Genomic DNA, 57,671 nt, shown 5'->3' on the forward strand with positions numbered 1-57,671 from the left:
TTTTCCATTATTCATTATTATTATCTTACTACCTAATTTTAATGCTTCATTTATATCATGAGTTATAAAAAAAATGGTTATTCCTAATTGTTTTTGTATTTTTAATAATTCATCTTGTAGAACATGTCTTGTTATTTCATCTACTGCGCCAAATGGCTCATCCATTAATAATATATATGGATTTGATGCTAATGCCCTTGCTATACCTACTCGTTGTTTCTGACCTCCACTTAACTGCGAAGGATATCTAGTTATTAACTCTTCTTCAAGCTGAACAGTATTCATAAGCTCTTTTACCTTATCCAAAGAACTATCTTTTTTATTTTTGTTTAAATCTAAAACAAAAGATATGTTTTTTCCTACTGTCATATGCGGAAATAATCCAATGCTTTGAATTACATATCCAATATTTTTTCTAAGTTCAACTAAATTAGTCTCTTTTAAATTTTTACCATCAACAATTATTTTTCCATCATCTGGAGTTATAAGCCCATTTATTAATTTTAATGCAGTAGTTTTCCCACTTCCTGACCCACCTATAACCGTTACAAACTCACCTTTGTATATATCTAAATTTAAATTTTTCAGCACAATTTTATCATCATATGCCTTACTAACATTACAAAAACTTATTAATGGTTTACCCTTCATACTTCATAACTCTCTCCTATTTAATTATTCCCTTTTCTATTAAAAATTCTTTTGCAACTTGAAAATCTTCTTTCTTCTCTACTTCTACTTTATAGTTCATATTTATAATTTCTTTTTCTGTTATAGTATTATTTAATAAACTTAACACTTCTATGAGCTCTGGATACTTTTTCAACGTTTCTTCTCTTATTATTGTCCCTGCTAAATACCTAGGAAAAAATCTCTTATCATCCTTTAAAACCAAATAATTTTCATTTACAAGCTGCCCATCTGTAGTGGAAGCCATTATCACATCTATTTTATTAGATGAAAGGGCTTTATATTTTAATCCCATGTCTAAATCTAAAGTATCTTTAAATTTAAAATTATATAGTTTAGCTAATGAATTATATCCATCCTCCCTCTCATAAAAATCATATTCTGCCCCTAACACCAACTTATCACTTATTATTGCTAAATCAGAATATGTTTTTAAATTATATTTTTCAGCTAACGCTTTATTAACTACTATTGCATAATTACTATCATATCCATATAAATTAAACCAATTTAAATCATACTTTTCTTTGTATTCTTTTTTTAATTCTTCATATGTGTTTTCACTCTGACTTTTTTTCTTTAATACATACTCCCATGCTGTGCCTGTATATTCTGGATAAATATCAACCTCTCCTTTTACTATAGCAGGATGAATATTAGCTGTTCCCCCACCTATACCTTTTTTAATTTCAACTTTTATTGATGTTTTTTCTTCAATAAGTTGTGACATAATTTCAGTTAAAATATACTGTTCAGTCATTGGTTTTGATGCAATTATTATAGTTTCTTTTCTGCTAAAACCTACTAATATAAATGTTGTTATAACTAATAAGATACTTATAACTCCAATATATTTTTTAATTCCTAGTCCCCCTTTTTTAACTTTTCCTTTTGTAAATCTTATATTTATGTTTTTTTGAATACAAGACATAATTGAATCTATAGTCAAAGCTATAAGTGCAATAAGTAAACTTCCAGCAAAAGTCATAGTTGGGTTATTAGTTGTAATTCCTCTCCATATAGCAATTCCTAAGCCTCCTGCCCCTATAAAAGATGCAATACCACAAAGTGCTATTGTCATAACTACCATATTTCTAAATCCAGCAAAAATTACTGGTAAAGCAAGCGGTAGTTTTATTTTATAAAGCAGTTCTCTATTAGTTGCACCCATACCTTTTCCTGCTTCTATAATATCCTTATCTACATTTTCAATGCCTGTATAAGTATTGGTAATTATAGGTAGCAATCCATATAATGATAATGTAATTATAGCTGTAACATTTCCAACTCCAGAAAAAGAAACTAAAAATCCTAAAATTGCTATTGATGGGATTGTATATAAAAAATTTGTAACTCCTTTTATTGGATTAGACAATCTTTTATTTTCACATACTATTACTCCTAAAAAAACACCTATTATTGTAGAAATCACAACAGCTATAAAAGATAATACTAAATGCTGCATAACTAGCTCTAGAAAAAAGTCTATCCTCTCAATATATAGTTTTAGAACTTCTCTAATAAAATTCATTTTTTTCTCCTAAACAAATAGCTTCACTCTAATATATTTATTTTTATATAAATATATTACATTCTTTTAACTTAGTTATATTTATATAAAACCCACTTATACACCATAATACTTATTTAAAATAATTTTAACGTTTGTATATTAACTATATAAGGTATATAATTTTTTATATGTTTTCTATAACGGAAAGGAGATATTTATGGCTAGTTTAATATTAGAAGGTGGAACTTTTAGACCTATATTTAGTTCAGGTGCCATGGATGCACTTTTAGATAACGATATTATTTTTCCTTATTGTATAGGAGTATCTGCTGGAATTACACATGGTGTTTCTTACTTATCTAAACAAAGGGGAAGGAACCTTGACGTATTAAAATCCTATAGAAATGATAAAAGATACTTAGGATTCAGAAACTTTTTTAAATGTAAAAGTGCTTTTGGATTAGATTTTGCCTTTGATGAAATCCCTAACAAACTAAATCCATTTGATATGGAGACTTTCTTAAAATATGAAGGAACAGCCTTAGTTGGTGTTACTAATGCTAAAACTGGTAAAACAGAGTACTTAGACGCAAAAAATTTAGATGATAAATGTACTATGCTAAGAGCAACTTGTGCTATACCATTTTTATTTCCACCAATAAAAATAAATGAAAATTATTATTATGACGGCGGAATATGTGATCCAATTCCTATAAGAAAAGCTATTACAGATGGTAATGAAAAGCATTTAATAATACTTACTCGACCTAAAGGATATGTAAAAGAATTTTCAAAGAAAAACTTAATGGCTTCAAAGATTTTAAAAAGAAAGTACCCAAATTTGTGCAAACCTATTTTAACAAGACATGATTTATATAATGAAACTGTAAAATATTGTGAAGAGTTAGAGAAACAAGGAAAAGCTATAATAATAAGACCCAAATCCAATCAAGCTATTGATAGTTTTGAAAAGAACATAGCTATACTAACTGAAGGTTATAATAATGGTTATAACCAAACAATAGAACAGTTAGATGAAATTAAAAAACTACTTTTATAGTATTAAATGTTATATTTAGGGTATTATACTTAATTAAGAGTTGAGAATTTATGATTATTCAAAATAACATATGTTTTATCCTGTAAAACAGAAAGGACTATAATGAATGATCAAACTTTTGAAAAACTACTTAATATAAAAACTTCTGGCGAACAAAAAGAATACTATGAATCTCTTCACTACAATAGATATGAGCCAACATCATATTATGCACTTGAAGCACTTTCTAAAGAATATGAATTTAAAAGTGATGATAGAATAATTGATTTTGGATGTGGTAAAGGAAGACTTAACTTTTATTTAAATTACTTTTTTGATTGTTATGTAACGGGAATTGAAATGAATAATTTTTTTTATCAAGAGGCTCTTGATAACAAAAAAGAATATTTGAAAGAGCATAATAAAAACTGTAAAAAAATAAATTTTTCAAACTGTTATGCTGAAGATTATGAAGTTAATCCAAAGGATAATAAATTTTACTTTTTCAATCCTTTTTCTATGCAAATATTTATGAAAGTTATATTAAATATTTTGATTTCTGTAGAAGAATATAACCGCGAGGTAGAAATTATACTTTATTATCCTTCTCAAGACTATATCTATTATCTTGAAAACTTTACACCTTTCACATTAAAAAAAGAAGTTAAGTTACATGGGTTATATGCTCTTGATGTTCGCGAAAGATTTTCAATTTATCAATTTAAATTATTATAAATTTAAAGAGCTATTCTAAAGTGAAATTATATTTTAGAATAGCTCTTTAAAACTTTAAATTCTTTCTATTTATATAGTTTTTTATTAAATAATATAAGGCAATTGAGCTACTTTTAACCTATACCTTGCCTCTTCTATTAATTCTTTTGATGCCCCTGTCTCTGCAACGGAATGATATATTCCTTTAATCATGGATAAATCATTATTAGAGTTACCTATTACCATAACTTTTTCTTTATCTAACTTTAACTTTTCACATATCACTGATAAACCACTTAATTTATTTACACCATTATTGACTATACTTAATCTTCCATGATTATGTATGATATTATAATGACCACTATTATTCATATGTTTTATTATTTCACTATCTATTTTACCCCTCATCAATATCTTATATGGTCTATCTTTATAGCTATACATCTTATATTCATTACACAAATTAGGTATTTTTAACAAATAGTTATAAACTTCATAGTTATTAGTTTTTTCTACTATATGTGCACCATTTGCAAAACTTCCACCTGATAATAACCTTTTTATCTTCTTACACTTCTTCATCGCTTTTTCATAGGGTAATTCTGTGTTCAAATAGATTAAAGCTATTTTACTTAAATATTCTAAAGCTAATATATCTTCATTTTTTATTTTTCCATCTTTGCTTACTAATGTTCCATCTATATCTAAAAATATTGCTTTTATATCTAGTCTTTTAGGTACCCTTATTAACTCATCTTTATTAAAAAAATCCAACTTTTTTAAACCCTTCAAATGTGAGTAAGATAAATAACAATCACATCTTCCTTTTAAACAACTTGTCTCCTTTTTAATAGTATCATTACTATATAAATTTCCTAATGTTTTACGTACTTTATTGCATGGATAAATATCCCCTTTAAAATCTATAAAATAATGTTCTTTTCCACCTATACATTTCCCTTTATTTAAATAATTTTTTACTTCTAAATCAAACATAGGATCTATATCATTAAATATACTTATTTCTTCTTCTGTATATTTTCTATTAAGTCCATCCATACTGTTAATCCATAAATAAACTTCTACAGGTAAACTATTTCTTAATTTTTTTATGATTTCAATATCTTTTGGATTTCCAACTACACCTACGCTTAAATTTATTTTTTTACGTAAATATTTTATTTTTTCTATAAATTCATCTACTTTTGTCATCTCTGGATGATATGTACACCATAAAGTTATCTTATCTAAATTCACATTTTCTTTTTCTAATTCTTGAATAAAGGATTGAACATTAAAACTTAAGTTAGTTTGACATCCTACTTTTCTAATTTTTTTTACTCTACAAAGTTTTGCAATTCCTTTAACATAGTAATTATGTATAAGAGCTTCACCGTAAGGTGCTATTAAAACACTAACATTTTCTTTGAAATTTATATTTGATATTTTATTTAAAAAATTACACCATTTATCTTTATCTCGTTCTATTTCCTTAATACTATATTTTCTTTTAGAAAATGGACAATAACTACAATTATAATTACAAGATTTTAGTTCTCCACGATAGGTAATTTCAGTAGCATGTTCTATCATTTTTTCATCCTTTCTTTCACTGTGTCAGAAATCCAAAATGGTAAAATTACATCAGAATATTTTATGCCTTTTTTAGTAAGTCTTAATTTTTTTCCTTCTAGTTCAATAAGTTTTTCTTTAAAAAGTTCTTCAAATATTGGATAAGCTTTTAACAAATCTTTACTAAATATTTTCTTATATTCCTTTAAATCTAAACCTTTATAATACCCCAAATTTTTAATAATAAACCTACGCTCTACTTCTTCAAAATTCAACTCATATCCCTTTAATCCTTTAAAAAAATTATCTTTATCTACATAATTACTTAAAACTTCTTTACAATCATTTCTTTTTGAAGTATATGGCTCACAAAAATGTAGGTTTCCTATATAACTTCTTCCACCACATCCAACTGATAGCATTTGCTCAAAACCACAGCTAAGATTATTTTCACTTACTCTTTTTACAAAGCGTCGCATAGATGTTTGAATATAACCGTTTTTATTTAATTCTTTTACTGCTATATCATACATTTCATGTTGAAATTCATAATTCAAATTCATCCTTCCAAATATCTTTGTATCTTCCCTTATATAAAGGGGATAAATAAATATTTCTTCCGGTTTATATCTTAAAGCTTCATTAATAGAATAGATTAATGATCCTTTTGTTTGACCTTCTATTCCATAAATTAGATCTATATTAACTGCATCAAATTTAAGATTCATTATTTTATCTAAAGCTTTGTAACAACTTTCTTTTTTATGATTTCTATAAATACATTTCAATTCATCTTCTACAAAAGACTGTATTCCTATACTTATACGGTTAAGCCCTTTATTTTTAAGATATAAAAGTTTATCTAAGTCAGTTTGATTTGGTGAAGTTTCTATAACAAAGTTAGCTTCATCTATTTTTATAGGAAGATTTTCTTCTAAAGTTTTAAAAAGCCTTTCCATCTGTTCTATAGAAAGTATAAGTGGTGTTCCTCCACCTAATATTAGATTTGTAAACTTAATGTCATTTTCACATAATGTATTACCATATTGAATTATCTGGTTACATACAGTATCTATATATTTTTCTAATAAAACTTCACTTGTGTTAGGTATTGAAAATAAATTACAATATCCACATTTGCTTTCACAAAAAGGAACATGTATGTATAGAGTAAGGTTGTCATCTTTTAAATTTGAAATAGCATTTAAAATTCTTTCTTCTTCTATTTCATAATAAGCATTTTTATGGGGGTAACTATACATGTATTGATAATATACCGGTGATTTATCCAAAATACTCACCTTCTTTCTTTGTTTTTAGATTAAAGGAAAAAATGTTTATATGGAACTGTATATACTATTTCATGGGATACACAGTGAAATTCATATCCATCTTCTCCATAACATGTTCCATGATCTGAACATAAAATGACAAAAGTTTTTCCTCTTTCCCTAAATATATCAAATAATCTTTCTATCCTATTATCTACATATTTAAGTGCTGCAGCATGAGTCTCTTTATTATCTTGTTTCGCACCATCTAAATAAAAATTATTAGGATAATGTATAGTGTCAATATTTACATACATAAATATCCTTTTATTATTTTCTAATTCTTTTACTTTTCTTCCTATAAAATCTAATTGATTATCAAAACTGTTTTTTATATGACAACTAAATGATGGATGCCAATAACTTTTTTCAAAATATGAAGGTAATACCTTTCCTATATCGGAACGTTTATTAAAAAAGGCAACCCCACCAATACACATGGTATGATATCCAACTTTAGATAATCCCTCTATAAAAGTAGAACCTTCAAATGCAAATGCCCCTTTAGGAGTTGCATTTCCTAAACCTATATTTTTAGGAAAAAAAAGACTTTCTCTTTCCATAATAGGAGTAGGCTCTGCTGGACTTGGTAAGAAACCTGAAAACATAGCATGATGCGAAGGATATGTAAAGTTTCCTGGTGCATGACATTTTTTCCACTGACCATATTTGTTTATATAAGGTGTTGTGCCCTTTTTTTCTTCTTCCTTTGCCACATCATACCTTAATGTATCCAAACACACAAATAAAATATCATGTGTTCCTACAACTTCATTCATATTTATTTCCGGCTCTTTATCTATATTTCCTATAGCTCCCATAGGTACCTCATTATTTAACTGATTCATCTTTGCATATCATTCCTCTCATCTGTGATTTGTATATTTTATTTTCATTAAATATATCCTTATAAATCAGGTCTCCTTGTCCATTAATTTCTATTATCATAGGGTTTCCCTTTGGTGTAATTAAAATATCAATTCCAGCACTATTAAGCCCCTTAAAGCATTGCATGGCTCTAAAACATAAGTTTTCTATTTTAACTTTAATTTCTTTTGATAGTTTAATGTCTTCAATATCTATTCCACAATTATTAAGATGTAAATTAGTAATTGGTGTTTTACTTCCTCTCCCTACAATAAAATCAATTTTGCCATATTGGTACACTACTCTTAAATCATAGCTTAATCCATTATGTATTGATTTTGGTATCCACTTTTCAACTATTATTTCTTCTTTCAAAAGCAAATTTAAAATCATGCTTATTTTATTTTCATCTGTAATCTTTCTCATTTTTTTTGTATTACAAATTTCATTTTTGCAATCTATTTCCAAAGATGTATACACTATCTCTTTATTCATCTTTGGATTATACCTGTATGCTAAAACACCAGCTGCCCCTGAACCATACCTAGGCTTAATGAATATTTCATAAACCTTTTTATTCTGAACAAATTCTCTTAAATCATCTAAAGATTTAATATTACTTTCAATAATAGGTGTTGTAGCAATACCATTTTTCATAAGTATATTTTTACATTTAAATTTATCTAAAGTATTGTATATTTGTAATGGACTATTTAAAAAGGTTACGCCATTTATATTTTCTAATAACATTAATTGGTTCTTATAATCATTTATAAGCTTAGGTAATTTATTAATTTTATATTCTTTATGAATAGGCGGATCAACTTTTATAAAACTTACTTTATGTAAATCTTCTTTTTTCCAATTCTCCCAAGGCAAAAATTTAATAGTATAACCTAACTCAATTGCTGCTTTTAAAAAAAATTCAGTGCGCTTACTTAATTTTTCTCCAATTAATAAAAACTCCATGTATATTTTACTCTGTTAGCATAGGCCAATTTCCATATTCTTCATCAACCTCTTCTTGTTCATCTAAATCTATTTTTATTGGTAATTTGTTTAATTTATACATTAATTCATCCGATAAAAAATGATAATGTAAATCTAAAAATTTCAAGTGATTTATCTTATCTTTATTCTCTAGTAAAATATTACCCCCTATATCTGATAATGTTCCATTAGAAAAATTTAAAGTTTCTAATTGTTTTATTATGTTACTTTCTATAACTACTTTTACTATATCATCTTGAATCTCGCTATTTCCTATACCCAAATACTTTAAACTTTTTAAAGATTCATTTTCAACTACTTTTTTTATATCTTCTAATTCTCCATCAAATCCATAATTATCTATACCTATATATATATTTAATTTTTCTAATCCTGGCAAATTACTATTTCCTATTTGATTTAATACTAATTTGGGAATTCCTCCACAAATAATTTCTAAGGATTTAAGATTTTTATGATTTATATTACCTAAAGACAATCCCTGACTTCCTTTTATAGTTAGTTTTCTAAGATTAGGAAGTGCATCCCATATTCTACTATAATCACCCTGTTCTATCCAAGATACTTCACACTCTTCATAATCCATATCTCCTATGAAAAGACTTTCTATATGCGCAAATTTTTCTTTATTCTCTACAATCATATCTAATATAGCTTGTACATCATTATCATAAGATTCTCCCCAACATCCAACTATGACTTCTTTTAAAACACCTAAGTCTGAATCTTCTAAAATCTCAGAAGCTAGCGTCTTTGCATCCTTATCACCATCCTCATAATCCTCATAATCATAAAAGTATTTTTTACTCTCCATATGTTTACTCCTTTTTATTCAGTTTTAATCACTAAATTTTTATAATATTATTTTTAATTCGTTATATTATAACATTTTTTTACACTTTTTACACCTAATTATTACCACCAATACTATTAAAATTATTCCTATTTTTATTTTTTAAATACTTTTAAAAAAATAAAAAAAATGAACATTTTAAAATAGAATTAAGTTTCTATTTTAAGAAAGTTCATTTTCTTGTAAAATTTTATATTAATCTCTAGATATATCTATGCCACCTAAAACAATGTGAGCAATACCTGCACCGACTAAAAGTGCTCCTGCCATATTTTTATAATCATTTTTTCTAAATTTATGTCTTTTACTTTGTTTGGTATCTAAAATAACTCCTGTTGCTGTAACTACTGTTCCTAAAGCTACTGGTAAAACACCTTTTCTCATATTAATGCCTCCTATTTAAATAAATTTTAATATTAGTTTATCCTTTTTTTAAAGTAGAATACATAATATAAAGTTCCAAAATATAAGTTTAATTTAAATAAACTCCATTTTAAAATAATCAGCATTTAATTAACATAAATAACTATTATTTAAAGCATAAAAAAACTGTTCTAAAATAAAATTTTAGAACAGTTGATCTACAATATAAAACTATCTTCTATTGTTTTGTTGTTTTTTAGCTCTTCTGCAATCTTGACATCTTACAGGCTCGTTATCGAATCCTTTTTCTTTGTAGAATTCTTGCTCTCCTACTGTGAATACGAATTCTTGTCCGCAATCTTTACATACTATTGTCTTATCTGTCATAATAATTCCTCCTAAATTAAAAGATTTCAATTTGATACAATAATCTCCAATTTATGAGAAACTATTTACCTAAACTAAACTCTTTATTTCTTTATTTTTTTTAGCTCTTACGCTATTTTTCTATAATACCATAGTTATTTATATATTGCAACACAATTTTAAAATTTTTTTACATTTTTTTAACTTTACACATTTATAAATTTAAATAAGTTATTTTATTCTAATAAAACATATTCTTTAATCTATTTAAATTATAGCAATATAAACTTATATTTAAGTGTATTCATCAAATTTTAAAGTCAACTTGGAACCATATAAAAAATATATAGTTTAAATTATTAGAAAACTACCAATTAACAATACTTTCTATATATCTAATATGTTTCTTAGTTTTTTTAATATATTGTTAATTAAAGCTTAATTTATGAAATTATTAAGTCTAAAATGAAAACTTTTTTATTTTGTTTGAATTTTTATTGCATTTTCATTAATACAACTGTATAATAACCCTTAAATAAAGATAAATTTTAAATAATGAGGAGTTTTTAATATGATAAATAATATAAACTTAACCAATGTACTACAACTTAATATGTATTACTTTAGCTACTTTAGTTAGGTTTGTATTTATGATATACGGTAATCATAGATGCAAACATGCAATGTTTTGTATCTATGATGGCTAAAGTTAATTTGTTATGCAAGGCCACATAGATAAATACTATGTGGTTTTTTTATCCTAGGCACTTAAGGCCACATAGTGAATGCTGTGTGGTCTTTTTTATATAATTTTTTATTTATATTAAAATTTATCATTTGATACAAGTATAAATTAAAAATCATTTTTGAAATCCTATATTAATAGAGAAAGAGGTAAAAATATGAAAAAATTTAGAGATATAATAATTGTTGGTTTTGCAATGTTTTCAATTTATTTTGGTGCAGGCAATTTAATTTTCCCTCCATACATAGGAATGACTTCTGGTAGTGGTTGGTTGATAAGTTTCTTAGGGTTTATTTTTGCAGATGTAGGAATAATACTTTTATCTATAATTGCAGTAGCTAAATCTGGTTCTTTTCAATCTGTAATTGGACGAGCCGGTAAAAAATTTGGTATTGCCTTAGAAGTTATAATGATGCTTTGTTTAGGTCCTATACTTGTTATTCCAAGAACCGCAGCAACAACTTTCGAAATGAGCATAGCACCTATATTTAATTTAAATCCTATTATCTTCTCAATATTATTCTTTGCTTTAACACTAATTCTAACAATAAGACCTACTAAAGTTATTGATATAATAGGTAAATTTTTGACTCCAGTATTATTAATTGCTTTAGCTTTCTTGATAATAAAAGGAATACTTTCCCCTATCGGAGCACTAAATAATAACATTGATTCAAGTAGTTTATTTGTAACAGGACTTACTCAGGGATACCAGACTATGGATGCCCTTGGTACTGGCGGAATCACAATGCTTATAATGGTTTCATTCTTAAGTAAGGGTTATAAAGATAAAACAGAAATAATAAATCTGACTATAAAGTCTGCAATAGTAGCAGGCATAGGATTAATACTAGTTTATGGCGGTTTAGCATACTTAGGTGCTACAGTTTCATCTGTTTATGATAAAAACATATCTCAAACTGCATTATTGATCAGTATAATTAAAAATTTATTAGGAAACAATGGAATATTAATATTAGGTGTAATTGTTGCATTCGCATGTCTTACTACAGCCATAGGTTTAACATCTGTAACAAGTAAATATTTTGAAGATATTACTAATAAAAAATTAAAATATGAGCATATAGTTATTTTTATTTGTACATTCAGTGCTATAGTTGCTAATTTTGGAGTTGATAAAATAATTTCTATTTCAGTTCCTATATTAACAGTTATTTACCCTATTTCAATTGCTTTAGTGTTAATGAACTGTTTCAGAAATGTATTTACTAAAGCTACAATTTATAAAGGTGTTGCCTATGCAACTCTTTTAACTAGTTTACTTACAGTAATAGATAGCTCATTTGTTAGTATATCATTTATTCATAAGTTGCCTTTTGCAACACTTGGATTTGATTGGGTATTACCAGCCATTCTAGGTGGACTTATTGGCTACTTTGTAAACAGCAATGAATCTGATGTTTGCTTAACAGAAACTGAATAGCAAAATAATTATATTATAAAGGCAGGTTCAAAAAAACCTGTCTTTTGTTATAAAAAATATTTATTAACATTTCCGAATAGCTCTTTAAATTTTTTATATGTAATTTAATCATATATTGATTAAATTACATATAAAAAAGGAAGCTATCGCCTCTAACCTTTAGTTAGTTTTGCAACAGCCCCTTAATATATTTATAATAAATTTATTTAATGCAAATTTTAATGAAAAGTGATAAGTATATATACTATTTAAATTATATATCTATTTCTCTTAAAAGTTCATCTATTTCATCATCCATTTCATCTTGTTTATATTTATTCTCTAATAATACTTCTGTTTCTAAATATTTATTGTCTACTTTTCTTATACCGTTACTCTCAAATAAATAACTAAAACTTTTAATAATATATCCTAATGTAAACAAAGATATTCCGTAAAATGCATATGGAGTTATAGAAGTTAAATAGAAATTAATAACTTCTACTATTTGTTTACTGGGATCAAATCCTTGTAAAACTAAATTTGATATATGTCTATACGATGCGTATATATTAAATATTGAAAACAAAGCCATAACTACTGCACATACATTTAACATAAGTACAACTTTTACAGTTTTATTCATTTTAAATAATTTCATAATTACCTCCAAATCCAAAACTATTGTTATTTTATAAATGCTAATTTCCCAGATTTTAATCCCCAAATCTCATCAACGTAAGTACATACTTTTTTAGAATGAGTTACTATAATAACACATTTATTTTGCTGGTGGGATAATGATACTAAAATGTCCATAATTTTTTCTTCTGTCTCACTATCTAGATTTCCTGTTGGTTCATCTGCAATTATTATATCTGGATTATGTGCAAGTGCTCTAGCTATTCCTATACGTTGTTGCTCCCCACCGGATAAATTTAAAATTTTTCTATTAGCTATATCAATATCAATTCCTACATCTTTCAATAAATTATATACATAATTATTTTTATTTTTTTCCTTAACATTACTTATATTCATAGATAGTAATATATTTTCTTTAGCAGTTGCATTTAAAAGCAAGTTATATCCTTGAAATATTACGCCTATATCCTTTGCTCTATACAAATCTCTATCTATTTTCTTTAAACTTTCACCATTATATAATACTTCACCTGTTTTACAGGTATCAAGTCCTGATATTAAAGATAACAAAGTACTTTTCCCTGCTCCAGATTTTCCAACTATACCATAAACTTTTCCTTTTTCAAAATTTATATTTATATTACTAAAAACATATTTTTTTCCACCTTCATATTTATAACTTACATCTTTTAAACTTAATAAATTCATATTTCTAATTCCTTTCTGATAATATTTTTCTTGGTTCATATCTCATTATATATAGAATACCTATACTAATAGATACTACTCCAAGTAATAAGGCTATTAATGTGATTCCTAAAATAGCTTCACTACTTAAAAATACATCTAATTTTTCTATTGGTGGTGCCGAATTTGTTGCTCCCATAGCTACCGATACCATTCCTTGAGAAACTTCTTTTTGGGCATCTAACTGTCCTTGCAGCAGTATATTTGAAATAGGTTGCGCGGAAAATCCTCCTATGGCTAATCCTGCTATTAATGAAATTCCAATCATAACTAATGTTTCAAATATTAACCCTAAAGCTACTTTTCCTTTTTTCATCCCCATAGCTCTTAAAACTCCGATTTCATATTTTCTTTCACGAATACCTAAAATTGAAATTAAAATTAATATACTACCACCAAAGCCTAAAACTAAAAACATGAAAATACTAGAAACCTTTTTTAAACCTTCTATAGGTTTAACAATATTATTATACGTAGTAGCATCTGTGGATACTTCAAGTGTGTCACTTAACCCTTTTTTATGTGCTTCCTCATTAAATGCATCTAATAAATCTGGATTTTTCAAATAATATTGTGCATCTAAGTTAATTAAATCTGTATCTTTTTTTACTTTATTGTTATATGATTTTAAAGTATCATAAGTTGTAATAATTTCATTTTTTCTATTCATTATAGGATGCTTAAATCCATAATTTTCAGATTTTGATCCATCATAATATATTCCTGAAATAGTTAATTCTAATGGCTCAAAATTATCTGGATCATCAGGGTTTTTAACCTTTAAATTATCTCCAACCTTTAAATTATTTAATTTTGCAAAATCCTCACTTATCATAACTTCGCCATTTTTTTCTGGCATTTTTCCATCAGTAATTTTTCTTGTACCATTATTAAATTCTTCTATACCTGCTTTGTTAAGGCCACCTAAAATATTTAAATAACCATCTTTAGCATTTTCTGATCTTTTAGCTCCTCCCATTGTAACAAAATTACCTGAGTTACCCTCCTCTTTCCTTTTTTCAACTTCATCCTGATCTAATGCTTTAATCTTCTCACTATAACCTATATAAGAAGAACTAAATATTGTTTCTTTAAGATGCTCAGACTGTGAAAGTTTTTCTTTAAGATCATTGGAAGGACTATCATTAAGACTTTCCATATCACCATTCTTCATTTTCTCTTGCATTTTTTCTTGATTTGGTTGAATAAATACTTCTGACCCAAACTTGTTTTTATAACCATTTATCATCTCATTGGAAGCTGTGTTTATTATAACTGAAATAGCTGTACAGGACAGTATTGCTATAGTTATTATTCCAATCAAGAGATTTCTTCCTTTATTTCTTGTTAAATTTTTTATAGCATTCTTTAAAACATACATTTTGAACTCTCCTTTTCTAAACTTTGATTGTAAACAAAGTATACCAAACTGATTGTTTACTCAATGTTAACTTAATTGCTTATTATAGAGTTTCAAATTGAACTTATAATTTATTCACTTATCAAATAAGAAAATTTAAGATTAATATTTTTCTTCTAGCTAACAGCTTTCTTTAATTAAATGCAGTTATACTTATTGTTATCCCTTTAGAAAAAACAAATACAACTAAAGTAATTGAAAATTACGAAAAAGGATAGTCTATAAAATTTAAACTATCCTTGATTTTCTTATTTAATTACAAGCTTGTTACACTTATTCTTATAAATTTTTAATCCCTTTATCTTTTTACTCTTTATAAAGTAAATATTAATCTATTTTATAAACAATAGCTTTCCAGATTTTAATCCCCAAACTTCATCAATGAACATGCATACTTTCTTGGAATCAGTGACTATAATAACACATTTATTATGTTGATGAGCTAATGATATTAAAATATTCATAATTTTCTCTTCTGTATCACTATCTAGATTCTCTGTTGGTTCATCTGCAATTATTATATCTGGATTATTTGCTAACGCCCTAGCTATGCTTACACATCGTTGCTCCACACCAGATAAATTGAAAATTTTTTTATTAGCTGTATAAATATCAATTCCTACATCTCCTAATAAATTATATACATAATTATTTTTATTTTTTTTCTTAATATTGCTTATATTCATAGATAATAATATATTCTCTTTAGCAGTTGCATTTAAAAGTAAATTATGACTTTGAAATATTACACCTATATCCTTTGCTCTATACAAATCTCTATCTATTTTCTTTAAACTTTCACCATTATATAATACTTCACCTGTTTTACAGGTATCAATTCCTGATATTAAAGATACTAAAGTACTTTTTCCTTCTCCAGATTTTCCAACTATACCATAAACTCTTCCTTTTTTAAAATTTATATTTATATTACTAAAAACATCCTTTTTTCCACCTTCATATATATAACTTACATCTTTTAAACTCAATAAACTCATATTAATAATTCCTTTCTGATAACATTTTTGGGTTCATATTTCATTATATATATAATTTCTATACCAATAGATACTACTCTAAGTAATTAGGTTATTAATTTCTAAAACATTTTTATTAATTAAAAATATATCTAACTTTTCTATTGGTGGTGACGAATTTACTGCCCTCATAGCTACCAATATCATTCTTTTTAAGCCTCTTTTTTCGCATTTTAAGAAATTTTTCAATTTATCTCTTGTTAATTTTCTTTACATTCAGAAAAAGACAAATAAAAGCATGATCCTTTATTTATTTCGCTATCTACTACTATAACCCCATCACATAAATCACATACATGGGATACTAAACTTAATCCAATTCCATATCCATCTTTATTTAATTCATTAATTCTATATTTGTTATCAAATATCTTTTCTACAAAATTCTTATCCATGCCTATACCATTATCTTTTACAGTAATAATAACACTATTATTCTTATTTGTTACAGATACTTTTATAGGTTTGCCTTCTCCATATTTTACTGCATTATCAATCAAGTTGCTTATTGCACGATATATCCATCTTTCCTTTGCTAAAATTTCAGTATTACTTTCATCATTAAAATCAAAATCAATATATTGGTATGTTTTTTTATATGTATCACAAATTCTTGCACATATTAATGCAACATCTACTTTTGTCATACCATTATCAACCTTTAAGTCACTCAAAGTTAAAACATCATCAATACTATCTGTAAGATTATCCATAAATTTAAGATATTCTTCATTTCCATCAATCTCTATTTTAGTTCTTAAGATAGCTATAGCATTTTTTTGCTCATGGGATAAATAAGAATTTAATCTTTTATACTCATCCAAATTTTGTTTAAACTTATCTTCTATATTTTCATATGCTATCCCAAAAGCCCTGCTTACCAAAGCTGGATCAAAATCATTCTCTGGCATATTAAGCTTTTTTATAATATTTTCAATTTCTCTATCATGAATTTTACTTAAAATTATCCATAATAAAAAAGATGCTACAATAAAAATAGAAAAAAACATTAAAATAGTACTTATTATATCTTCCAATCCACTTTTTACATATACTCTTCCTATTTGAGCAACATTAGTAACTAATTCTTCTGATACCATAACTGCTTTTTTATCATAGTTATTTCCATATACATCCATACTATTTTGTAATATTTCTTTGTACGGTGTTCTATAATAATTATCTTTACTTAATTCTATACTAGAATTAAAAGCTAATACTTTAATATTTTTCATACTTGTATTATTTTCCAAATTATTAAAACTGTTCTTCACTCCATAAATTCCATAAACAAAAACTAATGTTAATATTAATGAATATACAATTATAACTAACCCGCTTTTTAAATTTACTCTACGCATAAAACATATCCCTTTCCTCTAATATTAACTAAAATATCTTTCCCATATGCATTATTTAATTTCTTTTTAAGCCTTGCAATATGTACTCTTAACACAGATGAAAAAGGATCAAAACTTTCATCATATATATGCTCTGCTATTTCTTCACTTGACACAATAGCTGGATTCCTATAACAAATATATTCTAAAATATCAAATTCTTTAATTGCTAAAATAACAGGTTTATTTTTTATTTCAACGGTTCTAGTAATTGGATTAAGTTTAAGTTCTCCTATATTTATAATAGGATTAGTTCTACCATGAAATCTTCTAATTACAGCCTGAATTCTAGCTCTTAACTCTAATAATTGAAAAGGTTTTGTTATATAATCATCTGCTCCGGTATCTAATCCTAACGCTAACTGTGATGTTTCATCTCTTGCAGTAATTATAATTACCGGAGTACTAACCATTGTTTTACGTAAATATTTTAATATTTCTAACCCATCTATATCCGGTAAATTTAAATCTAAAAGTATTGCATCATATTCATTTACACTAGCTTTTTCTTCACCATCTTCTCCAGTGTTAGAAACATCAATTATAAATCCCATTTTTTCAAGACCAATTTTCATAGAATTAGCTAATTCTATATTATCTTCTATAATTAATAAACGCATATTTCTTATCTCCTTATATCTTCTTTAAATTCTTAACCTCACATATAGAATTTTTCGATTTATATCTTTATAAATAAAAAAATTTATAATCATAAAATTATATCATAATTAATGTTTATCGAAAGTTAACTTCCTATTCACTATTACATTTAATTAATATAATTATTTTTTAAAGTATATATAAATATTCATACCAACTATTTTATATGAAATTAGTAAATCTTTATTTTTACTTTTTTAATATTTTGTTTATCTTATTCATACTTTATTAATCAAATTTAAATAAAAAATTATATATAATATTCAAAGTATTCGTAATTAACATTTTTTTAACATTTAAAAAAATTTTGTCAATGTTATAATATATTTGAATTTATGTAAAGTAAGTGCTATACATTAAATTACAGAGGGGGAAAATTATGAAAACAAAAAAATTAGCATTAATATTAGTTTTATCTACAAGTATCCTATTTGGAGCAGTAGGTTGTTCAAAGCCTACTGAAAACTCCAATAACTCTAAACAAGAGTCAACAACACAAGACACTTCTAAAAATTCCACAGAAGATAAAAAATCTACAACAAAAGAAGATAACGATAATTCTAAAAAAGATGGAGACAACTCTTCATCTAAGGAAAAAACTTCAAGTAATTCGAAATTAGGTGGTACATATACAGGGGAAAAAAATATACAAGATTTAAAGCAATATGATAAAATATGTGATGACTTTAATAAAATCCCTTACGTAAAAGGTGAATATAAAGAACTAGAATTTGCTCTTGATTTATTAACAGCATATTTCAATGGGGATGCTACTGCTTATGACTATATGGTAAGTAATGAATATAATTCTAGCACTGGTGAAAATGATTTAGTACCTATAAATGATAAAGATAAGAAAAACCTAGAAAAAGCTTTAGCAACTACAAAAATCCAACTTGAACTAAAAGATGGACAAGGTATAAATATAGAACCTGCTAAAGCTGAATTTATAGGTCCTGACTTATCAACAAAAACAGGAGTTTCATTTTCTTTAAAAATAAACTTATATCCAGAAGGAAATAGTGAAGGTTATTGGAATACAGTTGGAGTATCTGTCTTTGAAAAAGATGGTAAGCTTACTGGCCATATATCCGGACTGTAGATAATTTATTTACATTGTCTATTTGTTTGTTATATTCTTTTATACTTTCTAAAATTATTTTTTACTTTTTCATTACTCTTTAATTTAAACCATATTACATCTTAATGGTATTTGAGCTGTACTCATATTATCTTACTGTCATCTCTTTACATACTGAATATGAATTTTGCAAGTATATAATTTAATATCATAAATTTCCAAAATAATAGATTGTAAAAAAGACTATATAAGAATTTTATATTTAATCTCTTATATAGTCTTAATACACTTTTATAAATTTTATGATTTTACTAATATATTAAATAACTTTACATCTGTTAATGCTTCTATTCCATAATTTATTTCAGATTCCATAGCTATTATATCACCTGTATTTATTATAACTTCATCATTTTCTTTATATAAAATTTTAGCACTACCTTCAATCATCACAAATAATGTTTCCATATTATAGTACTCTTTATCAATACTTTCACCTTTTGCAAAAGAGAAAAAACGTATCTCTGTATTGTCATTATCTATTAATGCTTTACTTGCTATTTTATTTCCTGTATGTTTTATCATGTCAGTCATAGCTATAGCTTCAAATGGTTTTATGTTTCTTAAATATTTCATTTTTAATCCTCCTTAACAACTACTAAAAGCATTTTCATATCCTCTTTAGCTGTTACTTGATGTTGAATATTTGCTGGCATAACCACCATTTGTCCCTTAGTAGCTTCCATTATTTCATCACCTATTTTTACTGTAGCTACTCCATGATGTATATATATTAATGCATCACCTTTAGCTGCATGAGAACCTACACCTTCTCCTTTACCAAAAGCTAATGCTGTTATACCAACACCTTTTTTTTGTGCCATAGTTACAGTTTCTATTTGTCCTTCATTACAACTTACTAAACTATCAAAATCTATACTTTTAGCTTTCTCAACATTTTTTATTAATTCTTGCATTTTTACTATCTCCTTTACATTTTTATTAATATCTATTTTCTTTAAGTTGTTTAATTCATATTTAGTCATATTAATACCTTCTTTCTAAAAACTACATTTAGTTTTAATAAACTATTTGTTTAAAACGGATTTATAAATTCCTATAGGATTTTTTGAAAATTTCACAGATTATCCTTTTAAATTTTTTTATTATTACTTTTAGTATTATAATTTTAGAACTTTCAGGTTAACTTTACACCTATGATTCTTTTCCTATACCTTTAACAATATTATTCTAAAAATATTTGCATATACTAAATTTAAATATTTTTTACTTGTATCTTTTGATAACATTATAGATAATATACTTAAAATGAAATAGACTCTTATGTTTCTTTTTGTAAAATAGTTTTAAAAGGGAGATAATATGTACTTAAATGAATTAATTAAACACAAATTTTTTACTGATTTTTCAATTAACCAATTAAAACATTATATAGACTCAAATTTAATAACTTTTAAACAATATAAAAAAGGTCACATACTACATAGCGAATGTGAACCATGTTTTAATTTAGATATTATTATATCAGGAAATCTTAACTGTTATGATTTATGTGAGGATGGAAATGCTTTAACAATGCTTAATTTTCACAAAGACGATATTATAGGTGGAAATTTATTATTTTCAGATCGAACCTTTTATCCCCTTAATATTCATTGTAAAACTGATTGTCTAATAGCACACTTAAGCAAAAAAGTAGTTTCTAAACTCCTTATTGAAAATAATACTTTTATGATAGAATTCATAAAAGCTATTTCTAATAATTCATTAAATTTAAATAAGAAAATGATTATTTTTTCAAGAAAAAATTTAAGAGAAGGAATTATGGAATTTCTTAAAACGCAATCTAAAAAACAAAACTCTAATATAATAAAACTTCCAATTACAAAAAAACAATTAGCTGATGAATTAGGTGTTCAAAGACCCTCATTATTTCGCGAACTTAAAAAAATGAAAAATGAAAAGCTTATTGATTATAATTCAAAACAAATAACTATTTTAAAAGACATATTAGATTAACTTTATTAATCTAATATGTCTTTTAAAATATAACTAAAAATTTATTATAAATTTCCAGACTTATATTTTTAATTATAATTTATTAAATTCCCCAAATTACTATTTATAACTTTCCTATTCTATTACAAACATCTTTTTAAAATACATCTTTTATAACCTGATGATATAATAGTACATATATAAGTAAGAATAGAAGGTGTTTTACAAATGGAAAATGATTACATTATGAAAATTATAAAAACAACATTACAAGGATTAGCTTATGTGTTAAAAGGAAAACAATCTATAGAAAATAGTATTGATGAAAATACTAATAACCTTGTACTAACAGAGGAACAAGCATTACGACTAACAATTATAAAATATATAAATGAATGCAAAATTAATGAAGCTGAAAACCTGTTATTTGAAGCTATATACTCTCATAAATCGCCTGAATTTTTAGAATTGGCATTATTTTTTTACGAAGAAATTAATAAATTTTCCTTAGACAAGTTAATTGATTGTAATTTTTCAAAAGAAGAAATTTTAGATGGTCTAAATACTATAAAAAAAATTTACAATGTTTAAAGAAAACAAAAGGTTTAAAAATATACTTTCTATTTTTAAACCTTTCTAACTTATATTTATCATTTTCAAAATTATTCACTTTCACCAAGAAACATCTTTAAAATTTTTTTGTAAAATAAATCTATATCATCATTTTTTGTTATAGTTAAAACTTCGTCTATATTTTTTTCTTTCTTTAAAAATATTTTATTTATAAAAATATTTTTATCTGGTTCTAAGCATATATTTATTTTTTCAATTATATTAGCATCCTCTTTATTGATGTTTATTCCTAAAATCATAATATCAAAGTCATAGACATCATATAGTAATTCAATTTTATTTTTTATTTTTAAACTTTCATTTTTACTAAAAGGAACATATTCTAATCCACATAATATTCCTATCGGTTCTGTAGATACACCTAATGCATAATAGCCATCCACTTTAAACTTCTCTATTAAGCTTTTTAATATTGTTAACATGCTCTCTTGTATATCCCCATAAATTATTATTAATGGAACATCTAATTTTTTTCCTTTTTTTGATTCTTGATAAAATTTATTTATAATTAGCGGGTGCCAAAATTTAATATTTTCATTTAAATATATAGACTCCAATTCCTTACCATTCCATTTTTTATCTATAAAAATAAAGTTTTTTTCTTCCTTCTCAAATTTGTATATTAAAGAACTCATTCTTTCATAATCTTTAATTGTATTACTATTTAAAACTAATGTATCAAAATTATTAATGTTTATATCTTCAATACTTTTTAAAATTTTAGTTTCATTTATATATGGCAATTTCAATTTCTCAATTTTTTCCTGTTCATCTAAAATTACAACATTGTTAATCCAATCTATATTTTTACAATTATTTATTTTTATTTTATCATTTTTATAATTAATTGAATCCTTATACAGCTCTTTTTTTATCATTTCAAGAGTTATATTAGGAAATTTACTTATTATATTACAAGTTTTAGCTGTAATCATTGGTGCTGCATAACTATTACATCTTCTTGTAACTTCTAAATCACAATTATTTTTAAATAATTTATGTTCACTACAAGCTGTTATTTCAATACCATCTATAGAATATAGATTGAAAATATATTCTCCTTCTTTCAAAGTGTTAGTTTTACAACATTTCACACCTATAACATTAGTGAAAGATGCAGGGTATGTAAATATATCTTTATTATTGCATGCAGCTATAATAATAATCCCCCTACTATATGCTCTATTTATTACTTTTCTTATTATTTCTGAATCTCTATAATCTATAGTGCCAAGACTGAGATTAACAACTCGAATATCATTTTCAATACACCATTCAATAGCCTTTATAAGTTGTTCCTTTATACATTTATGACTTTTATCATTAAGTACTTTTATGCTAGTAAGTACAGCTTCGGGATAATATTTTTTTATTATAGATGCACAAATAGTACCGTGACTAGCATTAAATAAATTGTACACCTCCACATCTTTTACTATAAGATGTGGAGTTATCTCTACACTTCGTATAATATTAGGTATACTATATATTCCAAAACCAACTCCATCATCAATTACTGCAACATTTACCATTTACATAGCTTCCTTTTCTTTTTGATGTAGAGCATCATTAATAATATTAATAATATTATTAATGTTATTAAATTTAATATTATCAATATGAAATTCTGAAATCTCTATGTCAAACTCTTTTTCAATATCGTACAATAAATATATAAGATCCCTTGCTCTTAATTTAAATTTTCTTCCCAATAAATTATCATTAATATTTATATTATACTCATTATTAAATAAATCTACATCAAATCTTTTTTTTAATATATTATTTAATCTTACATTTATATCAACATCTCCTGAAAAATTATTCATGTAATCTCCTCCAATCATATAACTCCATCTTGACCATATTCCTGCAACTTATTAATTAAAAATTCTGATAGTTTACCGGTGTCATTCTTATCTAAAATATTATAAACTGGTTTTTCTGCTTTACTATATATTTTTTTCTTTTCATTAATAAATTTCCAATCCATTGTAATATATTGCAATGATTCTACTGTCCTACTAGCTGGAATATTTAAAGATACATTACTAATATTATAGCAATCAACACTATAGCCAAATTTGTATTTATAAGATTTCGATATTAACTCAAAAAAGTCTGACGAAACATTATTATACAATGTGCTTAAAACAACTGCATCTGGTGCTATAGCTTGTGAAACTTCATAAGCTAAAATTCCAAATTTATTTGTAAATTCATAATTAAAAGGCATTGTTCCACCTGGTATACCAATTATTATAACATCAGGTTCTTCTCTAATTTCTATACTTTTAATATAGTAATTAAATAAAATTATTTTTTCCCATTCTGTAATAGCTTTACTATACATAAATTGAGGAAATGAGTGAAAATTCATTAATTCGCAATAGTTACGTGTTCCTACTTGTGATACCTTATAACCCATTTTTGTTAAATCTTCTCTTAGATTTAATTGTATTTCAAATTTATGTGTTCTTTCTCCTAGTCCTGCCACAAAAATCACCGGTGTATTTATTTGATAAATTTCTTCACTTTCAGGATTAACAATATTATTACATTTCTTGTTAAAATATTTAAAAAATGTATTATTTTTATTACAAATTCTAGATACCTCATTAATAATTTCATCATCAAGTTTTATAGTGCATATTATATTTTTTGAACTTTCAGCAGCTTTAATAATTTTAGGATATATAAACTTATTTAAATTCATTTTTCTACTATAGTCAGAAAAAAGTACTGTATCACAATCTTCTAATGACTTTGTAAAATCACTATCTATAGTTATTCCAACAGGTTGTCCACCATCTTCACATGCTACATCTTTTCCACTGATTCCCCATCCATTTGGAGATACTACATGAGTAAATTCAATATTATCAATAAGATTGCTATGTCTTAATAATGGTATAGATTCAATATCAAAGGGATATATCATTGTTTTATACTTATTTTCCATATTTATGACCTCTTTTCAATTACTTATTTAAATAAAGTCATTTTTTCATTTTCTTCAAAATTATGACCGAATTCTTTTAATACACAATAATTTTTAAATCGTTCTTCCAAAACTAATTTAGTTTTCTTACAAAACTCTTCTTTTTTGATTTTAGAAAATTTATTTTCAGTATTATCTATTAATGCTGCACATATTCCACAAAACCTTATAGCCCAACATTTTTTACAACTTTCATCATTTATCTTACCAATATTTAAAATATATCTTACTTTTTCTGTATCAAACCCTCTATCTACATGTCCTATTTGCATAATTTCTGAAGACTCACTAACTTTTTCACATGGATAAAAAAATCCATCTACATCCATAAATAATCTTTGAGTACCAGGAATACAAGGACCAGAAGGATGTGTTTTATCCGGTAATTTTTTTTGAGGTATCAACTTCTTTGAAAGTTTTAATATCTCATTATAATCTTCAATAACTATTCTAGAACAATCTTTTATACCTTTTTTCTTTAATAAATTATAAAATATTCTAAATAATTCATATTCTTGTTTTACATAATAATCTTCATTTTTATCAATATCAGTTTTTTTATAATTATCAGATATCAAAGATGATATTAATGCTATATCTTTTACTGTTTCATAATCAAGGAAAAACTTATCTATACAAGAAAAGTCATTTTGTACATCAATAACTGCGTTGAAAATTATATTATTTATATACTCAGGATATTTCTTTTCTATATTTTTAATATTACTAATTACCTTATCAAAACTTCCACAATTATTTGAAGCAAGTTTTCTATGAGAATCATGTATTTTTTTAGGCCCATCAAGACTAATTGTTAATTCTAAATTATGCTTGTATAAAAATTCTACAACTTTTTCAGTTAAAAGTGATCCATTTGTAGTCATAGAAAATCTTATTTCTTTTCCATCTGCTTTTTCTTCAGCATATTCTACACATTGTTTAATAAAATTGAACTCAAGTAAGGGTTCACCACCATAAAATCCTATATTGATTTCATCATGGTTTTTTGAATGATCAATAAGAAAATCTATACCTTTTTTTGCCGTTTCAAAACTCATCTTTTTATTTGAGTGACCTCTATTTAAATAACTTCCAGAATAAACACAATATTCACATCTAAAATTGCATTGTTGTGTTATTTGCAGAGTTAACATTTTCACACTATTATCTAGATAAAATTCTAATAACTCATCAGCTGGATGAACTATCTCTTTTGCTTTATTAGTTGATAAAAATCCTTCTTTATATAACTTACTCATTTCTTCTGATTCTATATAATCATTTTTATCATCTTTCATATAATTTTCTAAAAAACTATATTGATTATTAGTAATATTTAAAACAGTATTTTTATTTACATCATATATATAATTATTATTATTTGTTTTAAAAAGTTTAATTAATGGTTTACTATTCAACATACATCATTCCAATCTTTCAAAGATAATTCTATAATAAAACGTAGGATAAAAATTTATTATCCTACGCCTTATTCAACTAATACTATAGCTTACTTTATCCTCTATTAACTCCAGAACATTGCATTGTATACTCTATTGTTAACTGATTTATATGCAGAACCACTACCACAATTACATATTGCTATATCTGAGCAGTTTCCTACATATGCCTCAACTGTTTCAATAACTTGATTCTTCTTTTTTCCTAATTTTTTCATTTTGAATTTCCCCTTCCACAATTTAAATATTTATTTTTTTGATTTATATTAATATCCATATTTCTCTCGAGAACTGAAATAAGGATGTTAATGGCTATTATATAGTTGCTTTTAATGATTTAGTTATCATCTCTCTATAAAAGTTATTTATTTTGTATAATTCTAAATGAGTTCCAACTGCTTCTACTTGTCCATCATTAATAACTATAATCTTATCAACCTTCAATAAGATATCTGGCTTATGAGTTATTATAATAACAGTTTTATCTTTATAACTTTCTTGTATTACATTATTTACTTTACATTCAGATTCTATATCATAATTTGCTGTAGCTTCATCTAATATCAATATTTTAGAATCTCTCATAAATGCTCTAGCCATAGCTACCTTTTGTCTTTCCCCTCCTGAAAGCTTACTTCCTTTTTCACCTACAACAGTTTCATATTTTTTAGGCATTTCTTCAATAAAATTATATGCTCCAGTTTTTTTTGTTGCTAAATACATATCCTCATCTGTTCTTCTAAAATTAAGCATTATATTTTTTCTTATAGTATTATTAAATAAATATATATCTTGACTTACTATAGATATAAGTCTTCTATAATCTCTTAATTTTATATAATTAATATCTTTCCCATCTAAAAGAATTTCTCCAGAACTAGGTGTTAAAAACCTTAAAATCAAATTAATAATTGTTGACTTTCCTGACCCATTGCTACCAATTATTGCAACCTTTTCTCCAGCCTCTATTTTAAAGTTAATATTTCTTAACACTGACTGACTATTTTCGTATGAAAATTTAACATTTCTAAATTCAATATTCCCTAATACATTATTTTTTTCTATTCTTTCTAACTTAGCATTATTTGTAGAAATCTCATTATCCATATTCATAAAATTGAAATATCGTTTTGCAGAGGGAATTACACTTGCAAAACTATAGCCAATATTCATAATTGCAAATATAGGTGCGGTAACATAGGCACTATATGTAATAAATGCAACTAATTTTCCAATAGTAAACATTTCTCCTATTATCATATACCCACCAATAATATATATAAGTGTAGTTATTATCTGTGTGAATACGGTTTCTGAAATCTCATTAACTTTACTCAAATATGCCATTTTTATGTTTTGTCTTATTATATTTCTTTGTTGTTTTATAAGTTCACCAGTTTTTAATGATTCTAATCCCCAAATTTTTATCTCTTTAACTCCACCAATTGTATCACCATACCAACGATAATATTTTTCATAATTTTCAATCATTTCTTCAAATATATTCTTTTTTTTCTTAGCAAGATATTTAACAAGGAAATACCTTACTGGGGTTACTACCATCACTAAAATACTTAGTCTCCAATCTATAACTATTAACCCTACAATTCCTACCATAATTCTAAAAATACTTGTAACAATATAAAATGTACTTTGGTTAGCTATTTGAGATATATTATTGATATCAGTTCTTAAATTACTCATTATTTCTGCATAATTTGTACTACAAAAAAAATCCATTTTAAGTTTTAAAGTATGTTTAAAAGCTTCTTTTTCAAGATTATATGACAATATATTTTCTATATAAGAACGATATTTAGTTTCAACTATACCCAGACATTGAATAATAATTATTAACATCAATGTATATATAGAATATTTTGTAATAATATCAAAATTTTTCATAACTAACCCTTCGTCTATTAACTTTTGATTAATAAACGGAGTTATTAAACTTAAAGCAGATGATATTATTATGCAAGTAATAACTAGTATTATTTTCCACTTATATGGTTTAAATAATTGTATTATCTTATTTATTATTTCTTTGTCATCTTTTTTTATATTCATAAAATCTTTCCTTTAAAAAATTATTTGACATGTATATTTTTTCTTGTGACTAAAATAATATATAAAAAAAATATATATGTCAAATAATTATATTAAAATAATTTTATTGAATAAATGTAATTTTATTCATATAATTATTAAAAAAAATTTTATTTTATTAAATTTTTTTATTATTAATGATAATTTATTTAATATAATATTATAATTTTAAATATTTTTTTTGTTTCACTGTTTTCAAATACATAAAATGTAATTTTTAAAGTAATTATTATAGAAAATATTTATTGTTGTAAAATTATAAAATATTTATAAAATTCATTTTTAATTAATATTTATTCTAAAATTTTTAAATTTAAAATAGATAAGTTTTAACTATTAATATTTCGAATAGTTGTATATATCTTTTTCTGTTTATTTCGACATCTTAACTAATAATAAACTTTAAATAACCTATTGTAGCTCTTACAAATTAATTTTTTATATTTCTATATTTTTATAAACCCACAATTTTAATTTCTAAAATTGTGGGTTTAACTTTAACATTCTATTTTTTAATTTTTTTCTTTTATACTACTTCTAATTTAAATAAATCTTCATAGCTTTGTCTTTTACATATTAATTTACTTTTTCCATTTTGTACTGATACTACTGCTGGTTTTGTTATTTTATTGTAGTTTGATGCCATTGAATATCCATATGCACCAGTTGATGAAACTATTAATATATCTCCACTTTTTATGTCCATAATATTAGTATCTGTTATAAGTATATCACCACTTTCACAACACTTACCTGATATTGTAACTTGGTTTTTTCTCTTTTCCCCTATTTTGTTAGCAATTGCACATTCATATCCTGCTTGGTATAAAGATGGTCTTATATTATCTGTCATTCCACCATCTACACTTACATAAGTTCTTATACCTTTTATATGTTTCATAGCTCCTACTGTATATATTGTACTTCCCCCATTTGCTACTATTGACCTTCCTGGTTCTATTATTAAAATAGGTACTTTTATATCAATTTTTTTACATACTTCCTCTGTTTTTTCTATTATAGCTTCACAGAATATTTTTATTGTTTTCGGTTTATCTTCTTCCGTATAATAAACCCCAATCCCTCCACCTAAATCTACTTCTTTTATATCTATATTATAGGATTCCTTTATTTCTTTTACTAAGTTCATCATTATTTTAACTTCATCTAAATACGGCTCTACTTCAAATATTTGTGACCCTATATGCGCATGTATCCCTACCAACTCTATATTTTTATAATTATTCAATTTCTCTAATGCGTTATATAACTCTCCATTTGATAACGTAAATCCGAACTTAGAGTCAATTTGTCCAGTTTTTATATATTCATGTGTGTGCGCTTCTATTCCAGGAGTTATCCTAAAGTAAACAGCTTGCTTTTTACCTTTTTCTTCACAAATTTTTTCTAATAATTCTAATTCATAATAGTTGTCTACAACAAATCTTCCAACTCCTAGTTCTACACCCATTTTTATTTCTTCTATTGTTTTATTATTTCCATGAAATAATATTTTTTCCATAGGGAATTGGGCCTTATATGCTGTATATAATTCTCCTCCTGATACTACATCAAGATATAACCCTTCTTCATTTATTAACTTACACATATATATAGGTAAAAATGCTTTACCTGCATAAGCCACTCTATTATTTTCTTTATTTACTCTAAAATGTTTTACATACTCTCTACAGTTATTTCTAACTAACTCTTCATCAAATACGTAAAGTGGTGTTTGATATTTTTCTCTAAGTTCTTTACAACTTACACCCCCTATATACAATTCATTTTCTCTTACCAACATAGTTCCTTGTAATTTCATAATAGTTTCCTCCCAATTTTTGGTATTTTGCTTTTGCTACAGGGTGTGTATATCTTTTTAAATATAAAAAACCCCTTAAGTAACACTTAAGGGGACATAAAATCAATATAAATATACCATTTATTCCTCAAATGTAGCTCAACACAATTTAAACTTGTGACAGTTATGCATATATTTTATACATACCCAGGTATATAACCTTAAAGCATAAGTTATATCCTTCGGCGATAACTCCTTTTCCAATAAATCATTGTGCTTACCTCATTATTGGTACTTATAACTATCGCGACCTCTACAATCAATATTCTTTTATTTAATACGTTATTTTACATATGATTTTTATATTTGTCAACAGTTTTATATTTTATTTAATATAAATCTATTTTATTTCTACTTATATTTGTACTAACAAACTCATATGCAAATCTTTTTATAAAATATTTATTTTCTATTATTAACCTAAAATAATTAATCTGATTTTATTTAACTAAATTTTTATAAAAAGGAGCTATTGCTCCATTAACTTTTACAAGTTAATTTTGCAATAACTCCTTTATTTTAATTAAAATACTATTTTGTAGCTTCTTTAGCTGTTGGAAGAATTACTTCAACCTCAGAATGTGGACGAGGTATTACATGAACTGATGTTAATTCTCCAACACGTTGTGCAGCAGCAGCTCCAGCATCTGTAGCAGCTTTAACAGCTCCAACATCTCCTCTAACCATAACAGTTACAAGTCCGCCTCCAACATATTCTTTACCTATTAAGTATACATTTGCAGCTTTAACCATAGCGTCTGCTGCTTCTATTGCTCCTACTAAACCTTTTGTTTCTATCATTCCTAATGCATCGTATTTCATTTGAAAATCCTCCTAAATATAGTTATTTTTTTATTTTATTTTTAATTATAAACTCTTATTTTAATGATATTACCTTTTTAATTATAAACTCTTATTTTAATCTTGTGGTTTTCTTATTTTACTATTGTTATTTTTGATTTTGAGTTAATGCCCATTGCATTAGCTTCTTCTATGTCAAGATGGCATTCAAGCTTTGAAGTATCATTAGCTCTAATAGCGACGTTGCTATATGTTCCGCCTCTTAAATCATCAAATTTTATTGATACTATCTCTCCATCACACACGCCTAAATTTTTAGCATCTTCAGGTGTCATATGAATATGTCTTTGTGCAACTATTAAACCTTCTTCTAGCTGAACAGAACCTTTTGGTCCAACTAGTGTAATTCCAGCTGTTTTGCTTAATTCTCCAGACAATCTTACATATTGTGCTGCTCCAAGTTTAATGCAGTCTCCCATTAGCACTTCAATTTGAGACTTACTTCTTGCTGGTCCAAGGATTCTAATCTTTTCAATGGCACCTTTTGGTCCACAAATTGTTATAGTTTCCTTGCATGCATATTGTCCAGGTTGAGATAAATCTTTAAGTTTTGTAAGGTTATAACCTTCGCCAAATAAAGTATTTATATCTTTTTGTGAAAGATGTGCATGTCTATTAGAAACACCTACTGGAATTTCAGATGAATTTCCACCAATTGTAGCATTTGATCCTTTATCCTTTACAGCTTCTAATAAAACCTTTAGTAATTCTTCATAATTTTCCATTAGTTGTTCCCCTTCATAGTAGCAATTATTTGATTAACTAAGTCTAAAAGTTCTTCATTTTTTCCGCTTTCATTCTTAGCTTCGCTACTACATTCAGTACAATTATTAGTATTTTTAACTGAATCATTAACTTTATTTAAAACTTCTGCTGCTGCTGCAATTTGAGCTGGGCTCATATTAATAAATTGATTTTGAACACCATGACAGTTTTCTGCAGTTTTTATACAGTTGAAAGTTGGATCATTAGATGCTAATGTTGCGCAATCTTTTAAACCATAAGTAACTCTCTTTATATTTATTAAGTGCTCTGGAGTAACATTTTCAGATGTTGAGCTTCCACCCCAAGTTCCACAGCCTAAAGTAAATGCAGGATTAAGTCCTGTACTTGCACCTGTTCCACCTTGTGTTCCACCAGTGTTTATAAGAATACGAGATGCTGGTACCCCTGAGAATTTCATAACAATAGCTCTATCCTCAGTATGTATACTCATTGTATGTCCAATTCCGTTTTGAAGTAATTCGCAACTTAACTCATATGCTTCTTTGCTATCTTTTACAGTATAGCATCCTAAAACTGTTGTAAGTTTTTCATATGATAAAGGATTTCCTTCGCCTACTCCGTTTTGCTTTCCTATAAGTACTTTTGTTCCTTCTGGAATTGATATTCCTGCTGCAGTTGCAATAACTTGTGGGCTTCTTCCAACAAATTTAGCATTCATAGCATGTCCGTTTTTGAATAATAATTTACAAACTTTATTAGTTTCTTCTTCAGTCATGAAGTATCCACCTTGTTTTTTGAACTCTGCAACAACTGCGTCGCAGTTACATTCTTCACATATTATTGATTGTTCTGATGCACAAATTGTACCATTATCGAAAGTTTTACTTGCCATAATATTTCTAACAGCTTTTTCGATATTAGCTGTTTTTTCAATATATGCTGGAGAGTTTCCTGCACCAACACCAAGAGCTGGTTTTCCTGCACTATAAGCAGCTTTAACCATTCCTGGACCACCTGTAGCTATTATTATAGCAACTTCTTTGCATTTCATTAATTCGTTAGTAGCTGCAATTGTTGGAGTATGTACTACACTTACAATGTTTTCTGGTGCACCAGCTTCAACAGCTGCATCATTCATTAATTGAGCTGCTTTAATTGTACATCTTGCTGCAGATGGGTGTGGTGAAAACACTATAGCATTACGAGATTTTATAGCTATCATTGATTTATAAATTGCAGTAGATGTTGGGTTTGTTGAAGGAACTATTCCCATAACTAAGCCAACTGGATCAGCAACTTCTATAACTTTGTTTACCTCATCTTCTCCAATTATACCGATAGTTTTCATATCTTTTATTGAATCATATAGTATAGTAGATGCTAAATGATTTTTGAAAGTTTTATCTTCAACTTTACCAAAACCTGTGTCCTCAACTGCCATTTGTGCTAAACAAGCAGCATTTTCTTCTGCAACTCTAACCATATTACGTAAAATCTTATCAATTTGTTCTTCAGTGTAATCAGCAATTTTATTAGCTGCTATTTTTCCAAGTCTAGCAAGATTTCTTGCTTCTTGTATTGAATATAAGTCCTTATCAAAATTTTCCATGGTACTTTCATTCCTTTCGTAAATATCACTCTAGCTAATTTTTCTCATAATATGTTTTAAATTTTGTAATTAATAAATTTTTGTCAGCTTTTGAAATCGCTCTACCCCTAATTACAAAATCATCATATTCACGAGCTAAATTTCTAAGTTTAACAACCTTTAGCTTAGATAACATTAAAATAGTTTTTTCTATACCATCTTTATTTATTAAATTATCTATGTCATCTTTATGTAAATTTTGTAAACTCATTTTATGTAGTTTATCTGAATCAGTTTCTAAAATCTCTTGATTTTTTTCTAACTGTTCTTCTAGTTTATCTTCATGCACTTCTGCTTTTTCAGCTTTCTCTACATGTTCTTCAGTGTATTCTACATTTGCTGTGATTTTTTCTTCTGTTTTTTCTATTTCTTTTAAACCATCTTCTTTATTAGATGATGGAACTTCCAAAATTTCTTTTGAAGTGTTAGGTCCTATTATACTTTCCAATTCCTCATGTGGTCTTGGAATTACGTGCTCTGAAATTAAAGATTCTTCATCAATATTTTTAACAGCTGCTCCACCAGCCTCTATAGCTGCTTTCACTGCACCTACATCACCTGTAACTACAATTGTAACAAGACCACCACCTACATAAGTTTTTTCAACAATACTTACATCTGCCGATTTTGCCATTGTATCAGCAGCTTCAATAGCTGTAAGTAAACCTCTTGTTTCTATAAAACCAAGTGCTTGCATAGGTTTATCCTCCTAGTCTTCTATAAAAGATCAGCCCAGTTTGCTGGATATGTTGTATAAAACACTCTAGCTTTGTCCGGTGAACCCCAAACTACTTTAGAACCTGATGGTACGAATAGTACATCTCCAGGATAAGCTGTATATGTTTTTCCATTGATTTCAACTGTTAAAGTTCCCTCTATAACATAATCAATTTCCTCGTAAGTTAACTCCCAATCAAACTTTGAGTTTTCAATAACTAAAAATCCAGCACTCATTTTTGATTCTTTTTTACTTACTAACTCTTGAAAGTAAGCTCTTACATTTGAATCTCCAGTGTCAAATACATCCATTTTTACTGTATTTCCTCTAACAACCTTAAGTCCGCTAGAGTCACATTCAGCATCAAACAAAAGGTTCTTTGGCTTTAAGCATTCAAGTAATTCTTGTAAAAGACCTTTGTCCATTAAAGCTCTAAAAAAGTTAAGTAACATCTCACTGTCCATGCCTTCTATACTTGGAGCTTTTTTTACTTCTAATTGCTGTGCTTTAGGCTTAGAAACTTCTGTAGTGAATTCTATTTGATTATTTATTGCAAGTTCTTTAGCTGCTGGCGTGATTATCTCACTACCATCTATATAGAAAGCTTTTTTTCCACTTACTATTAACTCCTCAATATCTTTTGCACAGATTAATTTTTTCATATTTTCACATCCTTTCAAATAATCTTAGTATATATACCAATCCTAAAAACCTTTAATTATTTTAAAAAAGATTGTGCTCTAATCTAAATTACAATCACTATCAACTATTCCAACTACAACTGCATCTACTGGAATATTATCATCACCTAGCATTCTACGTGCAGCTGATCCAGTACTAACTATAACCCTATCCCCAATGCCTGCACTGATAATGTCAACAACGACAAATCTACGGCCTTCATTGGTTCCACTAATTTCTTCAGCAAGCATAAATTTGAGTCCACTAAGTGAATCTGCTTTTCTAGTAGCCCATACATTATCAATAAGTCTTGCTATTATCATATTATTTTCCCTCTTTCATTTTCAGTTGAATCTCCTTCATTGCAGCTTCAACTGATGATGTGTCACCAAAAATACCAAGTAAAACCATGTGTTGTGGACATGTACCCCTTATATCTTCAACGGTAACGCCAACAGCTTTCTCAGCAATATCTGCGACATAAATCATATCAATAAGTTTACCTTGAACAAGCCCTATTGCATCAACACTATCTATCTCTGTTTTACAATTACCACTCATTCGTCTTTTAAGAATATCTTTAGTGCTATTGGAAGGTGATTTTATAATTCTAAAATCCACTTTTAAACACTCCCCTTATTATTCAATAATATCTTGTGTACAACTTAATGCTATTCCAAGCGGTGTAACAAACATAGGATTTTTAGGCTTATGAGTATATACTCCAGTTTTTTTATCTATAATCTCTTCAATTCCTGTCAAACAGCAAGTACCACCTACTAAAGAAATTTCATTAACATCATAATCCTTAATATTATGATTAATAATTGATGCTACCTTTTCAACTACTGGTCTTAGTAATGGCAAAATTTCTTTATGATTTTTATTATCTCTTTTAAATTTATCTGCTTCTTTAAATGGCATTTTATATGCCCCTGAAATAACTAATGAAAAATGAGTCCCCCCTGTAGGTTCATCAACAACATAAACAACTTTTCCATCTTTTAAAACTGATATTCCAGTTGTTCCACCACCGATATCTACAACGGCACCATTTTCAATTTTAAGTACAGCATTTGCAGCAGTAGGCTCATCTAAAAGACATGTTAATTCAAATCCTGCAGCCTGAACTACATTTTTAATTGCTCCAGAATCTAAAGAATCTGTTCCAGGTGGAATTGCAGCAGCTGCATAAAGAAGCTCAGTATTTAATTTTTCTTCGATTTCCTGCTTAAGTTCTCTGACAATTTTTACTGCCCCAATATAGTCAACAACCATACCGTCACGAACTACATCTGCATATCTATATGCACCTGCAACAGGCTCATAGTTTTCGTCTAAAACCGCTAACACCACACAAGCAGTACCTAAGTCTACTCCTGTATAATAAACCGAAGATTCATTAACAATTGGTTTTTCTATAACTTCTTCAAACTTTCTAACAAAATCATCACAACGTTCGAAGTTTATTCTTTTCTCTGACATTCTTTTCCTCCTACTGCCGAACAAATCAACTGAGATAGCGAATTAATTATTGAATTAACATTCTCTATAATTCTATTTTTCAAATCATCATCATCATTGTTATACGTCTCAATTATTTCAAACTGTAACTCCTGTAAAGCACAACGAAGTGTGTGCATTTTCAAAATTACATTGCCTTTTTTAAGCTGAATATGAAATTCTGTTATTTCAAAACAATCATCCAACTCAGTTATGAAATTTGCTGAATTCATTCCACTGCACTCTTTACAATTAATAGTTTCAAGAGTACCTTTCCCATTCACAACATTTCTAACATTTGATATTTTTTTGCCCAAGTTTATAATATTTTGTGCTAAAAAAATATCTTCTCTTAATATTTCACTACTAGTAACAAGAAATACTGCCTCTATAGATTTTAACTTATAATAAAGCTTCCTCTTTAAATTAAGGTCAATGTTTCTCACTTGCTTTGCTGTTTCAGCCTGCTTGCTTTCAGTATGTTTGTCTTCATTCTGATTGCTTTGAGGAACTTTTTTCTTTACTTTTAAAGCTTTATCATTTATTTCTATTCTCTTATCAGACAAATATTGAGCTGCTCCAGGTGTAAGGCGCTGTCCCTGTTGTAACTTGTAGGTATTAAAAGGTTCTTTTCTGTATAAATCTCTTAAATACTCTTCAGTAATAAATTTCATCATTGACCTTTACTCCTCACCTTTTTCAAATAAATACTTCTTTAAAGCATCAATTCCTGTTCCCATAGGAAAACTAATATGAAAATACGGCTCTGATATACCTATATCCTTTAACTGTTGCAAACATTTCTCTTCATTTTCAGATGATAAGTCACATTTTGTTATAACCCCAATTACTGGACATCTAAAACACTTTGCAAATCCAGGGGAATACATTTCAGTACAATTAGATTGATCAATCAACATAAGCACATGAGATGCATCTTGAGCTGTTGCAATTATATGCTTGTACATCCATGAATTTTCTACATAGGCTCCTGGAACATCAATGGTATTTTTGCCATAAAGCAAATCCTGTGTTCGTCTTAAAGGACCTTCATAATCATTCAATGCATTAATTAATGTAGTTTTGCCACATCCTGAAGGGCCAATTACCATTATGCGCTTTTTCTTCATGTTCTTGTAATAATAGCTGGAGTAAATCCAAGCATATCCCTTAACGTATTATTCACTGCCTCAAGTGCTGTTTCAACGCTTTGAACATCTCCATTTATTACAACTGAACCTGTAAAACGATCAAGGAATCCAATTTTAACATCTGCAACTTTTGTGGCAACATCTGCTGCAATTATGGCACTTTCATATGGAGAAAGGGTTAAAATACCTATTGCTCCTTTTTCATCAATCCCTAGACGGTCATATATATCAGTCATAGGTGATGCAATAACATGAGCTATGGTAATCTGTTTTCCTGGAACTGACTCTTGTATAATACGCTGTATATTTCTATCAAGTGAATTTTCCATAAACCTTACCTCCCATCTTATTATCTATTTAAATTAATGGCGGATTACTTCTACAGGTAAATCGTATTTTTTAATCCATCCTTCTATTCTATCTAAATCTTCACTTTTCAAACTTGGGTCATCCTTTATAGGATATTCAATTCCTAGCTGGTTGTATTTATTTACCCCCATTTTATGATATGGAAGCAAATCAACTCCTCTAAAATTCTTATAATCTTTATATGGTTCTAAAAGTTCCATAACTTTTTCAATATCTTCTTGAGAATCATTTACACCTTTTAATAAAGGCATACGAATTTTTACATTATATTTGCGACGAAGAAGTTCTGTAAGATTTTCTAAAATCTGTTCATTCCTCACACCTGTTAACTGAAAGTGTCTCTCAGAATCAATATGTTTAATGTCAAATAGGAATAAATCTGTGAACTCAGCAACCTTAAGTACTGATTCTAGTTTTGCATAACCGCAAGTTTCAATTGCAGTGTTTATGCCTTCTTGCTTACATGCCATAAGTAAACTACATGCTGCTTCAGGCTGCATTAAAACTTCACCACCACCTAATGTAACTCCACCACCAGACATTTCATAAAAAGTTCTATCTTCTTCTACAATTTCTAAAAGTTCAGAAATAGTTTTTACTTCTCCAACTATTGATATTGCAGATTTAAGACAAGCACTCTTACATTTACCACATCCGATACAGTCAATATCACGATTAACTTCATGCTTTAAAGTTTCATTAGAGATACTATGTATTCCAACAGGGCAAGCAGAAACGCAAGCTCCACAGTTAACACATAAATTACTTTTAAACATAACTCTATGTTTTTTTATCATTCCTTCAGGATTTGCACACCATTTACAGCGAAGTGGGCACCCTTGAAAAAATACTAGAGTTCTTATTCCATCTCCATCATACATATTATATTTTTGTATATTAAAAATCGTCGCTTTACGTTCAATTACACCTAAATTTCCATTATTCATATTCTTCATTCTCCAGTTTCATTTACTTTGATTTTTAATATATGTCTTAATTGAAATCTATAATCTACAGAATAAATCTGTAGATTACAGACTTTATAAAATTTAATCTAGCTAATTTCTTTTTTAAACTTTAAGTTTATTAGAAATGTGTAAGCATAGTTCTACTGATTATTTCATCTTGAACATCTTTACATAACTCAACAAAGAATGCACTATATCCAGCAACACGAACAATTAAGTCACGATATTGCTCTGGGTGTTTTTGTGCCTCTATTAAAGTTTGGTTATCTAAGTAGTTAAACTGCATTTCTCCAAGTTGAAGAGCACACGCACTACGTAATAATGTTATTATTCCTTGCTCTCCTTCTTTTGTATCTAAAAGACCAGATATTAACTTGAAGTTATGAACCATTCCTATGTTCATATCTTCACAAGACATTTTAGAAACAGATTTTATTATAGCAGTAGGTCCTTTATAATCTGCTCCTTGTGATGGACTTATACCATCTGATAATGGCATCCATGCTCTACGTCCATTTGCAGTAGCTCCAGTCATTTGTCCAAATGGAGTATTATTTGAGATTGATAAAGTACCATGGCTAAGCACTGAATATAATGTTTTATATTTACGATGCTCTTGTTCAGTAAAGTTGATTAAGTCAGCAGCAATATAATCTGCATAGTCATCATCGTTACCGTATTTAGGTGCTTCTAAACAATCTTTTCTTAATCTTTCATATCCAACAAAATCAGCTTTTAATGCTTCATTCATTTCTTGTAAAGTATATTTCTTCTCTTCAAATACTAATTTCTTTATAGCAGCCATAGAATCTGCATAAGTAGCTAAACCACTCCATACAACTCCTGGTCCAAAGTTGTACATAGCTCCACCAGCTTCTACACCTCTACCATTTTCCATACATCCTTCATACATCATAGACATAAGTGGTTTTGGTGCAAGATCTCTGTGAACACGTTGAGAAATTACTGTAGCAACACTTGTCCATTTAGTAATATATTTAATTTGCTCTTTAACAGCTGCTTCAAATTGCTCATAAGTTTTGAAGTTATTTAAATCTCCCATGTCTGGGCATACTTGCTTGCCATACCATAGTGGTACACCATGATTAAGAACAAGTTCTATACATATTGGCCATTGAGTATATCCTGTAGAAGTCCATTGATACAATCTTCCTGATTTTTGAGGCTCTACGCATCCCATTAAACAGTAGTCTCTTGCATCTTCTATAGAAACTCCTTTTGCTAACATCATTTTTATGTGAACATCATCAAAGTGACATGCTGGGAATCCCATACCTGCACGAATAACTTCAACAATCTTCTTAAGATATTTGTGTGGTGATGCTTTATGTATACGACAAGCTAAAGTTGGTTGATATATTTTAACGTGACGAACTGCATCCATTAAAAGATATGTTAACTCGTTTGTAGCATCACGACCTTCTCTTGTAACTCCACCTAAACACATGTTAACGAATGGTTGGTAACCTGCAAAGAATTTAGATGCACCTTCGCTTGTTAACCACATCATTTCAGACATTTTTATAAGCATACAACCTGATAATTCAAATGCTTCAAAATCATTCATACGTCCTGATTCTATATCATTTTTGTAGAATTCATACATATATTGGTCAACACGTCCTATAGACATACCTGTTTGGTTTTCTTCAACTACAAGTAATGACTCTATAGTCCAAACCGCTTGTATTGCTTCCCAGAAATTAGTTGGTTTGTGAGCTGGAACTTTTGCATTTACTTCAGATATTTTTAAAAGTTCAGCTTTACGCTTAGGGTTAGTTTCTTTTGCAGCTAATTGTGCAGCATACTCTGACATACGTTTAGCATATATCATAACCCCTTCTGCAGTATCTATTAATGATTTGTAGAAGTAAATTTTTTCTATATCTTCTGGTATTTCGTAGCTAAGTCCTGCTAATTTTTCTTCTGCTTCTCTTATTATGTCAAGCATACCTTTTTTCATTAATATAACATCATATCCTGGATTAGAGTCTCCTCCTCCATTTAATGCGTGATATGAACAATCTGAAACAAAGGATTCTCCTGAAAGTTCCCATACACCTGCTTCACGGTATTGGCTTTCGCAATATTCATCAACTGATTTTCCATTCCAGAATGGAAATATCTCTTCACGTAATACTTTTTTATCTTCTTCTGCTAAATAGAATGGATCTTGTGGTCTTGTTCCTATTGTATCGATTTCTTCTTCTAGCCATCTCCAAGATATCTCAGGAGAGAATGCTCCAGCACGAGGTTTTCCGTTTGGTGCTCCAACTATAAGCTCATGATCTTGAATTACTAATGGTGCAGTTTCACAACAATATTTAAAACACTTACCACGTAAAATTGCCTTAGGCATTCCAGGGTTTTCTTTTACCATTTTAGTTATAGCTCTTGCACGGTGAATTGTTATTGATGGTACATGCTTTAAATAGTTTTCTTTTAATTTAACTAAACGCTCTGTCATTCCATCTGGAATTTCACCATTATTCTCACATACAACATTAGTTGTTGTTTCTTCTTTTGTTATATCATTAGAAACTTTCTTAAACATTTCCATTAAACCAGCACGTTCTTCATCAGACATGTTTTTTGTAGCTTCCATAAATTTATTTGTAAACTCACGAATATCCACTTTATTACCTCACATTCTTTAATCTATTTAAATATTAAATATATTTTTTACTTTAATTCATATAGAATTTTTTTCAAAACACTTTCTAATAATTTGAAGTTATCACTTTCATTTGAATTATTATTTAAAACTGCATATGAAGAATTCTCTTTAACCTCTACTGTATTAACAATTTCATCTACTTTACGAACCCCATATCCAATTTTACGTACATATATCAAATTCATAGGTGAAACATTATCTGAAGTCATTCCTTGACCTGCAGACCCACTTCCTAAAGTCATTGAAGGAAATAAATTTGTAGTAGCTCCCATACTTCCGAAAGTTCCTGAAGTATTAACAAGCACTCTACCAACCGGTTTCTTCAATGCAAATTGATGAATAACTTCTTCATCCTTGGAATGTATAACGAGTGTATGTCCATGTCGTTCACTCAACAATAACTCTATACATTTTTCACAAGCATGCATCCAGTCATCTTCTATATAAAAAGCTAATACTGGACAAAGTTTTTCTCTTGAATAAGGGTTACTTTGAGAAACAAATTTTTGTTTAGAAATAAGTACCCTCACATCTTCTGGAACAGTAAAACCAGCTTTTTTAGCTAAAAACTGTGGTGATTTACCAACCATTTCTAGGTCAAGACTTCCATCTTTATAAAAGAATATTTTTCCCAACCTTTCAGCTTCTTCTTCTGTCATAAAATATCCACCATTTTTTTGAAGCTCATTTTTAACTTCATTTGCAATACAACTATCTACAACAATTGATTGCTCTGCAGCAGATACAACTCCATAATCAAAGTTCTTGCTAACAATAATATCTTTAACAGCCTGCTCTATATCAGCAGTACGCTCTATAAAAGCTGGACCATTACCATTGCCACCATATATAACTGGTTTGCCAGATTTATAAGCTTCATCCAGCATTTCTGGAACACCAGTATTCATTATAAGTGAAGCACTTTTATGATTCATAAGTTCTAATGAACCACTTTTCATTACTGTATGTAAGTATGCAAGAGCACCTTCTGGAAGTCCTACACCTTCTGCAGCTCGAATTAAAATATCAACTACTTTAAAAATTGTATTCTTAGCTCTTGGATGAGGCGAGAATATAATTGCATTCCCTGATTTAATTGCAATTAACGCTTTATATATTGTTGTAGAAACAGGACTTGTAGCTGGACAAAAGGCTATAATAACCCCCATTGGAACGCCGACATCCATTGTGTTATTTTCTTTATCTTTGTTAATTACCCCAACACAATTCATGCCTTTAAGTCTATTTTTTAGATACTTACATACAAAGCGATTTTTAATATATTTATCTTCCCACTTTCCATATTCAGTTTCTTCATTAGACATTTTTGCAAGTTCCTTTAAATGTTTTTCAACTTCTTCAGCCATACGTTCAACTATCTCATCAAGTTTTTCTTGTGGGAAAGTCGCTAATTTTTTTTGTGCCTCATAAGCATTTTCAACAAGAATTCTAGCTTCTTGAATGGAGAGTAAATCATTATCTATAATATTCATTTTCTCCCCCCCTCTCCTTAGAAAAAATTTTACTTTTACTCAGCTATAAGATTTACAAGCTCGTAACGTTTTATTATTTTTTCAATATCTTGGTGTGGTCTTGGAATAACCATTGAACTATAAAGATTTGCACCTTCCATTGCTTCAACTGCTGCAACACCAGCATCTACTGCTGCCTTACAAGCTCCAACATCTCCACGAACTAATACAGTTATATATCCTGATGCAACATTTGCATAGCCTTCAAGTTCAACATTTGATGCTTTACACATTGCATCTGCTGCCTCTAAAGCAAAAACTAAACCAAAAGTCTCAACTAGCCCTAAAGCTTCATATCTTGCCATATGTATATCATTTCCTTTCTATATCTTATAAATCAATATCGTGTACTGAAACAATATCGCCAACCGGTCTAATAGGACGTGGCATAACATTGTGTGCTGTTAAAGTTCCAACTGATGCTGCTGCTTTAGCTCCTGCTTCTACTGCAGATTTCACTGCTCCAACATCACCTTTTACCATAATTGTTACAAGAGTAGATCCAATATTTTCATATGAAATCAGCTCAACATTTGCTGCTTTAAGCATTTGATCTGCAGCATGAAGTGCAGGAACTAACCCTATTGTTTCTACAAGACCTAGTGCCTCATTTCCATAATATCTCATTGATAAGTCCTCCTTCTTGATTTTAGCTTGTACATTAGTCCGCTAAATCACACAACTTGTATATATTTTGTATGTTTATATGTATTTTTGGTTTGTTGTATATGTTTATTAGATTTCTTACCTTTTTATAAAAGTAATAATATTTTTTATAGTAAAAATTTTCTAATAATTTTATTCTAAAGTATTTTATTAAGAATAATTTTTCAATAATAATTACTAAAATAATTACTTAACTATAAATTTAAGAGATTTCTAAATCATTTAACTTTTGTTAATGCTAAAAATTAATCTTTAATAAATTTATTAATTGTAGCAGCTCCTTCTTCATGTGCATGATAATAAACTCTTAACTCTTTATTTTTGTCTAAATCAATTCTTGTTTCTTCAACAAGTCCGTTTGCTTCAGCTGTCATTAAAGCATTAATTATAGATTTTTTATTAAACGCCTTAAAATTTCCATACTCGCCTTTTAATGCATCCATAACATCATCAGCACAAGCTTCTTCAACTTTAGTAAAGTATTTTAAGATTGCATAGTTAAGTGGTTTCATCTATATTAAACCTCCTCTTTTTTTCTTCTAAATAAATCAAGTGGATTCATAGATATTGTAAGTATACCAAACATCATTATTACAGCTCCGATCCAAGCAACTGAAGGTAATGACCATCCGTCCATTCCACCGTATACTCCTAGTACTAATAAACAGAATAATGGTCCAAAGAATGAATATGTACCATTACATGCAGTACCAAGTCCTGCTCCACACTTACTGTTTGCAGCATACCATGTCATAAATGTCATGAATGATAAAAGACCACTTAAAGCAAACCATATCATTGCAGGTCCACTTGTGAATGCTTGTACAGCAAGATCTGCAGAAATATTTATTCCACCAGCAATTACTCCAAAGATTGGAACTAAGATAAATAGATTTGCTATACCTGATGTTACTTGACGAATGCAAATTCCAATTTCAGGATCAATCATAGCTGTACCATATCCAGCTACACATCCTTCAAATCCCCATCCTAAAGCTGCAATAATTGCTATTAAAATACCAATTATAGTATTTTTTGAAGCACCGCCACTAAAGCCTGTACTACCAATTAAAAAACTAGCACACACACAGACTGCAATACCAAAAGCCATACGTTTATTTAATTCCTGCTTATATAAAATTTTACCTAATATAGCAGCAATAGCAGGACAAAGAGCTGATATTGGAACAACTATCGAACCGGCCATTTGAAGAGCTATAACATACGAAGTACCAGCTATTGGTCCTCCAATAAGAGCAGCTATTATCATAACACGTCCCGGTCTTGTATTAATACATCTTAAAAAATCGCCAAATTTACCTTTAACTACGGCATATGAAAGAGCCCAAATAGCACTGCACGTATCATTTATCGCATTACCAAGTGCTGCAAGTAAGTATGCTACAACAAATGCTGATAAGCCTGCTGTATTAACACCATACCAGTCCCCCCAAACTCCTTTAGTCATACCCATCGTTAGAAATGCAGTGTATAATCCATAGGCAAGTCCTGAAAATAAAGCTAGGGATACACCCTTTTTAAAGAAATTACTTGATAATTTCTTTTTTGCAGCAATTGCTTCTACATTTACTGCTTTTGAAACTTCATACATAAAATAAAACTCCTTTCAATAAATAATAAATTTTATATAATTAATAAAATATATACTCTTTCAAACTTAACCTTAATAGATTAATATTTTTGTGATTGTTATAATTTTGGACATTTTATTTTTAAACTCTCAAACAACTTTTCATTTCATACCTTGTAAGTATTTTATTCTCAAATAAATTATAGTCCTTTCCCTTTGGGGTAAAGTCAATATATAATTATTAAAAACATTTGGACAAAATTAAAAATATTATTAATTTAACTTCACTTCCAAATTAATAAACAATTATAAAACATTCACAATGTCAGTTATATCAGTTTTTAACATGATAACTATAACCATAATTTTCTTTTGTAGAAAACAATAAATATATCATTAATTCAATTTAATTTTAAAAATAAATAAATTTTTTCATTTAATAATATTATGAATTTTTATTTGATACCTCTCAATCCCCTTCTATACCTTCCCCTAGGGTCAACGTTTTCAATATACTAAAACTAAATTTTTCTCTTAATTTTAATTAAAATTTCTGTTACAAATTTATCTGTGTTTTTGGTTGTCCAATAATCTGTTACATATCTTTCATAGGATTCTTCACAGCATATATAATTATGATTTTTCGCCCACTCTTGCATTTTCATATAGGTTTCATTAATTGTTTCATGAGCTCCTATATGATAGCAAGCAACAGCCATCCATCCACCAAATTCCACACTTACTTCCTCTTTACACTTTAAAATTGTCTGTTGCATTATTCGTATATTATTGCACTTCCCATTAATTTTATTTTTAAATGATGGGAAACATATAATTACAGGTCCTGTTACTGCATTATTCATATCATCTATATAATTGTTAAATTCTATGTTTATTATTGAATCCATATAATCGTATTTAAAACTTTGATTTAAAAAAGTTAAAGTACGACTGTCTATGTATTTTACAGCCACATCACAAGCATTATTTTCAATTACCATCTGTGCCTCAACTATTAAATCGTGCCAATCTTTAACTGATCTTTTTTTTAAATTTATCTCTTTTTCAAGTTCATCTAATTCATCAATTTTTTTTCTAAACCTTTTATCAAAGAAGTCATAGGTTGTCCCTTTTAAAAACTCTCTCATTTCCTCAAGTTTAAATCCACTTTGTTTATAATACTTTATCATAGGTACAGCTAATAAATTTTTCTTGCTATAGTATCTATAGCCACTTTCATTGGCTACTTTATCTGGAGATAATATTCCCATTTTGTCATAATATCTTAATGCTTTAGTAGTTATTTGACATATTTCTCCAACTTTTCCTATTGAATATAATTCTTCTCCCATACTAAGACCACCTTTTTTATAATATTTTTAGCCTTTTTAAAATCTAAACTTGATAGACTTTAAGACTTTGAAAACTTTATCAAAAAGAATTTCCTCAACTAAATGTATAATATTTAACAATCCAAATTACAAATTAATAGAGGAATCCTTATTATTTAAGAAAATTAATTTTATATTTACAATGTTTATTAATATTTTAAATTTATTTAACAGAGATAAGAACTCTTTGTAATTTTCAAAATATTCGCCCTAAACTTATATTTATTAAAATACCTAAGTAATTTCTCTATAATCTTTATTTAAAACTTTCTATTTTTGTTATGTGTTTAATACAACTACCACAGCTAATAAACTTATAACTATAAGACAAATTTCTTTTAATAATAAGTAATTTAGATGAATTTTAAAATTATGATGTTACCAAAAATTATAAGGATGACTATGGTTTTAAAAACTTAATTCATATAATAAAAATTTTTAATAGAATTGAATTTTTAAATACACAGATTTCTTGATGATAAGAATATGCTTTTGATGAGAATTATAAATACTTAATTATGTATATCTATTATAAATATAGTTTGATAGTTTTAAATAATTAATGGACAATGTCAAACCTTAAAATATAGTTTAAAATAATAGAAATTATAAAAAGATAGCATTCTCCTTATAAATAATATTACTTATTCTCAACACAACTGTAAAGAAGAAACTCCTTCCATTTGTTTCCTATATATGGCATTTTAAATTTGTATATTTACTTTTAATCCATTAAAAAATTAAGATACTCAGTATGTTATAGGAAAACAAGCTCAAATTTATTCAATAATCTTAAAATATTTTTATACAAGATAAAGTGTTGAGTTGTAAGTGGTTCGGAGCATGTAGCACTATTTAGTTATCCAAGTTTTGGAATGGATAATTTTTAAAATAGCCTTGGAATCCTATAAATGCTTATTTGTATTTTTAAAATAAAGTCTGTTTTAATTATATATTTTGCCGTCAAAGCTAAGGATTCGCAATAAACTTTTATTTATTAAAATATGCTAAAGTCATTATATAATTCCAAATTTAATTTTACTTATAATTAACATATTACTTTAGTCAAAGTTAATAGTTTTAGTTGTTTAAATACATATGTTTTAAAATCTAAATTTAATTTTCTTAAATTGAATACATTTTTTATCATTATTTTTAATTATATTTTATTTTAACTAAATTTCTCATATTTTGCAAAACACATAAAAAAACCACTCATTAATGAGTGGTTTAAAAACGATATTTTATTCAAAAATTTTATCTAAAACCATTAATAACTCTTCACTTGTTGTTTCTCTAGGATTGGCTGTTGTACAAATATCCTTAAGAGCTGCATTAACAATTTCTTCTTTTAATGTTTGAGCTAAATTCATATCCGCACCTTGTTCTTTTAATGTTTTTGGAATCATTAATGTATTTTGAAGTTCTACAATACTTCTAATTAAATTATTAACGCCAATATGTACATTTGGTGCATGTAGTTTTAATAATTTCGCAAGTCTTTGATATTTTTTAGCTGCTGTACTATATTCAACTTTAAAAGTATCTTTATTTAAATTAGCATTATATTCAATAACATGAGGAAGTATCATTGCATTACTTCTTCCATGAGAAATATGTAACTTTCCACCTAATGCATGGGCTAAACTATGAGTAATACCAAGTCCAGCTGCATTAAAAGCCATACCTGCTAGACATGATGCATTATGAAGTTTTTCTCTTGCTACTATATCATTTCCATCAAGATAAGCTTGTGGTAAAAATCTAAAAGCTAAAGTTAAAGCTTTTTCTGCAAGTGCATCTGAAAAATCAGTAGCATCATTTGCAACATACGCCTCTATAGCATGTGTAATTACATCCATTCCTGTATCAGCAGTTATAGCTTTAGGTACAGTTTTTACTAGTTCTGGATCAAGTATAGCATAATCTGCAAGAAGAGATTTATCTGCAAGAGCGTATTTTAATCCTTCTTGTTTATTCGTAATTACTGCATACTCTGTTACTTCTGAGCCTGTACCACTTGTAGTAGGTATAGCATAGAATTCTTCTATTGAGCAAACCCCTCCAGTAACTTTTTTTGCATATTCTCTAATAGCCTTAGCTCCGTCAATTGATGATCCTCCACCAAGAGCTATAAGAACTTGTGCATTACAGCTTTGTAACTTTTGAATACCAGCAGCAACAACCTCTAAAGATGGATCAGGTACAATATCACTATATATAGCTACTTCGCAATTATCAAGTTTTCCTTGTATTTTTGCAGCTGTCCCTGAAGTTTCCATGAACTTATCACATACAATTAATACTTTCTTATTTTTAATTTCATTTAGTCTATCTAAAGAACCTTCTCCAAAATAAACATTTGTGTTAATACTAAATTCTTTCATATCTCTCTTCTCCTATTAAAAAATATTTAAGATATGAATGAAATTAGTTATTTTTAGTTTAAATATAAAATCAACTTACAATTTATAACAATCAAATTATAACAATCAAAGCAAGTCTATATAAACTTTGCTTATTTTATTATATCAATATTACTTTCACAATACAATACTGTTAGAAAAGTCAATTTAATTTTAATTATAAATGTTATCTTATTTGACCATTTCCAAATATTATATACTTATTAGTAGTTAGTTCTTTAAGCCCCATCGGTCCCCTTGCATGTAGCTTTTGAGTGCTTATGCCTATTTCTGCCCCAAATCCAAATTCCTCTCCATCAGTAAATCTAGTAGATGCATTTACATAAACTGCCGCTGCATCTACTTGTTGATGAAATTTTTGAGTATTTTGGTAATCATTTGTTACTATAACTTCAGAATGTCCTGAACCATATTTATTTATGTGACTTATAGCTTCATCTATGTTTTTTACTATCTTTATACAAATTATATAATCTAGATACTCTTTATAATAATCATCTTCATTAGATTGTATTATATCATTTACTACTGCTATAGATTTTTCGTCTCCTCTAACTTCTACTTTTCTTTTTCTTAATTCTTCCACTATTACTGGAATAAACTCTTTTGCTATATTTTCATGAACAAGCAACTTTTCTTCAGCATTACAAACTGCTGGTCTACTAGTTTTTGCATTTATAACTATTTCTTTTGCCATTTCCAAGTCGCTATTTTCATCAACATAAACATGGCAATTTCCTGTTCCTGTCTCTATTACTGGCACTGTTGCATTTTCTACCACTGACTTTATTAATCCTGCTCCCCCTCTTGGTATTAACACATCTATATATTCATTTAATTTCATCATACTTTTAACAGTTTCTCTGCTTGTATCTTCTATCAATTGAATACATTCTGTTGGCAACTGAGTTTTTTCTAATGCTTTTTTTAATACTTCTATAATTTTTTTATTAGAATTTATAGCCTCACTACCACCTCTTAATATTGTTACATTACCAGATTTTATACATAATCCAACTGCATCACAAGTTACATTTGGCCTTGCTTCGTATATTATTCCTATCACACCAAGTGGCACTCTTTTCTTACCTATTTGTAATCCGTTTGGTCTAGTTATTATAGAACTTACTTCCCCTACAGGATCTTCTAGACCTGCTACTTGCTTTAAACCTTTACTCATTCCTTTAATTCTGTCTTCATTTAAAAGCAATCTATCTAGCATTGCTTCTGATGTTCCCTTATTTCTTGCCTTTTCTATGTCAATTTTATTTGCTGATATTATTTCACTAATATTTTCTAATAATGCTTTTGACATTTCATTTAATGCTTCATTTTTTTTATTTGTTGAAATATTTGATAATATGTATGAAGCTTCTTTTGCTTTTTTACCTTTTAAAATTAACTCTTCCATATAGAATTTCTCCCTTTATATTTTGTCTATTTTTCTTTTCCTAAAAATAAAGTCCCTACATCTTCCCCATTTAATATATCAATAAGTATACCTGGGTCTTTTCCATTTGCTAATACCATATTGGTACTATTTTCAGTTACAATTTTTGCTGCATGTATTTTAGTTTCCATACCACCTGTACCTAAATTACTTCCTGCACCTTCTGCAAAACTTTGTACTTCTTTAGTTATAGATTTTACTTCCTTTATAAGTTTTGCATCTTTATTTGTTCTTGGATTAGAATCATAAAATCCATCAATATCTGATAGTATTATAAGAAGATTCGCATCTACAATAGTAGACACTATTGCTGCTAAATTATCATTATCTCCAAATCTAGATACATTTTCAATTTCATCTATAGACACACTATCATTTTCATTTACTATTGGAATTATTCTACTTTCTAACAAAGTTTCAAAAGTATTTACAACATTATTTCTACTTCTTTCGCATTCTATAATATCTCTTGTTAAAAGTATTTGACCTACTGAATATCCATACTCTCCAAATAATTTACTATAAATATTCATAAGGGCTACTTGTCCAACAGATGCTGCTGCCTGTTTTTCTCTAATAGTTTTAGGTCTTTCCTTTAAGTTCATCTTGCTTACACCTACTCCTATTGATCCAGATGTTACAAGAATTACTTCTTTCCCACTATTTATTAAATCTGATATTGACATAGCTATCTTTTCAATTCTTCTTAAATTTATGTTTCCATTGTCATAGGTTAAGGTTGATGTTCCAATTTTTATAACTATTCTTTTTGAGTTTTTAATGTTTTCACGATATTTCATTTCTCTTTCCTCTTAAGTTCCCTTCAATAATTTTATATTTAAATAAATTTTATAATATATATTATCATAAAAATATAAGTAGTTTATTAATATATTATGCATAATATTAAATATTTTTTAAATTTTACTAAATATATGTTATAAATTTTATATTTTCCTCTATTTTAAATTTTTTATAATTTACTTTTTTATTTTTCAATTATATTTAGTTAGTAAATTATATAAAGGTTTGAGTTTTTTATAAAAAATTTAAAAATCATTATATTTTTTACTCATAATAATATGTAAATTAACTAATTATAAATATATATTTAAAAATTTATAATTTCAAGAATTTTTAACATTTACGAGAAGAATTACTAGATTATTATTACAACATTTACAACTTAGGAGGAAAATTTATATGGATACGAAAGTTTTAGACAAAGCTAACATTATAGATTTATTATTTATTATATTAGGAAGTTTTATAAGTTCAATCGGAATAAATATGTTTTTAATACATGCTAAACTTTTAAGTGGTGGTGTTACCGGTGTAGCTCTTATATTTCAATACTTATTCAAAATTCAAGCTGGATACATAATTCTTTTATTAAATATTCCCTTATTTATCTTAAGCTTTACAAAATTAGATAAAAAATTCACTCTATATTCTTTGGTAGGAACATTATCTTTATCCTTATCATTAATATTAACAAGCTCTATATCTAATATTCTGAATATAACAGACACATTGCTTTACTGTTTATATGGTGGAGTTCTTAATGGAATAGGCTTTGGACTAATATTCGCACATCATGGCTCTACTGGCGGATTTGATATAATTTCTATGTTAATTAAAAGAAAGCACACCACTCTAAACATAGGTAAAATTTCTTTTGGTATAAATTTAATTATTGTTAGTATCAGTGCTTTTGTATTCGGGATAACTAGTGCCTTATATACGTTAATAGCTATGTATACAACTGCTTTTGTCCTTGATAATGTAGTTAAAGGATTAAATCAAACAAAATCTGTTTTCATTATTACTAATAAAGAGGACTTGGTAGCAAATTTTTTAATGAAAAATCTACATAGAGGAGTTACTTATCTTTATGGTGAAGGCGCTTATAGTAAAGACCAAAGAAGAATCCTTTATTGTATTATACCTTTAAGTCAATTACCTGAACTTAAAAATATAGTCACTTCTATAGATGAAAAAGCCTTTATCTCTATTTCAGATACATCTGAGGTTCATGGAAGAGGATTTAAACAAAGTTTATAAAGTTAAAAACTATGCTAAAATTTTAAGTTAGCATAGTTTTTTATTATTTTTTCATATATAAGCATAAAATATTTCTTTCCTATATTATATAATTTTACCTTTATAATAAAAAGGAACACTACAAATAATCTACATTATCCATATTTAATGTTAATTATTAAATAATCCAGCGCCTTTTATAATTTCCTGCTCTCTAAATAAACTTGAAACAGCATAATTATAATCATTTAAATTTTGTGCCTTCTTTATTTTCTTGGCATATTTTTTATTATCAGAAAATATGTAAATCATATATCCCCATAGTTCTTTCATTCTAAATAGAGCATTTCTATGTTCATTAAATAATTCTATATATTTATGTAAAATTTCATCATGAAAATCTTTTAATACTTCTTTATCTATACTAGTATTATTTTTTATCCCATTAATTAATCCTGGATTGGCTAGTACTCCTCTTCCTAACATCAATGTTTTTACTTGTGGAAAATCTTTTATTAGTTTAGTACAATCATCAACAGTAAAAATATCTCCATTATAGCATATTGGATTACTACTTAAAGATAATGCATCTTTAAATACCTCTAAATTCGGTTTATTTCCATAAAAATCTTTTTGTGTTCTAGGGTGAATAATTAATTCTTCCATAGGATATTTATTATAAATCTTTATTAAATCATAAAACTCTTCTGGATTATCTTTTCCTATTCTAGTTTTTACAGAAATTTTCATATCATCTATTTTAAATATTTCATCTAGAAACCTATCAAGTTCTTCTCTTTTAGCTAGAAATCCTGAACCCCTATTTTTTGACACAACCGTTCCAGCAGGACATCCTAAATTTAAATTAATCTCATTATAACCTAATTGTTGTAACTTTCTAGCAGTGATAATAAATCCCTCTGAATCGTTGGTAAGTATTTGAGGAACTATACTCATTCCTTTATTATTCTCTGGCAAAATGTCTCTTAATTCTTTAGTTTTAAGACTTCTACTTGTATTTGGAACAATAAAAGGTGTAAAGTACTTATCAATATTATGAAAAAATTTCTCATAAGAATTTCTATATATATATCCTGTGATTCCTTCCATTGGTGCTAAATAATATTTCATAACTAACTCCTTTATAAATATTCTAAAAAACATTATATCAGCATTCTTTTTTCTTATCTACTTAATGTTAAATATAAATAAGGCTGCAAACCATTTATTTGTCTACAGCCTGAGATAGACTCATAAGAGTCTATATAATTTTTTATTTTTAATTCAATTATTAATTAAAGCTAATTTGTTAAACTAAAAATCACATTGATAAGATATACTCTTCTATTTTATTTAACAATTCTTCTGTTGAATATATTCCCACTTGTTTTGTAACTATAGCTCCTTTATGACTAAAACTACTATGATTAGGTAATATGGCCTGCCCTCTCTTTGTAAACTCCCTGTCTACATCACTATCTCCTGCTGTTACTAATTTATTTATATTAAATTTTTTTATTATATAATCTACAGCTTTTATTTTGTTTATCTCACTATTCATTACAAAAACCTTTGATGCCATTTTAAATACTGAAAAATCATCTCCAAATTCATTATATAAAACTTTATATCCATCATAGGCTTTATCATCATTTGCAAATTTTACAATTACATAAAAATCTTCTACATTTATAATATCTTCATATTTAATATTTAAACTTTCTATATGTTGTATATTATTTTTAAGCTCATATAACTTTATAAAACTTCTCATATGTTTATCCCATTCTAAATCTAAATTACCATTTATATATATTTGTGCCCCATTTGTACATATTATTATTTTAGGACTATATTCTTTTATAAAATTAACTCTTAATATTTGTTCAATACTCCTCATTGTACAAGGTACAAATATGAAATTTTCCAATTTTAATAGTTCTTGAAGTTTATTGTAACTAATTTCTGTCATATAAGTTATTTCTCTATCCTCAATATGCTCTACGCACTTAAATCCTTTATTTCTTGAATGAATAATAGTTCTATCTAAATCTGTTATTAAATATAACTTCTCCATCTTAAATTTTACCCTCTTTAATTTTAGCTATATTTTAAGGCTTTACTATAATTAAATTTTTTGTAAGTTTTACATCTAAGTCATCCTCTGTAATTAAAACTACTTTATCATAATTTTCTTCTATATCAGATTTATTATATAAATAATATTTAATTCCATTATGGTAGAAAATATTTTTCTCCTTAATTGGATAACCTTTTTTATCATTACAATAAATAGGACTTCTCGTAGTACTTTTAAAATACACATCACCTTTAATATATGATGCTATTCTTGATGGAATATAAATATTTTCTCCATGCCCTAATACTAATATTTTTTCACTCTTTCCCAATAACTCTTCAATCTTACATGCTGCCTTAATGCACTCCTCTTCTGATTTTTGAATTTCGTTAAAATCCATTCCAAATTTTCCTGTAAATTTTAAATGTTCTCCTGTTCTTGTTAATACCTTTAGATTATTTATAGAAACTTTTTCATATAATAGATTTTCCTCACTATCATAAAACATCTCTTTGTTTTCTATCTTAATATCAGCTGATATTAAAGCCTTAACTTCTATTTCTATATTATTTTCTTTTATAAAATTCTCTAACAAATTTCTATACTCTAAATTTCTTAAATCTAAAACACTTAATATAGTATATTTTCTAACATTTGTAGTTCTTTTTAATTCTCTTATTATATTTATCATAGATTTTCCAGTGGTAATCTCATCATCAACTAAAATTATTCTATCTGCTTCTTTTAATTTATATGACTTTTCTGGAAAACATTTGTGAGTAGTAGCATGAGAATGTTCTTCTTCAAAATTCAATAAGGATTTTTTATCTTTAAATTCTTCTCTTGTAGTTGTAATATAGTAAGAGTTTTCTATAGATGCTGCTACTGCCATTCCAAGGCCAGTAGCAGTTTCTGCAAACCCTAAAATTGCTACATTTTCTTTAGTCCTGTAAGTTAACTTCATCGCCTCTTTAACTTGTTTTTCAAAACTATTTGGGTTTTTTAAATAATTTATAAGAGTATTTGTGCCATCATTTCTTCCATATATAGTAGAGGCTAATAAAAAACCTATAGCTTTGCAAACATCTGGTTTTACCTCTATATGTTTACCTAAAACTTTACTTATGAATAAAAAATTTCTCTTACTATTATTAATTCTATTTCCTATTGAAATTAAATCATCTATATCCATTCCATATATGTTTTCTCTTATTTTAACCTTCACTTTATTGCCCCCATTTCTAAAAACAACTTATCAAAAGATATATCTTTATTTAACACCCCAAAAATTTTCCCTCTATTACATATTTCTTTTGCCCAATTATAATGAGGCAAAATTTCATTCATCTTATTACCGTTATAACCTTTGAACACTCCTCCTGACTCTGCAGATTTCAATATGTTTTTAGCATCAATATATTCTTCAAACTCTACTGCATGCATAATATCTACATATATACCTTGCGTTGGATGAATTATTGTCTTACCACAAAATCCATTTTCCTTATCTAGCTCTATTTCTCTAATTAATCCTTTAACTTCATTAGAATTAATATCTGATGAGAAATACTCCCATACTGGTGCCGATATCACGTATCCATCTTTGCTCCTACCAAAAATATTAATTATATCAGTAAGGCAATCATTGACAACATTTATATCATATACACTACTACTTACTTTACGCCTTAACCCAAATATTGAAGAGAAATCTGTTCCTCCTACTCTAATGTTTAATATAAAATCTTTATACTTAGCTAATAAATCTTTTAAATATATAGTTTCTAACATTCTATTTTCTTTATATATTATTTCTTCACTCTCAAGAATAGGCATTCCATAAATTTTCTCATGAAACTTCTTATTTACTTTTTCTAAATGCTCTAAATAAATGGTAGCATTTTCTTTATTAAACTTAGGGAATGTGAATCCTGCAATTAATCCTAATTGATTTTTAGATAACTTTGATGTAAAGCTAATGAATTGGGAAGGGTTTCTTACTCTAATAAAAATTAAAGGAATAGAATTTTCATCTGTCTTTCCACTTATTAATTCATCATATATTTTATCTAAAAACTCTAATACATTTCTTTCCCCCCTACCAACCTCACTTTCTTTAATAGCATCTTCAAAACAAATGGTAATAGTACATATATCTTTTAATCTTACCGTGATTGTTTTATTATATAAATCCATCAAAGCATTCATATATAAATTAGCTCCCATGGCATATTTTAATAAATTTCTTTTTGTATATTTATTAAATTCCATAGGAATTTGATAAAAATTTTTATTACTAATACTTTCTAAATGTCTCATACTAAATTCTCCATTTTTACAACAATCTAATATTTTGCAATCTATTTTATAGTATGATTTTTACCAATTTTTGTTACCATGAAATTATTTTTATTTTTTACTCATTATAAAAATTCAAATAAAATAAGTTTATTCTACAAAAAAAATCCACGATAAAATATCGTGGATTTTAAATACTCGTATTTATGTACATTTAATTTTTATGCATGAATGTTTTTTACTTCTAAGTCTTTCTCTAAGTTGAATCTATATGAAACAAAACCATATAATACCCAACCTGCAAATGT

Annotated in this window: 59 protein-coding genes and 1 riboswitch (2 of these 60 cut by a window edge); of the genes, 7 read left to right on the forward strand and 52 right to left on the reverse strand. The window is 27.2% G+C overall.

Annotated features, from left to right (window positions below; all coding sequences use genetic code 11):
- Together KQI36_RS04595 and KQI36_RS04600 are read right to left on the reverse strand one after the other, a co-directional pair.
- Nucleotides 1–651: the 5' portion of an ATP-binding cassette domain-containing protein gene (locus KQI36_RS04595; protein ID WP_216449811.1), read on the reverse strand. It extends 78 nt beyond the left edge of the window; the window shows 651 of its 729 coding nt (coding positions 1–651); the start codon lies at nucleotides 649–651; its stop codon lies beyond the left edge, outside the window.
- Nucleotides 652–667: 16 nt separating this feature from the next.
- On the reverse strand, nucleotides 668–2,221 hold the full coding sequence (locus tag KQI36_RS04600; RefSeq protein WP_216449812.1) for an ABC transporter permease/substrate-binding protein: 1,554 nt from the start codon (nucleotides 2,219–2,221) through the stop codon (nucleotides 668–670).
- A 199-nt stretch (nucleotides 2,222–2,420) separates the two neighbouring features.
- Between KQI36_RS04600 and KQI36_RS04605 the strand changes: the two genes are divergently transcribed.
- Together KQI36_RS04605 and KQI36_RS04610 are read left to right on the forward strand one after the other, a co-directional pair.
- Complete coding sequence (locus KQI36_RS04605) at nucleotides 2,421–3,263, forward strand: patatin-like phospholipase family protein (RefSeq protein WP_216449814.1); 843 nt, start codon at nucleotides 2,421–2,423, stop codon at nucleotides 3,261–3,263.
- Between the two features lie 102 nt (nucleotides 3,264–3,365).
- Entirely contained in the window at nucleotides 3,366–3,977 is a 612-nt protein-coding gene (locus tag KQI36_RS04610; RefSeq protein ID WP_216449816.1) for a methyltransferase, read from the forward strand.
- An 84-nt stretch (nucleotides 3,978–4,061) separates the two neighbouring features.
- On the opposite strand, the gene KQI36_RS04615 is transcribed toward KQI36_RS04610, so the two are convergent.
- The 7 genes from KQI36_RS04615 to KQI36_RS04645 all read right to left on the reverse strand — a co-directional run bounded on the left by KQI36_RS04615 (nucleotide 4,062) and on the right by KQI36_RS04645 (nucleotide 10,343).
- Entirely contained in the window at nucleotides 4,062–5,552 is a 1,491-nt protein-coding gene (locus KQI36_RS04615; RefSeq protein WP_216449817.1) for an STM4011 family radical SAM protein, read from the reverse strand.
- A complete protein-coding gene (locus KQI36_RS04620; RefSeq protein ID WP_216449818.1) occupies nucleotides 5,549–6,823 on the reverse strand; it encodes an STM4012 family radical SAM protein in 1,275 nt (424 codons plus the stop codon). The genes KQI36_RS04615 and KQI36_RS04620 overlap by 4 nt, the downstream gene beginning before the upstream one ends.
- Nucleotides 6,824–6,852: 29 nt before the next feature.
- Nucleotides 6,853–7,710 carry an STM4013/SEN3800 family hydrolase gene (locus KQI36_RS04625; protein ID WP_216449819.1) on the reverse strand — a complete coding sequence of 286 codons (858 nt, stop codon included), beginning with the start codon at nucleotides 7,708–7,710 and terminating at the stop codon, nucleotides 6,853–6,855.
- A complete protein-coding gene (locus tag KQI36_RS04630; protein ID WP_216449820.1) occupies nucleotides 7,694–8,698 on the reverse strand; it encodes an STM4014 family protein in 1,005 nt (334 codons plus the stop codon). The genes KQI36_RS04625 and KQI36_RS04630 overlap by 17 nt, the downstream gene beginning before the upstream one ends.
- A gap of 7 nt (nucleotides 8,699–8,705) precedes the next feature.
- Nucleotides 8,706–9,554 carry an STM4015 family protein gene (locus KQI36_RS04635; RefSeq protein WP_216449823.1) on the reverse strand — a complete coding sequence of 283 codons (849 nt, stop codon included), beginning with the start codon at nucleotides 9,552–9,554 and terminating at the stop codon, nucleotides 8,706–8,708.
- Between the two features lie 234 nt (nucleotides 9,555–9,788).
- Nucleotides 9,789–9,977, reverse strand: coding sequence for a hypothetical protein (locus KQI36_RS04640; RefSeq protein ID WP_010293389.1), 189 nt, complete (start codon nucleotides 9,975–9,977; stop codon nucleotides 9,789–9,791).
- Between the two features lie 210 nt (nucleotides 9,978–10,187).
- Nucleotides 10,188–10,343 carry a zinc-ribbon domain-containing protein gene (locus tag KQI36_RS04645; RefSeq protein ID WP_010293390.1) on the reverse strand — a complete coding sequence of 52 codons (156 nt, stop codon included), beginning with the start codon at nucleotides 10,341–10,343 and terminating at the stop codon, nucleotides 10,188–10,190.
- 881 nt (nucleotides 10,344–11,224) lie between these two features.
- Here KQI36_RS04645 and brnQ point away from each other — a divergent pair.
- Nucleotides 11,225–12,511: a branched-chain amino acid transport system II carrier protein gene (brnQ, locus tag KQI36_RS04650; protein WP_216449824.1), complete on the forward strand. Its 1,287-nt coding sequence runs from the start codon at nucleotides 11,225–11,227 to the stop codon at nucleotides 12,509–12,511.
- A 253-nt stretch (nucleotides 12,512–12,764) separates the two neighbouring features.
- Here brnQ and KQI36_RS04655 read toward each other — a convergent pair whose 3' ends face one another.
- The 7 genes from KQI36_RS04655 to KQI36_RS04685 form a co-directional block, all read right to left on the reverse strand.
- Nucleotides 12,765–13,151: a hypothetical protein gene (locus tag KQI36_RS04655; RefSeq protein WP_216449825.1), complete on the reverse strand. Its 387-nt coding sequence runs from the start codon at nucleotides 13,149–13,151 to the stop codon at nucleotides 12,765–12,767.
- 26 nt (nucleotides 13,152–13,177) lie between these two features.
- A complete protein-coding gene (locus KQI36_RS04660) occupies nucleotides 13,178–13,843 on the reverse strand; it encodes an ABC transporter ATP-binding protein (RefSeq protein WP_216449827.1) in 666 nt (221 codons plus the stop codon).
- Between the two features lie 4 nt (nucleotides 13,844–13,847).
- Nucleotides 13,848–15,263 carry an ABC transporter permease gene (locus KQI36_RS04665; protein ID WP_216449831.1) on the reverse strand — a complete coding sequence of 472 codons (1,416 nt, stop codon included), beginning with the start codon at nucleotides 15,261–15,263 and terminating at the stop codon, nucleotides 13,848–13,850.
- Between the two features lie 371 nt (nucleotides 15,264–15,634).
- Nucleotides 15,635–16,300: an ATP-binding cassette domain-containing protein gene (locus KQI36_RS04670; RefSeq protein WP_216449837.1), complete on the reverse strand. Its 666-nt coding sequence runs from the start codon at nucleotides 16,298–16,300 to the stop codon at nucleotides 15,635–15,637.
- Between the two features lie 78 nt (nucleotides 16,301–16,378).
- Nucleotides 16,379–16,528: a hypothetical protein gene (locus KQI36_RS04675; protein ID WP_216449839.1), complete on the reverse strand. Its 150-nt coding sequence runs from the start codon at nucleotides 16,526–16,528 to the stop codon at nucleotides 16,379–16,381.
- Between the two features lie 11 nt (nucleotides 16,529–16,539).
- On the reverse strand, nucleotides 16,540–17,700 hold the full coding sequence (locus KQI36_RS04680) for a sensor histidine kinase (RefSeq protein ID WP_216449840.1): 1,161 nt from the start codon (nucleotides 17,698–17,700) through the stop codon (nucleotides 16,540–16,542).
- Nucleotides 17,688–18,359 (reverse strand): response regulator transcription factor, encoded by a 672-nt coding sequence (locus tag KQI36_RS04685; RefSeq protein WP_216449842.1) that lies wholly within the window; start codon nucleotides 18,357–18,359, stop codon nucleotides 17,688–17,690. The genes KQI36_RS04680 and KQI36_RS04685 overlap by 13 nt, the downstream gene beginning before the upstream one ends.
- A 419-nt stretch (nucleotides 18,360–18,778) precedes the next feature.
- On the opposite strand from KQI36_RS04685, the gene KQI36_RS04690 reads away from it, so the two are divergent.
- The gene (locus KQI36_RS04690; protein WP_216449843.1) at nucleotides 18,779–19,501 is read left to right on the forward strand and encodes a hypothetical protein; all 723 of its coding nucleotides are present in this window, start codon (nucleotides 18,779–18,781) and stop codon (nucleotides 19,499–19,501) included.
- Between the two features lie 279 nt (nucleotides 19,502–19,780).
- Here KQI36_RS04690 and KQI36_RS04695 read toward each other — a convergent pair whose 3' ends face one another.
- Both KQI36_RS04695 and KQI36_RS04700 read right to left on the reverse strand, forming a co-directional pair.
- The gene (locus KQI36_RS04695) at nucleotides 19,781–20,116 is read right to left on the reverse strand and encodes a cupin domain-containing protein (RefSeq protein ID WP_061994450.1); all 336 of its coding nucleotides are present in this window, start codon (nucleotides 20,114–20,116) and stop codon (nucleotides 19,781–19,783) included.
- Between the two features lie 2 nt (nucleotides 20,117–20,118).
- On the reverse strand, nucleotides 20,119–20,526 hold the full coding sequence (locus KQI36_RS04700; RefSeq protein WP_244991468.1) for a cupin domain-containing protein: 408 nt from the start codon (nucleotides 20,524–20,526) through the stop codon (nucleotides 20,119–20,121).
- Nucleotides 20,527–20,863: 337 nt separating this feature from the next.
- Between KQI36_RS04700 and KQI36_RS04705 the strand changes: the two genes are divergently transcribed.
- Entirely contained in the window at nucleotides 20,864–21,520 is a 657-nt protein-coding gene (locus KQI36_RS04705; RefSeq protein ID WP_216449844.1) for a Crp/Fnr family transcriptional regulator, read from the forward strand.
- 207 nt (nucleotides 21,521–21,727) lie between these two features.
- A complete protein-coding gene (locus tag KQI36_RS04710) occupies nucleotides 21,728–22,090 on the forward strand; it encodes a DUF6483 family protein (protein ID WP_216449845.1) in 363 nt (120 codons plus the stop codon).
- 71 nt (nucleotides 22,091–22,161) lie between these two features.
- Here the strand turns inward: KQI36_RS04710 and KQI36_RS04715 are convergent, their stop codons facing one another.
- From KQI36_RS04715 to proB, 29 genes are all read right to left on the reverse strand, one after another.
- On the reverse strand, nucleotides 22,162–23,664 hold the full coding sequence (locus KQI36_RS04715) for a S8 family serine peptidase (RefSeq protein WP_216449846.1): 1,503 nt from the start codon (nucleotides 23,662–23,664) through the stop codon (nucleotides 22,162–22,164).
- Nucleotides 23,665–23,961 (reverse strand): acyl carrier protein, encoded by a 297-nt coding sequence (locus KQI36_RS04720; RefSeq protein ID WP_244991469.1) that lies wholly within the window; start codon nucleotides 23,959–23,961, stop codon nucleotides 23,665–23,667.
- Between the two features lie 14 nt (nucleotides 23,962–23,975).
- On the reverse strand, nucleotides 23,976–25,094 hold the full coding sequence (locus tag KQI36_RS04725) for a TIGR04066 family peptide maturation system protein (RefSeq protein WP_216449848.1): 1,119 nt from the start codon (nucleotides 25,092–25,094) through the stop codon (nucleotides 23,976–23,978).
- 23 nt (nucleotides 25,095–25,117) lie between these two features.
- On the reverse strand, nucleotides 25,118–26,554 hold the full coding sequence (gene ccpM / locus KQI36_RS04730; protein ID WP_216449849.1) for a Cys-rich peptide radical SAM maturase CcpM: 1,437 nt from the start codon (nucleotides 26,552–26,554) through the stop codon (nucleotides 25,118–25,120).
- 104 nt (nucleotides 26,555–26,658) lie between these two features.
- The gene (locus KQI36_RS04735; RefSeq protein WP_216449850.1) at nucleotides 26,659–26,811 is read right to left on the reverse strand and encodes a CLI_3235 family bacteriocin precursor; all 153 of its coding nucleotides are present in this window, start codon (nucleotides 26,809–26,811) and stop codon (nucleotides 26,659–26,661) included.
- Between the two features lie 97 nt (nucleotides 26,812–26,908).
- Nucleotides 26,909–28,663 (reverse strand): ABC transporter ATP-binding protein, encoded by a 1,755-nt coding sequence (locus KQI36_RS04740; protein WP_216449851.1) that lies wholly within the window; start codon nucleotides 28,661–28,663, stop codon nucleotides 26,909–26,911.
- 565 nt (nucleotides 28,664–29,228) lie between these two features.
- On the reverse strand, nucleotides 29,229–30,524 hold the full coding sequence (gene lysA / locus KQI36_RS04745) for a diaminopimelate decarboxylase (protein WP_216449852.1): 1,296 nt from the start codon (nucleotides 30,522–30,524) through the stop codon (nucleotides 29,229–29,231).
- A gap of 126 nt (nucleotides 30,525–30,650) precedes the next feature.
- A riboswitch (Lysine riboswitch) is annotated at nucleotides 30,651–30,827 on the reverse strand.
- Nucleotides 30,828–31,094: 267 nt separating this feature from the next.
- Entirely contained in the window at nucleotides 31,095–31,385 is a 291-nt protein-coding gene (gene eutM, locus KQI36_RS04750; protein WP_010293423.1) for an ethanolamine utilization microcompartment protein EutM, read from the reverse strand.
- 113 nt (nucleotides 31,386–31,498) lie between these two features.
- Nucleotides 31,499–32,149: a phosphate propanoyltransferase gene (locus KQI36_RS04755; RefSeq protein WP_010293424.1), complete on the reverse strand. Its 651-nt coding sequence runs from the start codon at nucleotides 32,147–32,149 to the stop codon at nucleotides 31,499–31,501.
- Complete coding sequence (locus tag KQI36_RS04760) at nucleotides 32,149–33,759, reverse strand: acetaldehyde dehydrogenase (acetylating) (RefSeq protein WP_010293426.1); 1,611 nt, start codon at nucleotides 33,757–33,759, stop codon at nucleotides 32,149–32,151. Before KQI36_RS04760 ends, KQI36_RS04755 begins: the two co-directional genes overlap by 1 nt.
- Nucleotides 33,760–33,793: 34 nt before the next feature.
- On the reverse strand, nucleotides 33,794–34,495 hold the full coding sequence (locus tag KQI36_RS04765) for a BMC domain-containing protein (protein ID WP_010293427.1): 702 nt from the start codon (nucleotides 34,493–34,495) through the stop codon (nucleotides 33,794–33,796).
- 20 nt (nucleotides 34,496–34,515) lie between these two features.
- On the reverse strand, nucleotides 34,516–35,178 hold the full coding sequence (locus KQI36_RS04770) for a cupin domain-containing protein (RefSeq protein WP_216449853.1): 663 nt from the start codon (nucleotides 35,176–35,178) through the stop codon (nucleotides 34,516–34,518).
- A gap of 78 nt (nucleotides 35,179–35,256) precedes the next feature.
- Entirely contained in the window at nucleotides 35,257–35,520 is a 264-nt protein-coding gene (locus KQI36_RS04775; protein ID WP_010293430.1) for a EutN/CcmL family microcompartment protein, read from the reverse strand.
- A gap of 1 nt (nucleotide 35,521) precedes the next feature.
- Nucleotides 35,522–35,818 (reverse strand): BMC domain-containing protein, encoded by a 297-nt coding sequence (locus tag KQI36_RS04780; RefSeq protein WP_216449854.1) that lies wholly within the window; start codon nucleotides 35,816–35,818, stop codon nucleotides 35,522–35,524.
- Nucleotides 35,819–35,836: 18 nt separating this feature from the next.
- A complete protein-coding gene (eutJ, locus tag KQI36_RS04785; RefSeq protein WP_010293432.1) occupies nucleotides 35,837–36,682 on the reverse strand; it encodes an ethanolamine utilization protein EutJ in 846 nt (281 codons plus the stop codon).
- Nucleotides 36,664–37,377, reverse strand: a complete 714-nt coding sequence (locus tag KQI36_RS04790) for a cobalamin adenosyltransferase (protein ID WP_216449855.1) — start codon at nucleotides 37,375–37,377, stop codon at nucleotides 36,664–36,666. The genes eutJ and KQI36_RS04790 overlap by 19 nt, the downstream gene beginning before the upstream one ends.
- Before the next feature lie 6 nt (nucleotides 37,378–37,383).
- Nucleotides 37,384–37,830 (reverse strand): EutP/PduV family microcompartment system protein, encoded by a 447-nt coding sequence (locus tag KQI36_RS04795; RefSeq protein WP_010293434.1) that lies wholly within the window; start codon nucleotides 37,828–37,830, stop codon nucleotides 37,384–37,386.
- The gene (locus tag KQI36_RS04800; RefSeq protein ID WP_010293436.1) at nucleotides 37,827–38,180 is read right to left on the reverse strand and encodes a BMC domain-containing protein; all 354 of its coding nucleotides are present in this window, start codon (nucleotides 38,178–38,180) and stop codon (nucleotides 37,827–37,829) included. Before KQI36_RS04800 ends, KQI36_RS04795 begins: the two co-directional genes overlap by 4 nt.
- A 33-nt stretch (nucleotides 38,181–38,213) precedes the next feature.
- Nucleotides 38,214–39,167, reverse strand: coding sequence for a choline TMA-lyase-activating enzyme (gene cutD, locus KQI36_RS04805; protein WP_216449856.1), 954 nt, complete (start codon nucleotides 39,165–39,167; stop codon nucleotides 38,214–38,216).
- Between the two features lie 139 nt (nucleotides 39,168–39,306).
- Nucleotides 39,307–41,844, reverse strand: a complete 2,538-nt coding sequence (cutC, locus tag KQI36_RS04810; RefSeq protein ID WP_216449857.1) for a choline trimethylamine-lyase — start codon at nucleotides 41,842–41,844, stop codon at nucleotides 39,307–39,309.
- Nucleotides 41,845–41,891: 47 nt separating this feature from the next.
- Nucleotides 41,892–43,379: an aldehyde dehydrogenase family protein gene (locus tag KQI36_RS04815; RefSeq protein WP_216449858.1), complete on the reverse strand. Its 1,488-nt coding sequence runs from the start codon at nucleotides 43,377–43,379 to the stop codon at nucleotides 41,892–41,894.
- Nucleotides 43,380–43,414: 35 nt separating this feature from the next.
- Complete coding sequence (locus KQI36_RS04820) at nucleotides 43,415–43,723, reverse strand: BMC domain-containing protein (protein WP_010293444.1); 309 nt, start codon at nucleotides 43,721–43,723, stop codon at nucleotides 43,415–43,417.
- Nucleotides 43,724–43,748: 25 nt separating this feature from the next.
- Nucleotides 43,749–44,045 (reverse strand): BMC domain-containing protein, encoded by a 297-nt coding sequence (locus KQI36_RS04825; RefSeq protein ID WP_010293445.1) that lies wholly within the window; start codon nucleotides 44,043–44,045, stop codon nucleotides 43,749–43,751.
- 284 nt (nucleotides 44,046–44,329) lie between these two features.
- Nucleotides 44,330–44,596, reverse strand: coding sequence for a hypothetical protein (locus KQI36_RS04830; RefSeq protein ID WP_010293446.1), 267 nt, complete (start codon nucleotides 44,594–44,596; stop codon nucleotides 44,330–44,332).
- 5 nt (nucleotides 44,597–44,601) lie between these two features.
- A complete protein-coding gene (locus KQI36_RS04835) occupies nucleotides 44,602–45,696 on the reverse strand; it encodes a membrane protein (RefSeq protein ID WP_010293447.1) in 1,095 nt (364 codons plus the stop codon).
- Between the two features lie 500 nt (nucleotides 45,697–46,196).
- Nucleotides 46,197–47,027, reverse strand: a complete 831-nt coding sequence (locus KQI36_RS04840) for a MerR family transcriptional regulator (protein WP_010293449.1) — start codon at nucleotides 47,025–47,027, stop codon at nucleotides 46,197–46,199.
- 1,283 nt (nucleotides 47,028–48,310) lie between these two features.
- The gene (locus tag KQI36_RS04845) at nucleotides 48,311–49,453 is read right to left on the reverse strand and encodes a 1-propanol dehydrogenase PduQ (protein ID WP_216449859.1); all 1,143 of its coding nucleotides are present in this window, start codon (nucleotides 49,451–49,453) and stop codon (nucleotides 48,311–48,313) included.
- Nucleotides 49,454–49,658: 205 nt separating this feature from the next.
- Entirely contained in the window at nucleotides 49,659–50,903 is a 1,245-nt protein-coding gene (locus KQI36_RS04850; protein ID WP_216449860.1) for a glutamate-5-semialdehyde dehydrogenase, read from the reverse strand.
- 26 nt (nucleotides 50,904–50,929) lie between these two features.
- Nucleotides 50,930–51,742: a glutamate 5-kinase gene (gene proB / locus KQI36_RS04855; RefSeq protein WP_216449861.1), complete on the reverse strand. Its 813-nt coding sequence runs from the start codon at nucleotides 51,740–51,742 to the stop codon at nucleotides 50,930–50,932.
- A gap of 403 nt (nucleotides 51,743–52,145) precedes the next feature.
- Between proB and KQI36_RS04860 the strand changes: the two genes are divergently transcribed.
- The gene (locus KQI36_RS04860; RefSeq protein ID WP_216449862.1) at nucleotides 52,146–53,006 is read left to right on the forward strand and encodes a YitT family protein; all 861 of its coding nucleotides are present in this window, start codon (nucleotides 52,146–52,148) and stop codon (nucleotides 53,004–53,006) included.
- 150 nt (nucleotides 53,007–53,156) lie between these two features.
- On the opposite strand, the gene KQI36_RS04865 is transcribed toward KQI36_RS04860, so the two are convergent.
- The 5 genes from KQI36_RS04865 to potE form a co-directional block, all read right to left on the reverse strand.
- Nucleotides 53,157–54,116, reverse strand: a complete 960-nt coding sequence (locus KQI36_RS04865; RefSeq protein WP_216449863.1) for a tRNA dihydrouridine synthase — start codon at nucleotides 54,114–54,116, stop codon at nucleotides 53,157–53,159.
- 190 nt (nucleotides 54,117–54,306) lie between these two features.
- The gene (locus KQI36_RS04870; protein WP_216449864.1) at nucleotides 54,307–55,062 is read right to left on the reverse strand and encodes an HAD family hydrolase; all 756 of its coding nucleotides are present in this window, start codon (nucleotides 55,060–55,062) and stop codon (nucleotides 54,307–54,309) included.
- A 34-nt stretch (nucleotides 55,063–55,096) separates the two neighbouring features.
- Nucleotides 55,097–56,290 carry a phosphoribosyltransferase domain-containing protein gene (locus tag KQI36_RS04875; RefSeq protein ID WP_216449865.1) on the reverse strand — a complete coding sequence of 398 codons (1,194 nt, stop codon included), beginning with the start codon at nucleotides 56,288–56,290 and terminating at the stop codon, nucleotides 55,097–55,099.
- Nucleotides 56,287–57,384 carry an HpcH/HpaI aldolase/citrate lyase family protein gene (locus KQI36_RS04880; RefSeq protein ID WP_216449866.1) on the reverse strand — a complete coding sequence of 366 codons (1,098 nt, stop codon included), beginning with the start codon at nucleotides 57,382–57,384 and terminating at the stop codon, nucleotides 56,287–56,289. The genes KQI36_RS04875 and KQI36_RS04880 overlap by 4 nt, the downstream gene beginning before the upstream one ends.
- A 200-nt stretch (nucleotides 57,385–57,584) precedes the next feature.
- Nucleotides 57,585–57,671, reverse strand: the 3' portion of a protein-coding gene (potE, locus tag KQI36_RS04885) for a putrescine-ornithine antiporter (RefSeq protein WP_010293464.1). 1,248 nt of this gene lie beyond the right edge of the window; only the last 87 of its 1,335 coding nucleotides appear in the window; its start codon lies beyond the right edge, outside the window; it ends in the stop codon at nucleotides 57,585–57,587.

Source organism: Clostridium senegalense, from assembly GCF_018916625.1.
GTDB classification, from domain to species: Bacteria; Bacillota; Clostridia; order Clostridiales; family Clostridiaceae; genus Clostridium_J; species Clostridium_J senegalense.

Coding starts and splice junctions, on each gene's coding strand:
- brnQ (WP_216449824.1), top strand. CDS start 11,225: ATGAAAAAATTTAGAGATATAATAATTGTTGGTTTTGCAATGTTTTCA.
- KQI36_RS04865 (WP_216449863.1), bottom strand. CDS start 54,116: ATGAAATATTATTTAGCACCAATGGAAGGAATCACAGGATATATATAT.
- eutM (WP_010293423.1), bottom strand. CDS start 31,385: ATGAAATACGATGCATTAGGAATGATAGAAACAAAAGGTTTAGTAGGA.
- KQI36_RS04665 (WP_216449831.1), bottom strand. CDS start 15,263: ATGTATGTTTTAAAGAATGCTATAAAAAATTTAACAAGAAATAAAGGA.
- proB (WP_216449861.1), bottom strand. CDS start 51,742: ATGAAATATCGTGAAAACATTAAAAACTCAAAAAGAATAGTTATAAAA.
- KQI36_RS04625 (WP_216449819.1), bottom strand. CDS start 7,710: ATGAATCAGTTAAATAATGAGGTACCTATGGGAGCTATAGGAAATATA.
- KQI36_RS04700 (WP_244991468.1), bottom strand. CDS start 20,526: ATGACTAAATATGAATTAAACAACTTAAAGAAAATAGATATTAATAAA.
- KQI36_RS04690 (WP_216449843.1), top strand. CDS start 18,779: ATGAAAACAAAAAAATTAGCATTAATATTAGTTTTATCTACAAGTATC.
- KQI36_RS04660 (WP_216449827.1), bottom strand. CDS start 13,843: ATGAATTTATTAAGTTTAAAAGATGTAAGTTATAAATATGAAGGTGGA.
- KQI36_RS04755 (WP_010293424.1), bottom strand. CDS start 32,149: ATGGAAAATTATGAAGAATTACTAAAGGTTTTATTAGAAGCTGTAAAG.
- KQI36_RS04715 (WP_216449846.1), bottom strand. CDS start 23,664: ATGGTAAATGTTGCAGTAATTGATGATGGAGTTGGTTTTGGAATATAT.
- KQI36_RS04880 (WP_216449866.1), bottom strand. CDS start 57,384: ATGAGACATTTAGAAAGTATTAGTAATAAAAATTTTTATCAAATTCCT.
- KQI36_RS04770 (WP_216449853.1), bottom strand. CDS start 35,178: ATGAAAAAATTAATCTGTGCAAAAGATATTGAGGAGTTAATAGTAAGT.
- KQI36_RS04870 (WP_216449864.1), bottom strand. CDS start 55,062: ATGGAGAAGTTATATTTAATAACAGATTTAGATAGAACTATTATTCAT.
- KQI36_RS04610 (WP_216449816.1), top strand. CDS start 3,366: ATGAATGATCAAACTTTTGAAAAACTACTTAATATAAAAACTTCTGGC.
- KQI36_RS04795 (WP_010293434.1), bottom strand. CDS start 37,830: ATGAAGAAAAAGCGCATAATGGTAATTGGCCCTTCAGGATGTGGCAAA.
- KQI36_RS04845 (WP_216449859.1), bottom strand. CDS start 49,453: ATGAAAGAATTTAGTATTAACACAAATGTTTATTTTGGAGAAGGTTCT.
- cutD (WP_216449856.1), bottom strand. CDS start 39,167: ATGAATAATGGAAATTTAGGTGTAATTGAACGTAAAGCGACGATTTTT.
- KQI36_RS04640 (WP_010293389.1), bottom strand. CDS start 9,977: ATGAGAAAAGGTGTTTTACCAGTAGCTTTAGGAACAGTAGTTACAGCA.
- KQI36_RS04835 (WP_010293447.1), bottom strand. CDS start 45,696: ATGTATGAAGTTTCAAAAGCAGTAAATGTAGAAGCAATTGCTGCAAAA.
- KQI36_RS04760 (WP_010293426.1), bottom strand. CDS start 33,759: ATGGAAAATTTTGATAAGGACTTATATTCAATACAAGAAGCAAGAAAT.
- KQI36_RS04735 (WP_216449850.1), bottom strand. CDS start 26,811: ATGAAAAAATTAGGAAAAAAGAAGAATCAAGTTATTGAAACAGTTGAG.
- KQI36_RS04800 (WP_010293436.1), bottom strand. CDS start 38,180: ATGGAAAATTCACTTGATAGAAATATACAGCGTATTATACAAGAGTCA.
- KQI36_RS04600 (WP_216449812.1), bottom strand. CDS start 2,221: ATGAATTTTATTAGAGAAGTTCTAAAACTATATATTGAGAGGATAGAC.
- KQI36_RS04655 (WP_216449825.1), bottom strand. CDS start 13,151: ATGAAATTATTTAAAATGAATAAAACTGTAAAAGTTGTACTTATGTTA.
- KQI36_RS04830 (WP_010293446.1), bottom strand. CDS start 44,596: ATGAAACCACTTAACTATGCAATCTTAAAATACTTTACTAAAGTTGAA.
- KQI36_RS04670 (WP_216449837.1), bottom strand. CDS start 16,300: ATGAGTTTATTGAGTTTAAAAGATGTAAGTTATATATATGAAGGTGGA.
- KQI36_RS04820 (WP_010293444.1), bottom strand. CDS start 43,723: ATGGCAAGATATGAAGCTTTAGGGCTAGTTGAGACTTTTGGTTTAGTT.
- KQI36_RS04705 (WP_216449844.1), top strand. CDS start 20,864: ATGTACTTAAATGAATTAATTAAACACAAATTTTTTACTGATTTTTCA.
- lysA (WP_216449852.1), bottom strand. CDS start 30,524: ATGAAATTACAAGGAACTATGTTGGTAAGAGAAAATGAATTGTATATA.
- KQI36_RS04815 (WP_216449858.1), bottom strand. CDS start 43,379: ATGAATATTATAGATAATGATTTACTCTCCATTCAAGAAGCTAGAATT.
- KQI36_RS04680 (WP_216449840.1), bottom strand. CDS start 17,700: ATGCGTAGAGTAAATTTAAAAAGCGGGTTAGTTATAATTGTATATTCA.
- KQI36_RS04720 (WP_244991469.1), bottom strand. CDS start 23,961: ATGAATAATTTTTCAGGAGATGTTGATATAAATGTAAGATTAAATAAT.
- KQI36_RS04740 (WP_216449851.1), bottom strand. CDS start 28,663: ATGAATATAAAAAAAGATGACAAAGAAATAATAAATAAGATAATACAA.
- KQI36_RS04695 (WP_061994450.1), bottom strand. CDS start 20,116: ATGAAATATTTAAGAAACATAAAACCATTTGAAGCTATAGCTATGACT.
- KQI36_RS04825 (WP_010293445.1), bottom strand. CDS start 44,045: ATGAGATATTATGGAAATGAGGCACTAGGTCTTGTAGAAACAATAGGG.
- KQI36_RS04775 (WP_010293430.1), bottom strand. CDS start 35,520: ATGATAATAGCAAGACTTATTGATAATGTATGGGCTACTAGAAAAGCA.
- KQI36_RS04710 (WP_216449845.1), top strand. CDS start 21,728: ATGGAAAATGATTACATTATGAAAATTATAAAAACAACATTACAAGGA.
- KQI36_RS04725 (WP_216449848.1), bottom strand. CDS start 25,094: ATGGAAAATAAGTATAAAACAATGATATATCCCTTTGATATTGAATCT.
- KQI36_RS04630 (WP_216449820.1), bottom strand. CDS start 8,698: ATGGAGTTTTTATTAATTGGAGAAAAATTAAGTAAGCGCACTGAATTT.
- KQI36_RS04840 (WP_010293449.1), bottom strand. CDS start 47,027: ATGGGAGAAGAATTATATTCAATAGGAAAAGTTGGAGAAATATGTCAA.
- KQI36_RS04605 (WP_216449814.1), top strand. CDS start 2,421: ATGGCTAGTTTAATATTAGAAGGTGGAACTTTTAGACCTATATTTAGT.
- KQI36_RS04645 (WP_010293390.1), bottom strand. CDS start 10,343: ATGACAGATAAGACAATAGTATGTAAAGATTGCGGACAAGAATTCGTA.
- KQI36_RS04635 (WP_216449823.1), bottom strand. CDS start 9,554: ATGGAGAGTAAAAAATACTTTTATGATTATGAGGATTATGAGGATGGT.
- KQI36_RS04790 (WP_216449855.1), bottom strand. CDS start 37,377: ATGATGAAATTTATTACTGAAGAGTATTTAAGAGATTTATACAGAAAA.
- KQI36_RS04860 (WP_216449862.1), top strand. CDS start 52,146: ATGGATACGAAAGTTTTAGACAAAGCTAACATTATAGATTTATTATTT.
- KQI36_RS04765 (WP_010293427.1), bottom strand. CDS start 34,495: ATGCAAGCACTTGGTTTTATAGAAACAAGAGGTTTACTTACAGCTATT.
- KQI36_RS04850 (WP_216449860.1), bottom strand. CDS start 50,903: ATGGAAGAGTTAATTTTAAAAGGTAAAAAAGCAAAAGAAGCTTCATAC.
- KQI36_RS04685 (WP_216449842.1), bottom strand. CDS start 18,359: ATGCGTTTATTAATTATAGAAGATAATATAGAATTAGCTAATTCTATG.
- ccpM (WP_216449849.1), bottom strand. CDS start 26,554: ATGTTGAATAGTAAACCATTAATTAAACTTTTTAAAACAAATAATAAT.
- KQI36_RS04615 (WP_216449817.1), bottom strand. CDS start 5,552: ATGATAGAACATGCTACTGAAATTACCTATCGTGGAGAACTAAAATCT.
- eutJ (WP_010293432.1), bottom strand. CDS start 36,682: ATGTCAGAGAAAAGAATAAACTTCGAACGTTGTGATGATTTTGTTAGA.